Below are 57,671 nucleotides of genomic sequence, written 5' to 3'. Positions count from 1 at the left end.
AAATCCTATGCGATGACCGGCTGGCGCGTCGGCTATGCGGCCGGGCCGGCGCCGCTTCTCAAGGCGATGTCGACGATCCAGAGCCAGTCCTGCACATCGGTGTGCTCGATCGCGCAGGCCGCCACCGTCGCCGCGCTCAACGGCCCGCAGGACGAGGTCGCGCGTTTCCGCAAGGCCTTCGAGCGGCGTCGCGACCTGGTCGTCGACGGAATCAGGAAGATCAACGGGCTGACGCTGTCGCCGCCGGASGGCGCCTTCTACGCCTATATCGGCTGCGCCAGCCTGATCGGCCGCAAGACGCCCAAGGGCGTCGTGCTGGAGGACGATACGGCCGTAGCCAACTATCTTCYGAACGAAGGCCGGGTAGCGTCGGTGCCCGGCGTCGCCTATGGACTGTCACCCTATTTCCGCATCTCGACCGCGACCAGCGAAGAGGTGCTGACCGAAGCGATCGCGCGCATCAACRCCGCCGTCGCGCAAGTGGAGTAAATGATGCCGCATTACGAACGTATCCTGATCACGGGCGCCGCCGGCCGGCTCGGCTCGCAGCTGCGCAAAGGACTGGTGCCGCTGGCCAAGACGATCCGCCTCGCGGGCCGCGAACCCTTCGGCGATCTCGCGCCGCACGAGGAGGAAGCCGTCTTCGATCTCGCCGACATGGAGGCGACGATCGCCGCGACCAAGGACTGCGACGCGATCGTGCATTTCGGCGGCGCGCCGCTCGAATGCGAGTGGCAGACCATCCTCGATTCCAGCATCCGCGGCTCCTACCACATCTACGAAGGCGCCCGGAAACATGGGGTGAAGCGCGTCATCTACGCCTCCTCGGTGCATGCCATCGGCTATCACGAGATCGAGGCGCATATCGGCGTCGACGCGCCGGTGCGTCCCGACAGCCYCTATGGGGTGTCGAAGAATTTCGTCGAGAGCCTCAGCCGGCTCTATTGGGACAAGTTCGGCATCGAGACGGTGTGCCTGCGCATCTTCTCGTCCTTCCCCGAACCCGCCGACCGCCGCATGCTGTGGTCCTATCTCTCCTTCGCCGACTGTGTGCGCCTGGTCGAGGCCTCGCTCACCGCGCCGCGCGTCGGCCACACGATCTCCTTCGGCATTTCCGACAACAAGCTGAAGATGGTCGACAACAGCGGCGCGAACCACCTGGGGTTCATCCCGCAGGACAGTGCCGAACCGTTCCGCGCCGCCGTCGAGGCAAAGACGCCGGTACCCGACCCGAACAAGCCGTCGGTGAAATATCTCGGCGGCTGGTTCTGCGAGCTTGGGCATCCTGACGACAAGCCGGCATGATGAGCCGCCCGTGGCTTCACGATCATAGCCTCGGCGTCATGATCTGGATGCCTATTTTCGGGTGGATGCCGTGTTTGCCTGAATGGCCGTATGGGGCGCGAAGCAGCCGCAGGCGCCGCGCGGTGCACCGGCTATCACAGCATGCCATTCCTTGCGCGCGACGAGCTTGGCACCGATACGGCGATCTCGGCGGCTGCRCTCGTGGCTCGGCCGAAGGGAAGCGCGGATTGTCAAGGCTTGCCCCTCACGGTCACGCCCGTGAGGGGTCATGGTTCTGCTGTGCCCTTTTGCCGAGATAGAGTTCCTGCATGACCGGCGACTGCTTCAACTGCGGCGAGCGCCGGCTTGAGATCGTCGGGCGAGAACACCCGGCGGATGGCGGCGTAATCCTCCGTCATCCAGCCGCCGGATCCGTCCGCCGGGTCCCAGAAATGCTGATGCCCGTCGATAACAAGTTGCTTACCAGCAACAAGTTGCTCACCAGCAACAAGTTGCTTACCAGCAACAAGTTGCTCACCAGCAACCAGAGGCCTGTCGCTGCCCATGGCGCTCACCAGCGCTGGTGCACGGCGGGCTTGATGYGCCGCTCATAGATGTCGGCGATGCGCTCCATCAGTTGCGGCGACAGCGCCGGCAGGTCGGACGCGGCGGCGTTCTCCTGCGCCTGCCGGACGGACTTGGCGCCCGGAATGGTCACCGTCACCGCCKGGTTCATCAGGATCCAGCGCAGCGCCCATTGCGCCATGGTGGCGCCTGGCGGCAGCAACGGCCGCAATTCCTCGACCGCCTGCAATCCTTCCTCATAATTGACGCCGGAGAATGTCTCGCCGACGTCGAAGGCCTCGCCTTGCCGGTTGTAGTTGCGGTGGTCCTTGGCGCTGAAATTGGAATCGCTGCGGAACTTGCCGGACAAGAGGCCGCTGGCCAGCGGCACCCTGACGATGATGGCGACGTCCTTCTGGAGCGCCATGTCGAAGAACAGCTCCGCCGGACGCTGCCGGAACATGTTGTAGATGATCTGGACGCTGGCGACGCCGGGATATTGCAGCGCCTTGATGCCTTCCTCGACCTTTTCGACGCTGACGCCGTAGTGGCGGATCTTGCCTTCCTCGACCAGCCTCTCCAGCGCCTCGAATGTCTCGGGCTGGTAGAAGACTTCCGTCATCGGACAGTGGAGCTGCACCAGATCGAGGACGTCGACCTCGAGATAGCGCAGGCTGCGCTCGACGAAGCTGGTCAGGTTCTTGCGGTTGTAGCCGGAGGCGACATGCGGGTTCAGCCGCTTGCCGGCCTTGGTGGCGACGATCGGTCTTGCGCCGCCCCGTCCCTTGAGCGTCTTGGCGATCAGCTTCTCCGCCCGGCCGTCCCCATAGACATCGGCGGTGTCGATCATGCTCACGCCTGAATCGAGCGCGGCATTCAGCGCCGCAATGGCGTCCTTCTCCTCGACGTCGCCCCAGTCGGCGCCGATCGCMCAACTGCCGAAGCCGATTTCCGACACTTGCCAGCCGGTGCGGCCAAATCGCCTTTGATGYATGGAAACTCACTCCTCAAAGCCCGCGTCGTCTTGACGGGTCGTGCCGGCAGGAATATCAGATCGGATAGTTGTATGACAACCCTGTAAGCATGCAAAAGATGACTACAGATAGCRCCGGGTTTGGATCTATCGGAAGGCTGGAGGACGACGGGATGCTCCTGGCATTCGCGCAAGATGCCGATCGAGGCCGGGCGGACTTAGAACGTCGGGCCGCAGCCGCCTCCTGTCGCGRCAGGCCAGGCTCCGCTCGGGCGCCCTCGCCTGATCTATTTCAGATGTCCGGCGCCGTCGCGGAGCTGCTCGAAGCGCTTGTAGGAACGGGTCAGGTGCAGCCGCATCGCGCGCTGCGCCGCCTTGGCGTCGCGCGCCTCGATGGCGTCGTGGATCGCCCGGTGCTCGCGCCGTGTCCGCTCGAAATGCCGTTCGCGTTCGGCGGGCTCCAGGCGATCGAATTGCGTCCATTGCCGCGGGATCATGGCGGTGCCGAACGTGTCGAAGAGCCGGCTGAAATAGGCGTTGTGCGAGGCGAGCGAAATCGCCCGATGGAAAGCCGCATCCTCGGTCGCGGCAAGACCCGTCTCGGCAATCGCCCGGTCGATGGCATCGAGCTGCCTGGCCATGAGGGCGAGGTCCCTCGCGGTCCGGCGCGTAGCCGCCAGCGCCGCCGCTTCCGCCTCGACGCCCATGCGCAGCTCGAGCACGGCCAGGATATCGTCGATCGATGCGACATCCGTCGGCACGATCGAGAAGGTCTTGGGCGGCGGCTCCTGCGCCACGAAAGCGCCGAGGCCCTGGCGCGTCGTGATCAGCCCTCGCGCGCGCAGCGACGCCAGCGCCTCGCGCACCACGGTCCGGCTGACGCCGGTCGCGTTGACGATCTCCTGCTCGGTGGGCAGCCGCTGGCCAGGCGCGAGATCGCCGGCTTCGATCTGCGCGGCAAACTTGTCCACCAGTTCGCCCCTGAGATTGGGGGACTGGCGGATGGCACCGAACATTGCTCCCTCGCGATCCGCCATCGGAAAGCCGGCCCCTTAAATCGATTCTTACGCCAAGGATCGCACTGGTTGGTTGCAACGGCAATCATTCGTTTCTTTGGGCCCGACGCATACCGCCCCAGACCGATGCAGCGGTTCCAGGACAACGACATCCATCAAGACAGCGACTTAAACAGCACTGGAAGACCAACATGAAGCAGCAAATCGGCTTTGTCGGCCTGGGCGCCATGGGCTCGGGCATGGCAGCAAACATCGTGGCCAAGGGCTGGCCGCTGACGGTCTGGGCGCACCGCAACCAGGAGGCGGCGCTGAAGCTGGTCAGCGCCGGCGCCCGCCAGGCGGCGACGCCGCGCGCGCTCGCGGAAGGCTGCGACATCGTTCTCCTTTGCGTCACCGGCTCGCCGCAGGTGGAGGCGGTCGTGAAAGGACCGCAAGGGCTTGCAGCCTCCGGTAAGCCGCTGCTGATCGTCGACTGCTCGACCTCGAACCCCTCCTCGACGATCGCGCTTGCCGCCGAGCTCGCCGCCAAGGGCGTGACGCTGATCGACGCGCCGCTGGCGCGCACGCCGAAGGAGGCCGCCGAAGGCAAGCTCGACGTCATGGTCGGCGGCGCGGCGGAAGCGGTCGCCCGCGCGCGGCCGGTGCTCGAAGCCTTCGCCGCACGAATCGTCCACACCGGCCCGACCGGCAGCGGCCACACCATGAAGCTGCTCAACAATTTCATCTCGATGGGTTATTCCGCGATCTATTCGGAGGCGCTGACGCTGGGCGCCAAGGCCGGACTGACGCCGCAGGTGTTCAACAGCGTGATTTCCGGCAGCCGCATGGATTGYGGCTTCTACCAGGCCTTCTTCGACTTCGTGCTCAACCGCAACGAGAACGCCCAGCGCTTCGCCATCGCCAATGCGCTGAAGGACATGACCTACCTCGCCTCCTTCGCCCAGGCCGCCGGCATCGCCAACCCGGTCGGCGCCGTCGTGCGCAACGGTTTTGCGACGGCGGTGGCTACGGGACACGGCGAGAGGTTCGTGCCGGCGCTGTCGGATATTGTTGCCGGGCTCAACGGCGTTTCATTGAATGAGGTCGCAGCCGAGTGAGGAGGCGGATGGCGCGAACTCTATCCCGCAGCCCGCCCGCGCATAGCCTTCCGCAGCCTCGAATGCCGTGCCGGCGACGCGGCCTCGGCCTCACCTCCCGGGAGTCCCACGCGCGAGGCCGCGCCGGCAAGGTGCCGCGTCATCGCCGCGCTCGCGCCCTTCGCGTCGCCGGCCTTGATCGCCGCCAAGATGCGCTCGTGCTCGCCCAGTGTCGTGCGCGCCATGTCGTCGGACTTCTGCTGGTTGCCRGCGGYCAGGATGCTTTCGCGCACCCGCTCCGAGACGAAGATGAGAAACTGGCCCATATAGGGGTTCCGGGTCGCTTCGGCGACGGCGCGGTGGAAGCCGAGGTCGTTCTTCAGCCAGGCAACGCTGCCATAGGGGGCCGTGCGCATCCCATCGAGCGCCCGCTCCATCGCCTCGATATCGGCATCGGAACGGCGGGTCGCGGCCAGCGCTGCGATCTGCACCTCCAGCATGCCGCGCAGCTCGAACAGGTTGCGGAAGGAATCCGCCCGCTGCAAGGTCTCATAGTCGATCGTCAGCACCGTGGCATTGGTTGCGTCGGCGACGAAAGCGCCCCTGCCCTGCTGCGACCAGATGCGGCCTTCGGAGCGCAGCCTGGCGATCGCTTCGCGCACCACGTTGCGGCTGACCCCGAACGTGGTCGCCAGCGCCTGTTCGGTCGGCAGTTGATCGCCGGGTTTCAGACGCCCTTGCGCGATCTCGCGCGAGATCGAACTCGCCACCAGGGTGGAGAGGTGCGGACCGCGATTGACCTTGTCGAGCTTCAGCGTCATCGCTCACCTATAGTCGAGCGCGGATGCGGACGCCAGAATGCGGCCGTTGCTCAATATGTGGCGCGGATCGAAGGCGTCCTTGATGCCTGCCGCGAGATCGAGCGTCACCGGATCGATGCGCTCGAGGAAGGCCCGCTGCTTGACCCGGCCGATGCCGTGCTCGGCGCTGATCGAGCCGCCATAGCGGTCGACGACGGCGAAGATCTCGGCTTCCGCCTGCTCGAACAGATGCTCGATCGCCTCGGCGCCCATGCCTTCCGGCGGTACGACGTTCAGATGGATGTTGCCGTCCCCGACATGGCCATAGGTGACGGGCAGCGCGTCGGGTCTCGCCCGTCCCAGTTCGAAGAGCGCGTCGGTGACGAAATCGGCAAGCTTCGAAATCGGCACCGAAACATYGGTGCGCAGATAGCGCCCGCCGCGGCCCTGCCGCTCGACCATGATCTCGCGGTAGAGCCACAGGCGCTCGGCCTGCGCCCGCGTCGATGCCACGATGCCGTCCTGGACGAGATCCTCGGCGCAGGCGAGAAAACTCAAAAGCATATCCTTGAGATTGATCAGCCCGCCGCCGGAAACCTCGATCAACACATAGGCTGGATAGGCTTCGGCAAGCGGATCGGGAAAGTCCTTCCCCTCGCGCATGGTGATCTCGATGCCGCCGCGCAGGATCAGCTCGAAAGCGGTGAGCAGATCGCTGCAGCCGCGCCGCGCCCGCGCATAGAGGGCCATGGCATCCTCGACCGAACGCAGGCCGACGAGGGCCGTTTCGATCTGCGTCGGCCCGGGAAAGAGTTTCAGCGCCGCTGCGGTGACGATGCCGAGCGTGCCTTCCGAGCCGATGAAGACCTGCTTCAGATCATAGCCGCKATTGTCCTTGCGCAGCACCTTCAGCCCGTTCCAGACGCGGCCGTCGGCCAGCACCACTTCGAGGCCGAGCACCAGGTCGCGCGTCATGCCGTAGCGCAGCACGTTGAAGCCGCCGGCATTGGTGGCCACATTGCCGCCGATGCGGCAGCTGCCTTGCGCGCCGAAGGTGATCGGCAGGWTGCAGTCGTTCGCCTCGGCGGCGCGCTTGGCGTCCTCGAGGATGCAGCCGGCCTCGACCACCATGGCGAAGTCGATCGGGCTGATCGAACGGATCTTGTTCATGCGCTCCAGCGAGACGACGACCTCGTTRCCGTCGGCCGCCACCGCCGCGCCGACAAGGCCGGTCAGCCCGCCTTGCGGCACCACAGGGACGCGCTCGGCATGGCAGTGYCGCATCAGCGCCGACATCTCTTCGACCGAAGCCGGCCGCGCCACCGCCAGTGGCCGGCCGAAATGGTCGCCCGACCAGTCGCGGCTGTAGCGGACCAGGTCCTCCGCCTCGGTCAGCAGCCCGCCGTCGGACAGCATGCCCGCCAGCGCGGCGATCAGCGATGCGGAATTGGGCGGCACGGCATTCATGAACTGGACCTGGATCCTTCCGGAAAACGACTGGACAACCACCAATCTTGTCGTGTTATCATACAACCCTGATTGAGAACATCAAGCGGCGTCATCGTACCCGCCAACCGTTTGATGTGGATGGTCAGAACGGCAAATCACTGAATTCGGAGGACTTTCCCAATGAGCGACGCTCCAGGCTTTCGCTATATGCACACCATGATCAGGGTTCTCGACCTCGACAAGTCGATCGCCTTCTACACCGAAGTGCTCGGCATGACCTTGCTGCGCCGCGACGATTACCCCGGCGGCAAGTTCACCAACGCCYTTGTCGGCTACGGACCGGAGGACAAAGAAGCGGTCGTCGAGCTGACGCTGAATTGGGGCCGCGAGGAGCCCTATGAGATCGGCACCGGCTTCGGCCATCTGGCGCTCGGCRTCAACGACATTCACGCCGTCTGCGCCGAGCTCGAGAAGCGCGGTGCCAAGATCCCGCGCAAGCCGGGGCCGATGCAGCACGGCACCACCCACATCGCCTTCGTCGAAGACCCGGACGGCTACAAGATCGAGCTGATCGGCCTCGACACGATGCAATGACTGCAGCCTGGACCRCACCGGCTCCCCGCCGATGYGGTCCCTCTGCGTCCGCGCTTGCTTGGGAGGCGGTGCGGATAGGTTCCTCACTTGATGACCGCGATCTTGCTGCGGTCGATGGTGATGGCTACGGCGGCGATCAGCACCGCGCCGAACACCATGTTTTCCAGGAAGATGTTGACGCCGACGAAGGTCATGCCGATGCGCACGATCGAGATGATCAGCGCGCCGACCGCTGTGCGCGCGACGCCGCCCAGCCCACCGGTGATGGCCGTGCCGCCGACGATGACGGCGGCGATGGCGGGCAAAAGCAGTTGGTTGGCAAGCACCGGCGAGCCGCTCGACAACCTGGCCGCCAGCACCACGCCGGCAATGGCCGCCAGCATGCCCGACGCGGCGAAGGCGATGATCTTGGTGCGATCGACATTGATGCCTGCAGCCCATGCCGCCGGTTCGCCGGCGCCGACCGCGATCGCCTGGCGGCCGAAGCGGGTGTAACGCAGCGCGAGGAAACTGACGACGCCGATCAGGGCCGAGATCAGCACTACCACCGGCAGGCCGGAAATCGTGGCGTTGATCCATGCGGTCTTTTCGCGTCCGGCTTCCTCGATGGTGATGGCGCGGCCGTTGGAGACCCAGAGCGCCAGGCCGGTAACCACGCCGCCGGTGGCCAAGGTCGCCACGAAGGACGGCACGCGCAGCTTGACATGCACGATGCCGCTCAGCAGCCCGAAGGCGAGGCCGGACAGGATCGCCACCGGAAAGGCGGCGAAGCCAAGCGAAGGCAGCAATTGCGCCAGCATCACGCTCGCCAGCGAGGCGACCGCCTGGATCGACAGGTCGATGCCGCCGAGCAGGATCGCGAAGGTGACGCCGGTGGCGAGGATAAACAGCACAGCGGTGTTGGCGAAGAGCAGCGACAGCGTCTCGCCGGTCAGGAAACCTGGCGCGGCGATCTCGATGATCAGCAACAAGGCGACGAGCAGGACCAGCGGGATGGCGCCTTGTGTCCACTTGCCCTCGAACACCCGCTTTATGGAGAACGTCTCTTTCATCGGCCTATACCATCGCTCGCAGCAGATCGACCTGCTTCGGCTTGTTGCCAGGGCTCGCATCGAAGCGCGCGGTGATCTCACCGTCGCGCATCACCAGCACCTGATGCGACAGGCCGATCGTCTCTTCCAGCGTGTCGGAGATCAGAAGGATGGCCACGCCTTGCTCGGAGAGATCGCGCACCAGCTCGTAGACCTCTTCCTTGGCGCCGACATCGAGGCCGCGCGTCGGGTGGTCGAGCACCAGGATGCGCGAGCCCGCCGTCATCCAGCGCGCCAGCACCACCTTCTGCTGGTTGCCGCCGCTGAGCTTGCGGCAGGCAGCGTCCGGCCCGGGCGCCTTGATGCTGAGCCGCTTGATCCAGTCGGCGGCAAGCCGCCGCTCCTTGGCGTAGTCGATGGCGCCGTTGCGCATGACGCTCGAGAGGTCCGCCAGCGAAATGTTCTCGGCGATCGACAGGAACATCACCAGGCCCTCGAGCCTGCGTTCACGCGGCACATAGCCGATGCCCTTGCGCACTGCCGGTTCCGGCGACCCGAAGCGCACCGTCTCGCCGGCGATCTTCATCTCGCCGGCATCGTGCGGCAGGAAGCCGCCGACGGTGCGCGTGACCTCCTCGCGGCCGGAGCCGACGACGCCGGCGATGCCGACGATCTCGCCAGCCCGGATCGAAAGATCGACGCCGTGATAAAAGCCGTTCGCGCCAAGTCCCTTCGCCTCGACCATGACCTTTTCGCCCGGCGGCTGCTGGCGGACCTCGCGGTAATATTCGGCCTGCAGCCCGCGCCCGACCATGATCTCGTGCAGCTCCGGCGCGGTGACTTCAGCGGCACGGTGCTCGGCCACGACCGCGCCGTCCTTCATCGTGTAGACGCGGTCGGATATCGCCAGCACCTCGTCGAGGCGATGCGAAACGAAGACGAAGCTGGCGCGGGATTTGAGCGAGCGCACGCGCGCGAACAGCACGTCGATATCGGCGGCGTTGAGCACCGAGGTCGGTTCGTCGAGCAGGATGAGCAATGGGCGCTCGACCATCTCCTCCAGCGTCAGCGCCTTGGCGAGCTCGACCATCTGGCGCGCGGCGAAGGTCAGCTCGGAGGTGCGCGCGGTGACGTCGATGTCGACGCCGATCTTGGCGAGCTGCCGCCGCGCCGCCGCGTTCATGGCGCGCCAGTTGACGAGGCCGAAGCGGGTGAAGCGGTCTTCCTCGCCGAGATAGATGTTTTCGGCGACCGTGAGGTTCAGCACCAGCGACTGCTCCTGGAACACCATGCCGATGCCATGCCTGGCGGCGTCGCGGGCGTTGCGCAGCTTGAGCTGCTCGCCGTCCAGCGTGAGGCTGCCGCCATCCAGCCGGTAGCCGCCKGCCAGCACCCGCATCAGCGTCGACTTGCCGGCGCCGTTCTCGCCGATCAGCCCGACCACCTCGTTCGGCCGCACCTCTATGGACACCTCACGCAAGGMCTGGACGCCGGGGAAATTCTTGACGATGCCGTTTGCCTGCAGCATGGCGGTCACTTCACTATCTTGAGGCGGGCGCGGTCGAGCGACAGCGCCACCGCTGCGATGATCATCAGGCCCTGCACCGTCTGCTGGATATAGGGCGAGATGCCGAGCAGGATCATGCCGTTGGCCAAAACGGTGACGATCAGCACGCCTACAGCCGTGTTGACCACACCGCCTTCGCCGCCGGTCAGCGCCGTGCCGCCGACGACCACCGCGGTGACAGCGGCAAACAGCCTGCCGTCGCCGATGACGGCGTGCGACTGGCCGAGCTGGGCCGCTGCAAGCACGCCGGCAATGCCGAAGAAGAAGCCGGCCAGCGCGAATGCCGCGACGCGCACGCGCGTGACATTGACGCCGGAGAGCTTGGTCACATCCTCGTCGCCGCCGATCGCCAGTATGTGGCGGCCGAGCCGGGTGTGATACTGGATGACGGCGGCAAGCACGAAGGCGCCGATCGCGACCCAGACCGCCAGCGGCAGCCCGAGGAAGCGCTGCAGCGCCAGGTCGCGGATCGACGCGTCGTTGAGGCGGATGGCCGAGCCGCCGAGCATGTAGACCGACAGGCCAAGCCCGATGAACCACATGCCGAGCGTCGCCATGAAGGATGGGATGCGCAGCATCGTCTGGACGAGACCGCTGGCGAGCCCCATGATCGTGCCCGAGGCGACCGCCGCCAGCACGGCCCACCAGCCATAGTCGTTGCCGTTGCTGTCATTGGCGGCGAGAAGCACCACCACCATCGCCGCCACCGACAACGTGCCTTCGACCGAGAGATCGATACTGCCCATCAGGATGATGAAGGTCAGCCCCATCGCCAGCGTCAGCGRCACGGCGGCGGAGTTGGCGAGCCGCACCAGATTGCGCAGCTCGATGAAATTGGGATTGGCAATGGTGATGAGAACGCACAGAACGACCAGCACCGCCAGCGGCGCCAGGCTGCGCCAGCGCCTGCCGCCGAGCATGCCGGCGATGCGGCCGGGGAGGAATGTCATAAGCGTCGTCCGCTCGATGTCCGAAACGGACTTCAGGGGTTCTGTATCGATTGTCAATGAACCGCTTCCCGTCTGCTGGTGACGGCCGCCGCACCATCAAGGCGGCGGCTGCAAGAGGAGGCGGGCCGCCAGGGAGCAGCAGCCCGCCTGGCGGTCAGGCGCGGATCGCTCCGGTCACCCGGCCCCAGAGATCGTTCCAGTCCATCTCGGGCTTCGACTCGACATTGGTCTTGTAATATTCCTCGACATTGTCATGCGAGATCAGCACCGCCTTGCCGTAGAATTCGCGGTGCTCCGGCGGCTCCTTGGCCGGGTCGAACTTGCCGATCTTGGCGTTGTAGCCGATGGCAAGCCCCATGCCGCCCTGCCAGAACGGATCCGAGGTGACGGTGCAGGCGAACTCGCCGGTGCGCACAGCGTCGACCGCCGTCTTGATGCCGTCGACGCCGACGATCGGCACCTTGCYGGCGAGGTTCTCGGCGCGCAGCGCCTCGAGCGCGCCGGAGCCCATGTCGTCATTGGCGGCCCAGATGCCCTTGATGTCGTCGCCGAAGCGGGTCAGCAGATTGCCCATCAGGTCGAAGGCCTCGGTCGATTTCMAATTGGCGACCTGGAAGTCGARCAGCTTGATGTCGGGATTGGCGGCAAGGGCCGCATCGAGGCCCTTCTTGCGTTCGATCGCGGCCGTGGTCGAGATCAGGCCGCCAAGCGCGACGATGCCGCCCTTGCCGCCGATGGCCTTGAACAGGATCTCGGCGATGGTCTTGCCGCTGGCGATGCCGTCGAACTCGATATGCGAGACATAGTTCGGGTTGAAATCCTTCGGGTGCAGGTCGGCCGGCTTGTTCCACTGCGTCACCACATAGGCGCCGGCCTTGGCGCAGGCTTCGACGATCGGGCGCGCATCTGGCGTGTCGTTGGGATCGGAATTGAGCACCATGTTGCCGCCGGTCTTGGCCAGCATTGCCTTGATGTCGGCAATGCCCTTCTCCGAGTTGCCTTCCGAGACCAGCGTGACGTGCTCCAGCCCGGCCCATTTGGCATAGGCCTCGGCGCCGGTCTTCCACACCGCGTGGTAGRGATTGGACAGCGAGCGGATCGACGTCACCAGCGTCGGCTTGTCAGCCGCACGCAACACTTTCGGCATCGCCAGCGTCGCCGCGCCGGCGGCAGCGCCCATCATCAGCGTCCGACGGCTGAGCGAGCCGGAAAACGTAAGAGCTTTTCCATCCTTCATTTTTTGAACCTCCCGATTGAAACTGTTCCCGCCCGGCGCTTGYGCAGGGAGCGCGGCCGGGGCCTCCAATTGACGGCTCGTCAAGTTCCTCCACTTGTACGATAACCCTTCAACACGGCAACCATACCCTTTCTCTTGACGTGGCACAAGCGACTTGAGATCGTCGCGCGTAAGGAGCGAAGTCGGATCTCGCCTCGGCAAGGAGCAGGAATGGCTGATTATATCATTGTTGGYGGCGGCTCGGCGGGCTGCGTTCTTGCTGCGAGRCTCAGCGAGGATCCCGATCTATCGGTGGTCCTGCTCGAGGCTGGCCCGCCCGACACCGACCGCTACATCCACATGCCGGTCGGCTTCTTCAAGATGACGTCGGGACCGCTGATCTGGGGTTATGACGCGGCGCCCGGCAAGGAGATCGACGGCCGCGTCATGGTCTATCCGCAGGCGCGCGTGCTCGGCGGCGGCTCCTCGATCAACGCCCAGGTGTTCACGCGTGGCTGCCCGCAGGACTATGACGACTGGGCGGCCGCGTTCGGCTGCGCCGGATGGAGCTACACCGATGTGCTGCCCTATTTCACCCGGTCCGAGGGCAACGACACTTTTGCCGGGTCCCGGCACGGCATCGACGGTCCGCTCGGCGTTTCCAGCGGCGCGCCGCATCCTTTGACCAGGATCTTCGTCAAGGCGGCGCAGCAGGCCGGCCTGCCCTTCCGCGCCGACTTCAACGCCGGCGAGCAGGAAGGCGCCGGCTTCTACCAGACGACGACACGCAACGGGAAGCGCTCGAGCACGGCGGTCGCCTATCTGAAGCCGGCGCTCGGCCGCAACAACCTGACGCTGCGCACCGACGCCACGGTCAGCCGCGTCGTCGTCGAGAACGGCCGCGCCGTCGGCGTCGAGATCATTGTCAACGGCCGCGCCGAGCTCATGCGCGCCGAACGCGAGGTGATCGTCACGTCCGGCGCCATAGGTTCCCCGAAACTCCTGATGCTGTCCGGCATCGGCCCGGCCGCGCAGCTAGGGCAGCACGGCATCAAAATTGTGCACGATCTGAAAAATGTCGGCCAGAACCTGCATGACCACATGGATGTCGACGTCGTCGCCGAGCTTAACGGGCCGCACGGCATCGACCGCTACAAGAAGAAGCGCTGGCAGGCCGTCGCCGGCCTCGAATACGCGCTCTTCGGCAAGGGACCGGTTGCCTCCAACATCGTCGAAGCAGGCGGTTTCTGGTGGGGCGATCGCGCGGAGAAGACGCCCGACATCCAGTTCCATTTCCTGCCCGGCGCCGGCGTCGAGGAGGGTATAGGCTCGGTCCCCGGCGGCAACGGCTGCACGCTGAATTCCTACCATGTGCGGCCGCGTTCGCGCGGCAGCGTCACTCTGCGCTCGGCGGACCCGCGCGACGCGCCGGTCATCGACCCCAATCCCTTCGCCGAACGCTACGACCTCGAACGCGCCATCGACGGCATCGAGATGAGCCGGGAGATCCTGTCACAGCCGGCCTTCGCCAAATACATCAGCCGCGAGCATCTGCCGGGCGCGGCAACGAAGGGCCGTGCGGCGCTCGAAGCCTTCGCCCGCGAGCATGGCCGCAGCGCCTATCATCCGGTCGGCACCTGCCGCATGGGCGGCGATGCCGACAGCGTCGTCGATCCCGAGTTGCGCCTGCGCGGCCTGCATGGCCTACGCGTCTGCGACAGCTCGGTCATGCCGCGCATCGTGTCGTCAAATACCAACGCAGCGGTGATCATGATCGCCGAAAAGGCAGCGGATCTCATCACTGGCAGGACGCCGCCGGCATAGCACACTCGAACCGGGACAGCCCGGAGAGGACAGGCTTAGTCTATCCTCCTGCAGCTCTGCGCGTCGAACAGATGCACCTTATGCATCATGATCTCCAGATTCACCTCCTGATCCGGCTTGAAGGGTGGCCGGTCCCGAATCTCCGCCATCAGGTCGACGCCATCGGCGGTTAAGGTGATTTCCTGCGCTTCACCAGTCGGCTCGACCACCTGGACTCTCGCCCTTGCGTGGCTTCCACCGACAGCGATGTGCTGGGGCCGAATCCCGTAAACCACACCTTGCCTATCCCCTGTCTCGTGCGGCAAGGGCAGGCGCAGGCCCTGCTCCGCGATGAATGCGCCACCCTGGATGCGACCGTTGATGAGATTCATTTCCGGTGAGCCGATAAAGCCTGCGACAARCAGATTGGCCGGATTCTCGTAGAGTTCGGAGGGGGTGCCGATCTGTTCGATGCGGCCTTTGTTGAGCACCACGAYGCGGTCGGCGAGCGTCATCGCCTCGGTCTGGTCATGCGTGACGTAGATGCTGGTTCGTCCCAGCCGTTGGTGCAGCTTCTTGATCTCGGCACGCATCTTCACACGCAGCTTGGCATCGAGATTGCTGAGCGGCTCGTCGAACAGGAAGGCCGAGGGGGCTYGGACGATGGCGCGGCCCATGGCGACACGCTGGCGCTGGCCACCGGACAGTTGACGCGGCATGCGGCCGAGCAGGTCCTGCAGACCGAGGATTTCGGCCGCCATCTTCACCCTGGAGACGATCTCTTCCCGGGGAACCTTGGCCAGCCGAAGCGCGAAGCTCATATTGTCGGCCACGCTCATATGCGGATAGAGGGCATAGCTTTGGAACACCATGGCTATGTCGCGCGACTTGGCCGGCATCTCGTCGACGACGCGCCCGCYGATGCGGATTTCGCCAGTCGTATGCTCTTCGAGCCCCRCGATTATGCGCAGCAGCGTTGACTTGCCGCAGCCTGACGGACCAACCAGGACCACGAACTCGCCGCTGGCGATCTCGATGTTGACGTCGCGCAGAACTTCCACCGCGCCGAAGCTCTTGCCGAGCTGTTCTATCTCGATTGCTGACACCTATTCTTCTCCCGTACCGRCACGGCTCATTTTCGTTGAGCCTGCCGCCATGCGTGGTATTCAGCCTCGCCCTCGGGACTCAGCGGGTAGTATTTCCGCAGGTCTCCTCCTTGCGCGAGCCGCAAGCGCGAAAACTCTTCCCACTCGATATGCTCGCCCGCGAGCTCGACCAGCCTGGCAGCAAGGCCAACCGGCACGACGACCACGCCATCGTCGTCGGCGACGATGATGTCGCCGGGGATGACCAGCACGTTCGAGCAGGCGATCGGAACGTTGACGGCAAAGGGGACGATGTTGGTCTGGGCGTGGAAATTCGGCGTGACGCCCCTCACCCAGATGCCGATGTCGAGCGCCGCCGCCTGAGCGGAATCGCGAATGCAGCCGTCGACGACAACGCCGGCGCCGCCACGCCCGGCGAAATAGGTCAGCATCATCTCGCCGAAGATGCCGCTGYCCAGATCGCCGCGGGCGTCGACCACCACCATGTCCCCAGGCTGGGTGGGATAAAGCACGTGTCGGTGCAGTTGCCGCTCCGGCTCCTCATACTCCGTCTCGTTGTACAGATCCTCGCGCTTCGGCATGCACTGGAGCGTAAGGGCGGGGCCTGCCGCCGTGCTGCCAGAACGCAATGGACGCGGGCCGCGGATCTGCGGATCGCGAATGYCCATCTTGTGGTAGAGTTCGCTGGCCAGCGTCGCCGAACCGATCGCCGCCAGCGCGTCGACCAGCTCTCGCGGCGGCCGGGAAATGTCCTGTATCGCAGGTATCTGGTCAGCTTCCATTCCGTTTCCTCCAATGTGCGGTGAGGCGCCAACCTCATCGATCGTCACTCAGTCGCCCTCGGCGAAGCCGTCGAGCGCCCTGTGGTCTATGTCCGCTACTCAGCCGCGAACCGCGCCGGTGGTCAGGCCTTTGACCAGCAGCCCCTGGGCAAACCAGACGAACACCAAGGTCGGGATGACCATGAGCACGCCGGCGGCCGACATGGCGCCCCAGTCGATGCCGAACTGCGAGACGAAATTGGTGAGCCCGACCGGCAGCGTCTGCGCGGCCTTGCTCGAGGTCAGCGTTAGCGCGAGCAAGAGGTCGTTCCAGGTGAAGAGGAAGGTGATGACGGCGCTGGCGCCGATGCCGGGCGCAATCAGCGGCGCCACGATCTGGACCAGCGTGCGCACGGTGCCGGCGCCGTCCGACTGGGCGGCCTCTTCGATCTCTTTCGGCACGTCCTGAATGAAGCCCAGAAGCAGCCAGATGGCGACGGGCAGTTTGGCCGCCGTATGGCTGAGAATCAGCGCCCAGACCGTGTCGAGCAGACCCATGGCGGCAAACACGGCAAAGAGCGGGATGRCAAGCGCGATGACCGGGATCATGCGCATGATCAAAAGCAAGCCGAAGATCAGCATGGCGCCCGRCATCCTGAAGCGCRACAGCGCATAGGCGCAGGGAATGGCCAGCAGATGGACGAGGACGACCGTCGCGACCGAGACGATGACGGTGTTCCAGACATAGCCCATCGTGTCGTACTGGGCGAAAACGGAGACATACTGCGTCAGCGTCGCGGTCTCGGGAATGATGTGCACCGGAACCGAGAATATGTCGGYCGAGCTGCGGATCGAGGTCAGGAACAGCCACACCAACGGAAAGACGGTGAGGGCGACGGTCAGGACCAGCGCCAAATACTGACCGGCGATCCCCGCCGTGAACCGGCGGCGCCGCCGCTTTGGCTTGGCACGCGCGCCGACGATAACGGCTTCGGTCATATCGCCCTCCGTTTCGCAATAAGCCACGGCACTCCGTAGAGCAGGGCGAGCACGAACAGCGACATGCCCAGCGCGATGTAGGAGACTGCGGCCGCGTGTCCGAAATCCACCGCCTGAAACGCCAGCAGATAGGAATAGACCGTGAGCAGGTTGGTGGCGCCGCCCGGTCCGCCCTGGGTCATCAGCCAGACAACATCGAAGGTGCGGAACGTGTCGATGATGCGCAGCATCAGCGCGATCATGATGACCGGACGCATCAGCGGCAGCACGATGTGCCAGAAGCGCTGCCATGGCGTGGCRCCGTCCACGGTGGCCGCCTCGAGCGGCTCCTGCGGCAGGGATTGCAGGCCGGCAAGGAACAAAAGCACCATCAGCGGCGTGTTCTGCCAGACATCGGCGACGATCACCGAGACGAGTGCCCAGGCCGGATGGTTGAGCCACGGGATGTCGGGCAGGTTRAACATGCGCAGCAACGCGTCGACCAAGCCGTATTGGGTGTTGAACAGCCAGCGGAAGTTCAGGCCGACGACGGCGGGCGCGATCATCGGCGGGACCAAAAGCAACGTGCGCGCAAGGCGCATGCCGCGCAATTTGCCGTTGACGAGCACGGCGATCGCCATGCCGGCCACCACTTCGATCGTGATGGAAACGACGCTGAAAATGGTCTGGTTTCGCAGYGCCTGGTTGAACTGTCGGCCGAAAAGCTCGTCGGTGTAGTTTCCGGTCCCGATGAATGGCGCCGAGCCGCTCAAATCCCAGCGGAAGAAGCTCATGATGAAGGAGTATCCGAGCGGATAGATGAGGATGGCCAGCATGACGAGGAGCGCCGGGCTGGYCAGTAGGTAGCCTCTCTGCCAGGTGTAGGGCAGCGGCGAACGTCGCCGGCGCCCTGGCGCCTGGTGCTGTGCGACGGCCGACATTCTCAGTCGTAAGCTCCGGCCCGGCGCATGATCTCTTCCGCTTCCGTCGCCGCCTGATTGAGCGAGTCGGCGGGCGAAACCTGATCGGACAGCGCCTGCTCGATGGCCGAGAACATCAAGGTGCAGACCTTTGAGAACCCGGCAAGCTTGGGCCATTCCTTGCCGTTCGCGATCGTCGTCTCGAGCTGCTGCAGCCATGTGGCCTGCGGGCCTTTCGCCGCGGCGATCACCTCCTTGGCAATCGCCTGGCTRCTCGGGAAGTTGGTAAACTGTTCGAACTGCAGCCGCTGGGCATCCGCACCGACCGTGTATTTGATGAACTCGACGGCGGGGTCCTTGCGTCCGGATTGGCCATTCAGCGCCATGGCATGGGAGATGGCGCATGAAATCGCTGCCTTGTCCCGCACGTAGGGAGCTGTCGACCATTTGCCGACGATGCGCGAGGTCTCCGGATTGGACAGGGTGGCGAAGGCGCCCGGCCAATCGAAAGTGGCATAGACCGTGCCGGACGAGAATTCGGTCGAGTTCTCGTTCCATTGATAACCAACGGCATCGGACGGCACGATTTTGTGCTTCTGGATCAGATCGCGGTAGAAGGTGAGCGCCTTGATGCCGGCTTCGGAATTGAATGCCGGCTTGTTCGCCTGGTCGACCCAGTCGCCGCCAGCCTGCCAAAGCAGGTCGCTGAAAGTGCGCTGGGCGGGATCGCCCTGCCCCGGCACGACAAGGCCATAGTGACCGTTGCCGGYGAGTTTCAGGCCGACATCGACGAGTTCTTCCCAGGTCTCGGCCGGCTTCAAGCCTTTCTCCTGGTAGATGTCGCTGCGGTAATACTGAACGCGCGCATCCATGTTGCGCGGAATCGCCGCCAGATTTCCCGTCTTGGGATCGCGCAAATATTTGACCGCGACCGGATAGAAATCCGCCAGTTCGGCGTCGCTGAAATAGCTGTTCAGCGGCGCGAAATGGTTGAAATAGGAATCGATCTGCGCCGTGTGGGTGCTGTAGACGTCGTACTGGCTCGAGCGCGCCGCGCTCAACGTGACCACCTTCGCCGTCAGGGGCGTGAATTCCAGAAGGTCGTAGCGAACCTTGATGCCGGTCTTGGCGGTGAAGTCCTGAACGATCTTCTCCCAGTATTTGGGATAGAGCGGGCCGCCCGTGATCAGCAATGCGGTGATCTCTTTGGCGTCTGCCCTGGCAACCCACGGCGCGGCAAGCGAGCCGGCCGTCACTGCCGCGCTCGCGGCCAGGAATTTGCGTCTCGATAAGTTTCCGGACATCACAATCTCCTCCTTGGTTTGACTGGTCGGTCCATCCAGGGACGGCCGACGACTTTCAGCCTCGGCAGCCAGCGGCGTGCTCCTCCCGCCGCTAGGCTGCGTGGATTGGTCCCGAACGACGCTTGCAACGTCCGGGCGATCGGCACTTGCGCTCCAACACGCCTCGCTCGGTTGCGCAGGCGTATCGATCGTGATCTCGGACGGCGGCGACAGAGAATGGCGGCTCGACACCGCCTCGATCCCTTTCCGCAGGCCGTGTTATAGGCTAGTGAGCGTTTTTATGAGATAAGTTGACTGCATATCTAGCTATCAGCCTATAAGCTTATCAGACAAGTGGATGTTAGTGATGGATACCGTCGAGGTCAAGCTTCAAACTTTGCCCAAGCAAGTGGCGGGCGTGCTTGCGCGTCGCATCGCCAGCGGCGGTGTCGCGGGCGGACAGGGACCGTCGGAACARCAGATCCTCCAGGAATTCGGGGTCTCGCGTGCGGTCGCGCGAGAGGCGCTGAAGATCCTGGCGTCGCTCGATATGATCGAGATCGCTCAAGGGCGGCGCGTGGTGCTGCGCCCAGCCGAGGAATGGGACTATCTCAGCCCATTGCTCATCGACTGGCTGCCGCCCGAGCAGATGYGCGAGATCCTGGCCGAAGCGCATGCGACGCGGATAATCATCGAACCAGCCATCGCCGCCATCGCGGCCAAGCATATGACCAAGGAAAAGCTCGAGCGTCTTGGCACCTTGCTGGCGGCGATGTCGGCAAGCGAGGACAATCCGGACGCCTATCTGAAGCTCGACCTCGATTTCCACATGGAGATTTGCCGGGCGGCGCAGAACAGGATTCTCGACCGTTTCATGTATTCGTCCCGGTGGTGGCAGATGGCGAGCAGGCGCATCAGCAATCAGATGCCCCATGCGCTTCCCTCCGCAACTGAAATGCACAGGGCAATCTACGAGGCGCTCGTGGCGCGCGATGAAAAGCGGGCCGAGGAAGCGATGCGCCGGCACCTCAAGAAGACCACCGCGGTCGGCCTGCCTCGCTGAAGAAGCGGCGCAGCCAGCATTTGCGCTGGCCGCGCCGCAGCGTGCCGGGAGGACACGTGAGCAATCCCGCTGAAGTGAGCTAGGCCCTCTTCGCTTGTTGTTCCTGGCGCTGGCGTGCGCGGAAACCGAACATGTCGCCCTTGTCCTTGATTTCCGCCCAGACCGGCGCGGTGATCCTGTCGATGGCGCCGATGTCCGCGTCGGAAATCGTCCAGCCGGCGCTCTCGACGTTCTCCTCCAGCTCCTTGACGGTGCGGGCGCCCACCAGCGGCGAACTGACGCCTGGCCTGCTGGTGAGCCACTGTATCGCAAGCTGCGGAACCGTCTTGCCGTAGCGTGCCGCGATCGGCTTGAGGAGGTCGACGGCATTCACCGCCCGCTCATAGGTGCCCGGCTGGAACAGAACGGTCGTGCGCCGCTCATCACCCTCGACGAACTTCGTGTCGGGCGACAGCGTGCCGGTAAGCAGTCCTTGGGCCAGGCCACTATAGGGCATCACGCCGATATTGTGCTTGCGGCAATAGGGCAACGTCTCGGCCTCGACCTCGCGCCATAGCATGTTGTAGGGCGGCTGGAGCACGTCGATGACGCCATGCTGACGGGCGCTGTCCATGTCGGCGACGCTGAAATTCGAGACGCCGACTGCCTYGATGCGCCCTGACGCGCGCAGCCGCTCCATCATCTCCATGGTCGGGCCGATCGGAAAATCCGAGTTCGGCCAGTGGACGAAATAGACGTCGACATAGTCCGTCCGCATGCGCTTCAGCGAACCGTCGAGCGCCGCCTCGATCGCGGCGGGTTCGAGATGATTGGGCGCGACCTTGGTCGCGATGACAGCCTTGTCGCGGCGGCCGGCCAGCGCCTCGCCGACGACCTCCTCGGCATGGCCGTGTCCGTAGGCCTCGGCCGTATCGATCAGCGTGATGCCAAGCTCCAGGGCGCGTCTGATCACCCGGATCGATTCCTTGTCGTCGGCCGCGCCCCAAAASGCGCCGGACATACCCCAGGTCCCCAGGCCGATCTCCGATACCTTCACCGGCGACGATCCCAGCTGTCGCTGTTGCATTCTTTTCCTCCCGGTTGGCGGCGTGAATGGGTCAAGCCCTGCTTTCATCGAATTTATACGCTTATATACTCGTCTAACAAGTGCCTTTCTGGAGAATCGCGATTCCTGATCGAGGGTCATGAATTCATCAAATAATTCAATGCTAGTGAGCGCCATCAAAGGTCCGCCGCGCAAAACCTTTCAAAGGGGGTTTACGTCTCAATATTCAATCTTGTATGCTTATTAGACAAGTTAGCTTCTAGGCGAAATTTTGCGCCCTGCAAGCGCGGCGCCATGACGGGGAGAGGATCCGATGAAGATCGTGGACATCAAGACGGCGGTCGTCGCCTATCACGGCAGGGCAACCCTGATCCGGATCGATACGGACGCCGGCATCTCCGGCTATGGCGAAGCCAATCCCGATGCGGGCGCGGCCGCAATCGTCGGGCTGATCTCGGAGCTGAAGTCGGAGCTGATCGGCGAGGACCCGCGCAATGTCGAATATTGCTGGGACAAGATCCGCCGCGATCACGTGTTTTCCGGCGCGCAGGCCGGCGTCTTTCTCATCGCCCTCACCGGGCTCGAAATGGCGCTATGGGACGTGGCGGCGAAAGCCGCCGGCCAGCCGCTCTACCGCATGTTCGGCGGCAAGTTCCGCGACCGGATAAGGCTCTACGCCGATTGCGGCGACGGCGATGACGAATCGGGATCGCCGCAAGGATGTACGGCCCGCGCCCGCCGCATGGTTGAGGAGGGCTTCACCGCTCTGAAGTTCGACATCGACAATCTGCACCATCCAACAAAATTCGACCGGATGAACCACACCATCAACGGCGCGGAACTCCGCTTCATGGTGGAGCGTGTGGCGGCGGTGCGCGAAGCGGTCGGCCCCGACATCGATCTCTGCATCGACCTGCATGYGCGCTATGACGTGCTCAGCGCCAGCCGCATCGCCGCCGAGATGGAGCGCTTCAATCTTCTGTGGCTTGAAGAGCCGATCCCGGCGGAAAATGTCGAGGCCCTGAAGCAGATCAGAATGCGTACGAAAACGCCGATCTGCGTCGGCGAAAACCTCTACCTGCGCTGGGGCTTCCGCGAGCTGTTCCAGAATTACGGCGCCGACGTCGTCATGCCCGACGTGCCGAAATGCGGCGGCCTGGCGGAAAGCCRCAAGATCGCGAACCTCGCCGAGATGTACTACGTGCCCTTCGCGCCGCATCTGGTCTCGACGCCGCTGGGCACGATGGCGACATGCCATGTCTGCGCCAGCGTGCCGAACTTCCTGGTTCTGGAATGGCACGCGCTCGAGGAGCGGGAAGCATGGGACAGCTATGTCCGCTTGCCGAACGGCGCGAGGTCCATCGTCGAGGACGGGCATATCGCCGTGTCCGACGTACCCGGCATCGGCGTCGAGCTCAACATGGATGGCGTCCATAAACACGCCGTGCCCGGCTTCGGCATTTTTGAATAGCGATCACGGGAATTGCAGGCCGGATGCCATTGTTCGATCGGATGAACCCGTTGTGAGGATGCTATGGGCAAGCGGATCGTTTTCACCGGCGGCAGCGGCAAGATCGGCCGCCACGTCATACCCTATCTGCTGAAGCGCGGGCACCAGGTTCTCAACCTCGACCTGACGCCGCTCGATGTGCCGGGTGTCGACACCGTCATCACCGACCTTGCGGACGCCGGCGAAGCCTACAATGCGCTGACGCTGCATTTCGGGTTCAGCKAGTATTTCGGCGGCAAGGGCCGCCGCCCGGTCGACGCCGTCGTCCATTTCGCGGCGCTGCCGCGCATATTCCTGCGGCCGGACAACGCCATGTTCGCGGCTAATGTGCAGTCGACCTACAACGTGATCGAGGCCGCCACCAAGCTCGGCATCCGCAAGATCGTCACGGCTTCCAGCGAAACGGTCTACGGCGTCTGTTTTGCCGAAGGTGAACGCGATTTCACGTCGTTCCCGGTGGATGAGGATTACGACGCCGATCCGACCGACAGTTACGGCCTTTCCAAACTGCTGGGCGAGAGGATCGCGCGGTCTTTCGCCTCCCGCACGGGAGCCGACATCTACGCGCTGCGGATCGGCGGCGTCGTCGAACCGCATGACTATGCCCGCTTTCCGGAATTCCTGACCGATCCCTCGAAGCGGCGGCGCGACGCCTGGACCTATATGGACGCGCGCGATCTCGGCCAGGTCGTCCACCTGTGCATCGAGAAGGACAGCCTGGGGTTCCAGATATTCAACGCCGTCAACGACAACATCGTGTCTGAATTGCCGACGGCGGAGTTTCTCAAGAAGCATGCGCCCAACATACCGGTCACCCGCGCCATGGAYGTATTCGAAGGACCGATCTCGAACCGGAAGTTGCGCGACGTCCTCGGGTTCCGGCAAGAGCATGACTGGCGGACACAGTGAACTGATCGGCGACCTCACAGTCGCCGCAGTCCCCGGCACCCAAAGGCCGGGTTGYCAGGAAGCTCAGTCGAAGAAGCCCGCATCCTCTTCCTTGAGATATTTCCGTGCTGCTTCGGCGTCGATATCGAGGCCCAGCCCCGGCGCTTCCAGCAGATCCACCATGCTGTCCTTCACGATCTGCTGCGGCAGACCGATTACGAGATCCTCCCACCAAGGGTCGGAGGCACTGGGATATTCGAAGGCGATATAGTTCGCGGGCAAGGTGGCGCAGACATTGATCAGCGCGCCGAGGCCGAGCAGGCCGTTGGCGGTACCGTGYGGCGCCATCAGGATCGAGTGCATATAGGCGTGCTCGGCGACCCATTTGAGCTCGGCAATGCCGCCTATGTCGGCCGGATCGGGGCCGATGACGCGCACGGCCTGGGTCTCGATCAGTTCCTTGAAATTGTGCCGCAGGTAGATCTGCTCGCCGGTATGGATCGGCGTCGAGGTTGAGGTGGTCAGCTCCCGATAGGCCTGCGGATTGACCCACGGCACATAGTCGCCGGTCAGCATGTCCTCGAGCCACATCAGATTGTACTTCTCGACCGCCCGGGCGAACCTGATCGCATCGGGCAGCATCCAGCCCGGCCCGCAGTCGAGCGCCAGGCTCACCTTGTCGCCCAGCACTTCCTTCATCGCGATCACGCAGTCGAGCATGTGATTGAAACCGCGCTCGCTGATCACGCCCTGATCCATCGCGCCGTGATAGCCAGCCTTCTTCTGCGTCACGCCGTAGTGGAAACCCTCGACGCTGTCCTTCATGTTGGAGTGGAACGAGATGCCCTGCTTGACMATGAAGAAGTTCTGCGGCTGCTCCATCATCCAYTTGACGTCGGCCGCGTAGTCCTCCGGCCGGTCACCCGTACGCTTGCGGCGGATCGAGCCGTTATAGACGCGCACCTTGTCGCRCACCTTGCCGCCGAGCAGCTTGTAGACCGGCACGCCCGCGGCCTTGCCGGCAATGTCCCACAACGCATGCTCGATGGCGCTCACCGCCGCGCCATAGGGCTTGAACGAGCCGCGCTGGCGGATCTTCAGCATCACCCGCTCGACGTCGGTCGGGTCCTCGCCGATCAGCGCCTCGCGGAAGTGCAGCACGAAGGGTTTCAGATAGGTCTTCGTGTATTCGACTTCGCCCAGCCCATAGAGTCCCTCGTCGGTGGCGATGCGGACGATCGGGTGCTTGCCGATGATGGCGCAGCGCAGGTCGGTGATCTTCATGGCTCAGTCCTATTTCACAGACGAGAAGGCTGTCGGCGTGAGCAACTGGCTGCTGATATTGGCGACGATCTGCCCGTCGCGCTCAGATTCGTCCCTGGCCCTATGCCATACCGGATCGGTGACGAAAGCCGTCCATTTCGCGTCACGCTCGGCCAGCGATTCCCAGGCGAGGAAATAGGTGAGGCGGTTGTTGTTTTCGCCGATCACCGTGGTGAAAAACCCGGCTTGGCGGATGCCGTGCTTCTCCCAGATGGCCAGCGTTTGCTCGGAAAAGCGCTTGAGCAAAGCCGGCAGCCTGCCCGGCAGGCAGTCATAGATACGCAGTTCGTAGATCATGGTTTCGTCCGTTTCTTTCTTCGCCTCTCCCTTGGGAGAGGTCGACACGAATGGTCGGTCGGTGGCCCTGTGAGCCTGGGGGAATGAGGGCAAGGGGGCTGGGCTAACTCCAGGTTCGGTCCCAGCTATATTCATTGTCCCAATGCCCGGTGGATTGCCATATCCCCGTGACACCGGGCTGCAGATGCTGGCTGATCACCTCGTCGACCACATCGTCGATGCCCAGGCCCGGCTTGWCCGGAACGGTGATGAAGCCGTCCTCCACAAGCGGCTTGGGGAGGCCGGTGACGATGTCGTCCCACCAGTCGACATCGGCGGAATGGTATTCGAGCGCCATGAAGTTCTCGGTCGCGGTCGCGACATGGGCCGCGGCCATTGYGGCGATCGGGCTTTCGGCCATGTGGATGGCCATGGCGACACCGTGGTCCTGCGCCATGTCGCCGATCTTCTTGGTTTCGAGGATGCCGCCGCTGGTGAGCAGGTCCGGATGGATAATGGAGACGCCGCCGCTCGCAAGCAAAGGCTCGAAGCCTTCCTTCAGGTAGATGTCCTCGCCGGTGCAGATCGGCACCGAGGTCGCCTGCTGCAGCTGCCGGTATTGCTCGGTGTATTGCCAGGGAATGACGTCCTCGAGCCATGCGGGGACATATTTCTCGATGCGGCGCGACAGGCGTATGCCGTCCTGCAGCGAGATGTGGCCGACATGGTCGATGGCCAAGGGGATCTCGTAGCCGATGACCTCGCGAACCTCGTGAATATATTGCTCGAGCAGGTCGATGCCCTTTTCCGTAAAATGCAGGCCCGTGAATGGGTGTTGCACGTTCTGCGCGTCATAGGCGAGATTGCGGGCCTTGCGTTCCTCGAGCGTGCCGCCGCGGCCGCGCGGATTGGCGTGAAACCCTTCGAGCGCGCCGGCGGGCGCTGTCACAGCGCCCGGAATGTGGGCGATCTGCATCAAGCCCAGGTCCATCTTGAGGAAGGTGAAGCCGCGCTCCATGCGCGCCTTCAGGCGCTTGCCGGTCTCAGTACCGCTCGGCTTCTCGGCGTCCGTATCGCAATAGACGCGCACCTGGTCGCGAAACTTGCCGCCGAGCATCTGGTAGATCGGCACGCCATAGGCCTTGCCGGCGAGGTCCCAGAGCGCGATCTCGACCGCCGATACGCCGCCGCCCTGCCGCCCATGGCCGCCGAACTGCTTGATGCGTCGGAACAGGCGGTCGACATCGCAGGGGTTTTCGCCGAGCAGCCGGCTCTTCAGCATCAGCGCATAGGTGGYGCTGGCGCCGTCGCGCACCTCGCCAAGCCCGACGATCCCCTGGTTGGTGTAGATCTTGAGCAGCGCTGAGGTGAATGGCGCGCCGACGATTTCGGCCACCCGCATGTCGGTGATGCGCAGGTCGGACGGCTTGGAATTCGTGTTGACCTTGTTGAGGGCCGCGTCGGCTCCATCCGTTTTTGGCATGGCTTATCCTCGTTCTGCTTGGCGGGGTTTGTCACCCGCATGCTGGGCCGGGGTTGCTAGGCCAGCTCGATCTCGTGGGCCTGCAGGTAGTCGCGGTTCATCTCGACACCGAGACCCGGCTTCGTCGTCAGCCTGAGGTGGCCGTTCGAAACGTCGAGCGGCTTGTCGATGAGGTGGTCGTACTTGGAGAGGTTCCACTCCGAGGTCTCGAGCTTGTAGAAGTTGGGAACCGTCATCATCACCTGCGCTCCCGCGACCACGTTGATCGGTCCGGCGGCGTCATGCGGCGAGACGGGGACGTAGTAGGCTTCGCACAGGGCGGAAATCTTCTTGAGCTCGGTGATGCCGCCGGTCCAGGTGACGTCGGGCATGATGTAGTCGGCGAGCTTACCCTCGAGCACCGGCACGAAATCCCATTTCGTATGGCCGCGCTCGCCCCAGGAGATGGCGGCGCTGACCTTCTCGCGCACCTGCTTGAGGGCGTTGAGGCTCTCGGGCGGGCACGGCTCCTCGAACCAGTCGATCTGGCCGGCCTCCTCGAGGCTGYGGCAGAGACGAATGGCGGTCGGAACATCGAAGCGCCCATGCGCGTCGATGAGGATGTCGACATCGGGCCCCGCCGTCTCCCGGATGAGAGYGGTGAGCTCGGCGGCTTCGCGCTCGTCCTTGCGGGTCATGCTACCATCGAGGTAACCGTCCCGCCTTTCGCGGGCCACGCCATCGACGCTGGGACCCTGGTGGGGGAACGGATCGAACTTGAGCCCGGTGTGGCCGGACTCCACGATGTCGCGAATCTCGCGGACCACCGCTTCCTTGCTGGTGAATTTGGTCTGGTTGGGATGGGTGTAGAGCGCGATTTCGTCGCGCACCGGCCCGCCCAGCAGCTCGTAGATCGGCTTGCCCAGCACTTTGCCGCGGATATCCCAAAGCGCTATGTCGATGGCGCTCACGCATTCGACCGCGGCGCCGCGGCTGCCCATATAGGTGAAGCTGCGGAAGATCTTGTGCCAGAGATGCTCGATGCGCGCCGGATCCTCGCCTGTCACGGCGGCGCCGATCTGCCGCAGGATCGTGCAGAGCGCGCGGTTGGCGAGCTTYGTCGTGGTGGTGATYTCGCCCCAGCCACTCACCCCCTCGTCGGTCGTCACTTCGACGAACAGGTACTCTCCCCAGTAGGAAGCGTCGGACTTGATCAGCCATGGCCGAATGCTCGTGATTTTCATCTGAACTATCCTCTCTGAAATGGCCAGGCTGGCGATGTTGCGGATCGGCTACCCTGCCCGGGCAGCGCTGCGCGCGCGCATGTGTTCGAGAACATGCCGGCCGGAGCCCTCGACATGGCGGGCAATGAGTTCGGCCGCCTTGTCGGCTTCTCCCGATTTTACCAACGCGATGAGCTCGCGATGCTCGCGGATGATCGCGGCGCGACGGGCAAGCGTGAAATTGAAACGGCGGCTCACGGCCCGCAGCACTTCGCGGTGCTTCCACCAGAGCTCGGCTGCGTGGCGGTTGTAGTGCCGCTGGTACATCACGGTGTGGAAGGCGGTATCCAGTTCGCTGTGCCTGAACGTGTCGGCGAAGTTGTTCTCTTCGATCAGGCCCTGGAGCCGTTCGAGTTCGGCGATGTCCTCCTCGGTCGCCATTCCGACAAACCAGCGCGTCAGGGCGGGCTCGATGAGAACGCCGATCTCGTAGATATCGCGGACAAAATCCTGATCTATAGGCCGGACGCGCGCGCCCCGGTTGGGAATGAAGGTGACGAAGCCCTCGCCGCGCAACAGCTGCAGCGCCTCGCGCACGGGATTGGTCGAGGTGCCGTGGCGGCGAGCGAGATCGGTGACCACGAGCCGCTCGTTGGCAGCCAGYCGTCCCTCGATGATGTCTTCCCGTATCTGCTCGTAAAGCGAGGCGCCCTCGCTTGATGCCCCGAGAGCGTCAATCCCGTCGGGTGGTTCTGCTTTGAAATCGCTCGTTTCCGCCAAGGCCAGTCCCCCTTAGTCCAATACACGATCCGATCGATATCATGCACATCTTCGACAAACAATGTACGATTTGTTGCGTTGACAGCTATTCTGCGATCTGAAAACGTATGAAGTGATCGAAGGGATACATTAGGGCGGAGAAATATCCCCGAGATCGAACGACCAAGGACCGCTTGCCTTGACGCAGAGCGGCATGGGAGAACCTGGAGGAGACCTATGAGGAGGATCACACGCGGCGGTGCCGTTCTGCGCGGCGCTGTTTCCACTGCTTTTTCCACTGCTTTGACGATATCGCTGATGTCCGCTTCGGCACTGGCGGCGCCGCCGGTCGACCTGAGCAAGTGGTCGCCCGAATATGTGCGCTCGATTGCCGGCACGCAGGATTTCGACACGGCCGGCGATTGCGCCAAGGTCACGCCGCTCGACTACAAGGGGCGACTGACATTCTGGTATCAGGGCGTGTTCGAGGGCGACCCCGACCTGCTGCGCCAATACTACAAGGATTTCTTCGCAACCTTCCGCAAGACCTACCCGAACATCCAGCTCGAGGAACAGGCTCTCACCTACAACGACCTGCTCGACAAGTTCCGCACCGCGCTCCTTGGCAATGCCGCGCCGATGGCGGTCCGCCTGCAGATCCTGGGTGGTACCGAATTCGCGTCGAAGGGCTATCTGCAGCCGCTCAAGCCCGAGGACGTTGGCTATTCGACCGAGGATTTCTGGCCCGGCGCCATGAAGGCGGTGACCTGGGACGGCGTGACCTACGGCATTCCAACCAACAACGAGACGATGGCTTTCATCTGGAATGCCGACATCTTCAAGCGCGCGGGTCTCGATCCGAACAAGCCTCCGGCAACCTGGGACGACGTCGTCAAATATTCGAAGCAGATCCACGACAAGCTCGGCATTGCCGGCTACGGCCTCGTTGCGCGCAAGAATGCCGGCAACACGCCTTACCGCTTCATGCCGCAGCTATGGGCCTATGGCGGCGGCGTCTTCGACGAAGCGGCAGCGAACCCGACCTACAAGGACATCGAGCTCAACAGCCCGCAGAGCAAGGCGGCGCTGCAGGCTTCCTACGACATGTATGTCCGCGACAAATCGGTGCCGGTTTCGGCGCTCACCAACCAGCAGGCCGACAACCAGCCGCTGTTCCTCGCCGGCCAGCTCGGCATGATGATCTCGCATCCGTCCGACTACAACGTCATGCTCGACCTGCAGAAGAAGGCGACGGGCACCGACAAGGAGAAGGCCCAGACCGTCATCGATAATATGCGTTACGGCCTCATTCCGACCGGTCCCGACGGCAAGCGCGCCGTGGTGTTCGGCGGTTCGAACATCCACATCCTGAAGCCGGAATATGTCGAGGGCGGCAAGGTGGATGAGCCGGCGGCAAGGCCATCATCTGCATGTGGACCAGCCCTGAATGGTCGTTGAAGATGGCCTATGCCGGCTCGAACCCGGGCAACCTCAACGGCTTCAAGACCAAATGGATGAAGGAGCGTCTGGACAACATCAAGTTCCTCGATGTCACGACGTCGATGCTGCCCTACGGCATCCCCTTCCCGGCGCTGCCGCAGTCGCCTGAGATCATGAACATCATCGTCCCGGATATGCTGCAGAATGCCCTGACCGGAGCGATGACCGTCGACCAGGCGGCGGACGACGCGGCCAAGAAGGTGAAGGACCTGATGGGBGGCGGACTCTAGAGCATGATGCCGAAAAGCGTGAAGCGGTTTTCCGACGGCATCATGCTCTGCTTCTTTGACTTAGAAGCCTGACCTGCGATCTCACCGGCTGCGCCGACAACGCAGCCGGTTCGTTCCGATGAACAAGGGCACGCCAAAGTGACGATCGTGAGCGGCAAGGCCGAGGCTCGCAGACCATTGCAATCCGGCAGGTCCGATGTGCTCCGCAAGATGTGGGAGCATCGCGCCGACTATGCCTATGTGCTTCCGGCGATTGCCGTGATGCTCGTCGTCATAGCCTATCCGATCTACTACACGATCGAATTGTCGTTCTTCAACACGCCGCCCGGCCTGCAACTGCGTGACAAGATCTTCGTCGGTTTCAACAATTACACGGCCATCCTGACCAGCGGGGTGTTCTGGCAAGTCACCTTCAACACCCTGATCTGGACAGYCGCATCCACTTTCTTTTCCTTCGTCCTGGGGTTTGCCGCCGCGCTGGCGTTGCACCGCGACTTCATCGGTCGCGGCGTCCTGCGCGCCATCCTCATCATTCCCTGGGTCATCAGCGCCGTCGCCGCCTCCTATATCTGGAAGTGGATCTACCATTCGGATTTCGGCATCATCGGCGCGGTGCTGGTCGAGCTCGGATGGGCCGAGCGGCCACCCAATTTCATCGACAGCGTCTCAACGGTGCTGCCCTCGCTTATCGTCGTCAACATCTGGCGCGAGTTCCCTTTCGCCATGATCATGATGACGGCCGGTCTGCAGACGGTTCCCGAACAGTTGCTACGCGCGGCGAAAGTCGATGGGGCGAATGCCTGGCAGCGCTTCTGGCACGTCACCTTCCCGCATTTGCGCAATGTCTCGACGGTGACGATCCTGCTGCTCGCAGTCGCCAACTTCAACTCCTTCATCATCCCCTGGATCATGACCGGCGGCGGTCCGTCCAACGCTTCGCATATCTGGATCACCCACATCTATGAGCTCGCCTTCGGCCGGCAGCGCTGGGGGGTGGCGGCGGCCTACTCCGTGCTCCTGTTCCTGATCCTGATGACGCTTGGCTATTTCTATGTCCGCGCGTTGAGCAGCAATGAGCGGAAGGAGGGGAACGCATGAGCACCATTGCCGAGACGGCCTCTCGAGACCAGATCCGTCGCCGCCAGCGTGTCGATGGGTGGCGATGGGCGGGGCGCCTCTTCCTCGTGTTCATGCTGCTCTACACGGCCCTGCCCATGGTCTGGATGCTGAGCACCTCGATCAAGTCCGGATTCGCGGCGATGCAATTCCCGCCGCAATTATGGCCCGACCAGCCTACCCTTGYCAGCTACCAGAAGCTGCTCGATCCGCAGAACAGCGTCGGCCAGGATTTCCTCCGCTTCTTCTGGAACAGTCTCATCGTCTCGACCGCCACGACCATCCTTTCGGTGATCGTGGCGGTTCCCGCGGCCTACGCGTTCTCACGCTTCACCTTCCCGGGTCGAAACTTCCTGTTCTTCGCCGTGCTGCTGCGCAACATGTTCCCGGCGGTGATCTTCCTGGTGCCGCTCTTCATCCTGATGCGGGCGATCGGACTGGTGAACACGCATGGCTCGCTTGTGCTGACCTACCTCACCTTCGGCCTGCCGCTGGCCATCTGGCTCTTGAAAGGCTTCTACGACAACATCCCGGTGCAGCTCGAACAGGCGGCGCGCATCGACGGCGCAACGCGGTTCCAGGCGTTCATGCTGATCGTGATGCCGCTCTCGACGCCGGGCATCATCRCCACCGCGATCTATTCCTTCATCGGCGCCTGGAACGAGTACATCTACGCCTACACCTTCCTCTCCAAGAACGAGCAGCTGACGCTGCCTGTGGGCATCCAGCGCTTCTTCTCGGAGAACACGACGGACTTTCCTGGCCTGATGGCGGCCAGCTTCATGATGAGCGTGCCGGTCGTGGTGCTGTTCCTCCTCCTGCAACGATACTTCGTGCGCGCCCTGACCGAGGGCGCGGTCAAGCACTAAGGAGCTGCCCGCATGGCCCACGTGGTCCTCAAAGATCTCGTCAAGACCTATGGCGGCTTCAAAGCCGTCAACGAGGTTTCGCTGACGGTCAATGACGGCGAGTTCGTCGCACTCGTCGGTCCTTCGGGCTGCGGCAAGACGACCACGCTCAATCTCGTCGCGGGCCTGACATCGGTCACCTCCGGCGACATCGTCATCGGCGACCGGGTGGTCAACGACCTCGACCCCAAGGACCGGGACATCGCCATGGTGTTCCAGAACTACGCGCTCTATCCGCAGAAGTCGGTCTATATGAACCTCGCCTTCCCGCTGCAGATGCGCAAGCTGCCCCGGGACGAGATCGACAAGAAGGTCAGGGAAGCGGCGCGCGTGCTCGACATGACGCAACTGCTCGAGCGCAAGCCGCGCGAGCTTTCGGGCGGACAACAGCAGCGCGTGGCGCTCGGTCGCGCTCTCGTTCGCGATCCGGCGGTGTTCCTGATGGACGAACCGCTCTCCAATCTGGACGCCAAGCTGCGCGYGCAGATGCGGTCCGAGATCAAGCGGTTCCATCAGGACCTGAAGGYGACCATCATCTATGTGACGCACGACCAGCTGGAGGCCGTCACCATGGCGGACAGGATGGCGGTGATGAATGGCGGCTACCTGCGGCAATACGATTCGCCCGCGCAGGTCTTCGCCCATCCCGTGAACATGTTCGTCRCAAGCTTCGTGGGCAGCCCGGCGATGAGCCTCATTCCGCTGGAGGCATCCACCGCAAACGGCGATGCCGTTCTGATCAGCGCGGAGGGCTGGTCCCTCGCGCTGTCGCAAGCCAACGCGCGCAAGATCCAGGGAGCGACCACCAGGAAGATCGTGCTCGGCGCACGCCATTCGACGATCAAGCTGCACAAGAGCGCGGTCGCCGGCGCCGTTCCGGCCAAGGCCTATACGGTGGAGCCGACCGGAGACGTCACCTTCGTGCAGGCCTTCCTCTCCGGCGCCATCGTCAACATCAGCGTGTCGCCCAACATCGCCGTGGCGCCTGACGAACAGATCTGGCTCGAGTTCGACCAGGAGCGCATGCACCTGTTCGACGGCGAAACGGAAATGGCCCTCAGGGCCAACTGACGCGGGCAACAGGCGTGGAAYGTGGGCTTGGATGAGATGAGGATCACCGCGGTCAAGCCCTATCCGGCGTGGGTGGGAACGCGCAACCAGATGCTGGTCAAGGTCGAGACCGACCAGGGCATCTCCGGCTGGGGCGAGAGCGGCTTGAGCGGTCGCGAGAAGGCCGTGGCCGGCGCGATCGAGCATTATCGCGAGTTTCTCGTCGGCCGCGAAGCCATGCAGATCGGACGGATCTGGCAGGAACTTTATCGCAGCCAGTATTTCGAAGGCGGGCGCGTTCTGCAGGCGGCGATCTCCGCCATCGACATTGCCCTTCACGACATCAAGGGCAAGGCGCTGGGCGTGCCGGTCTATGAGCTTCTGGGCGGCAAGCAGCGCGACCGCATCCCGACCTTCGCCTCGACCGGAGACGAGGCCGAAGGCGACGTCGCCATCGAACGCGCCCGCGAACTGCGCGCGCAAGGTTGGCAGGCGATCCGCTTCTTCCCCGCCGGGCAAAGCAGCAAGGACATTTTCGAGCCGCGCGAGTCGATCGGCGCCACCGCTGCCATGCTGAACAAGGCGCGCGAAGCGCTGGGCGACGACGTGGTGCTCGGCATCGACTACCATCATCGGCTGTCGGTGGCCGAGGCGGCGAGCTTCTGCAACAAGCTTGGCCGCGGCGTGCTCGATTTCCTCGAGGAACCGATCCGCGACGAGACGCCGGAGGCCTACGAATCCCTGCGCAGGATGACCGACATCCCCTTCGCCATCGGCGAGGAATTCGCCAGCAAGTGGCAGTTCCTGCCCTATATCGAGCGCGGCATCCACCAGTTCAACCGGCTCGATGTCTGCAATGTCGGCGGGCTCACCGAGGCGATGAAGGTCGCCGGCTGGAGCGAGGCGCATTATGTCGACCTGATGCCGCACAATCCGCTTGGCCCGGTGTGCACCGCCGCGACCGTGCATCTCGGCGCCGCGGTGCCCAACTTCGCCTGGCTCGAAACCAGGGTGCCGGAAAGGAAGCTGGGCTTCGACAATTCCGAGTTCTTTCCCGTGCAACCGCGGCTGGACGGCACCCATTATCCGGTCAGCGATCTGCCGGGACTGGGCGTCGAGGTCAACGAGGCGGCGATCAAGGCGCAGAGTTTCCGTTTCTGGGAGGCGCCTCACCTCACGCGCCGCGACGGTTCCGTCACCAACTGGTAGTTCAATTCCAACCGGAGTCCGACAATGACGCATACTCCTGACATCACGCGGCCGCCCAAGGATCTGATCGACGCCCTGAAGGAGATCGGCGCCGCGACGGTCGCCGGCACGCTCGGCCACATGGGCTTCCGCAAGCCGCACATGGTCGGCCCGGTGGCGCAGAACCACGGCAAGTCGATCGTCGGGCCGGCGCTGACGCTGCAATTCCTGCCGCAGCGGCCGGACCTGTTCGACGAGGGAGAATATACCGATCCGGAAACGCAACTGCACCGGCACGTGCTCTATCACGCGCAGGAGGGCGACGTGGTGGTGGTCGACGCGCGCGGCGACATGAGTTCCGGCGTCTTCGGCGATATGATGTCCACCTATTTCAAGGGCAGAGGCGGCGCGGGCATCGTCATCGACGGATGCATGCGCGACCGGCCCAATGTCGAAAAGCTCGACCTGCCGCTATGGCTGCGCGGCTGGACGCCCAACTATCATGTGCAGACCAGCATCTATCCCAATGCGGTCAACGTCCCGATCGCCTGCGGCGGCGTCACCGTGATCCCCGGCGACATCATCGTCGCCGACGACGACGGCGCGGTGGTGGTTCCCGTCTCGATGGCGGCCATGGTGATCGAGGAGGCCCGGAAGCATCATGACTGGGAAGAGTTTTCCCGGGAGAAGCTCATGCAGGGCGCACCCCTGCAGCGCTATTATCCGCTGCACGACGATGCTCGTGGCGAGTATGAGGCGTGGCGCAACGCAAGGCGTTAACCGCCTGACGAAAGTCGCGATTTGTGTACTTGGAGCGGCACGAACTCACCCGCTCCAAGTACCTCCTGCGCACCAAACCTAGCCGTGCCGGATTTCCGTGCCGAGCACTTTCAGGCATTCCCGGATGAAGGCCGCAAGCGCGGTCCAGCCCTTGGCCGAAACCATCGTGCCGTCGACATAGGCCTCGGTCGGCGACAGGTCGATATAGGTGCCGCCGGCGAGYGTCACCTCCGGCTCGCAGGCCCCCAACGCCCCGACCTTCTTGCCGCGCACGACGCCGTCGACCGCGACCAGGATCTGCACGCCGTGGCAGATGGTGAAGATCGGCTTCTTCGTTTCATGGAAGTGCCGCACCATCGCCTGAACGCGCTTGTCGGTGCGGATATATTCCGGCCCGCGGCCGCCGGCGCAATAGACCGCGTCGTACTGGTCGAGCTGCTTCTCCGCATCGGAAAAGGTCTTGTTGATCAACGCATAATGGCCGAGCTTCTCGGTATAGGTCTGGTCGCCCTCGAAGTCGTGCAATGACGTCTTGATCACATCGCCGGCCTTCTTGTCGGGGCARACCACATGAACCGTGTGGCCGACGGCCTCCATGGCCTGTTGATAGACGAAGATTTCATATTCCTCGGTGAACTCACCGGTCAGCATCAGGATTTTCTTGGCTGGCATGATTTGTCCTCTTTGATTGGGGGCGGCGAGGCGCGAACACGCCTCGCCCATGATTGTGGATGGCGGCTCTCAGAACGGAGAATCCGGGAAGTAATATTCCTTGGCGTTGGCCTGGGTGATCAGCGGCGCGTCGAGYTTGACGTGGCCGCGAACCGGAGCCTGGCCGATCAAATTGGCCACAGTCATGTAGATGGCCGTCTTGATCATCGAAGGCGGATAAGGCGTTTCGACCGGGGTGACGGAATCGCCGTCGATCACCTTCTTGACGATGTCCTTCATGCCGTTGCCGCCGAGCGCCAGCTTGATATCGGTGCGGCCCGACTGCTTGACCGCCTCCAGCACGCCGAGAAGCATGTCGWCGTCATTGGCCCAGACCGCATCGATATGCGGATATTTGGCGAGATAGTCCTGCATCAGCTTGAACGCCTCGTCGCTGTTCCAATGGGCGTATTGGATGTCGAGCACCTTGATGCCGGTGCCCTTGATCGTGTCCTGGAAGCCCTTGATGCGCTCGTCATCGATGACCGTCGGGATTCCGCGCAGCACGACGATGTCCCMTTTGCCGCCGAGCTTGTCGATCATGAACTTGGCCGTGTTGGCGCCGACCGCGATGTTGTCGCCGGCAAGGTAGAGGTCCTGGATAGAGGCGTCGGTCAGGCCGCGATCGACAACCGTGATGAAGGTGCCCATGTCCTTGATGGCCTTGACCGGCTGGGTCAGCTCTTCGGAGGTGTAGGGCAGGATGACCAGGGCATCGAGCTTGCGGCTTGCGGAAAGGTCCTCCAGCGCGCTGACCTGATCGGCAGCGGAGGGCGAGGTTTTCACCACCACCTCGACGTCCGGGAAGGCGGCGTTGATCTCTTTCGCGGCCGCCTGCGCATGATAGACGACACCCGCCGTCCAGCCATGGTCCGCCGCCGGGATTGACACGGCGACCACCTTCTTGTCGGCCGCCAGCGCCTGGCCGGCGACCATCAGGGCGCCGACAGCGGCTGCCGCAACCCATTTTCTACTAAACATAACAACCTCCCAGAGATGTGGACCAATCGAACACAGGCACCCGCCCGGTCCCGAGACGGGTTATTTGGAGAAGCGCTGCACGAGCATGGCGATGATGATGATGACGCCCTGAACCGCGGCGACGAGGTATTCGGAGACGAAGTCTGACAGCACCATCAGGTTGGCGATCAGCTCGAGGATCACCGCACCGGCAATCGTCCCCCAGATCCGCCCCTTGCCGCCGCGAAGCGCGGTTCCGCCGATGACGACCGCAGTGATGACCTGCAGCTCCCAAAGCTGCCCCGTCGTGGGCGTGGCGGCGCCAAGCCGCGGCACGTAGCAGATGGCCGCAACGGCGACGCATACCCCTTGGATGACATAGGCGACGGTGCGCGTCTTGATCACCGAAATGCCGGAGTAGCGAGCCACGTCCTCGTTTGCGCCCACGGCGGCGCACTTGCGGCCGTATTTGGTCTTGTAGAGAACGAAGGCGCCGAGCACCGCGACGATTGCGGAAATCAGGATGGGGATTGGAATCCCGCCCAGAGTTCCGAAATAAACTGGCCGGTATGCCTCGCGCAGCGACCTGTCGATCGGGATGGTGCCGCCATTGGTCATGTAGGTGATCAGCGCCCGGAAGATGYCCATCGTGCCGAGCGTGGCGATGAACGGCTCTATCTTGCCCACGGTGACGATGACGCCATTTGCCAGGCCGCAAAGCAGCCCCGTCACGACCGCGATCGCCATACCCGCCGGAATGGCCCAGAGGCCGAGGCTTGGCGCCATCATGTTCATGAACATGATGGTGATGCCGGCAATGAAGGCAACCATCGAGCCCACGGACAAGTCCAGGCCGCCCGACGAGATCACGAACGTGGCCCCGACCGCGATAATGGCGACATAGGCGCTGCGCGTGATCACGTTGCTGAGGTTTGTCGCGGAGAGGAAGTCGGGATTGACCAGGAAGCCCAGCGCAAGCAGCGCCGCAAGAGCAAGGAACGGCCCTGCATCAGCCCAAGAGAACTGGTACCGCCGCTCGTGTCGCGCYGGCACGGACTGGGTAAGCGCTGTCACTTTATTCCTCCCTGGGGGACGTGCGCTCGCTCGCTGGTCGCGAGCAGCGCTATCTGGCTCTCGGTCATCGTTTCGCCCGAGACTTCGCCGCTGATCCTGCCCTCTCGCATGACGATGATGCGGTCGCAGATACCCACCAGTTCCTGCATTTCCGAGGATATTACGATGCAGGCTTTGCCCTGTCTGACGAGGTCCTGGATGAAGCCGTAGATCTGCGCCTTGTTGGCGATGTCGATGCCACGGGTCGGCTCGTCGATGATGACGACGGACGGGTCGGTCAGAAGAACCTTGGCGAGCAGAAGCTTCTGCTGGTTGCCACCGGAGAGTTGTCCGGCGCGCGCGCCGAGGCTCTTCAGCCGGATGTCGTAGGTGGAGACCGCCTGCCCCAGGGCCTCGGCCTCGCGGGCCCGTTTCACGACGAGGCCGGGATGGAAGCTGGCGAGTGCCGACAGGGTGAGGTTCGGGCCAAGCCGCTCCTGCAGCAGCAGTCCCTTGCCCTTGCGATCCTCGGTCAGATAGGCGATGCCGGCGTCCAACGCTTCGCGCTGGGAGCGTATTCGTATCGGAGCGCCGTTGAGCTCCACCGTGGCGGTTCCSGGTCGAAGTCCCAGGATCCCTTCGAACAGCTCCGTCCGTCCGGCGCCGATCATCCCGGCGAAGCCCAGAATCTCCCCTTTGTGCGCGCTGAAGGACACATCCCGGACAAATCCCGGAACCATCGCATTCAGYACGCTCAGCATTGGCTGATTTGTCCGCGTCGCCTGCTTTTGAGGGTAAAGGGCGGCAAGCTCGCGCCCCACCATGAGCCGCGCCATGTCGATCTGGCTCAGCGTGTGGCCCGGATAGGTGCCGACCATCTTGCCATCGCGCAGCACGGTCACCTTGTCGGCGAGCCGCTGCACCTCGTCGAGCCGGTGGCTGATGTAAAGGACGGCGATGCCCCGCGCCTTGAGCTCGAAGATGATGGCGAGCAGGCGCTCGACCTCGCCGCCCGTCAGCACGGCTGTCGGCTCGTCGAAGATGACCACACGATGCTCGTCGAGCAGCGCGCGGGCTATCTGCACCATCTGGCGATCGGCCAGCGAAATGTCGCGCACGAGAGCCGTCGCCGGGACCTCGCAGCCCAGCTCGGCGAGCTTTGCCGCAGCGAGCCGGCGCATTCGGGCATCGTCGACCATGCCGCCCTTGGTGAGCTCACGGCCGAGAAAAAGGTTGTCGGTGACGGTCAGCGCTTCCGCCAGCAGGATCTCCTGATGAACCAGCGCAATGCCGGCAGCTTGAGCCTGGTCCGGCCTGGTGAAGCGCACCCGCTGTCCGGCCATGGACAACGCGCCTTGCGTCGGCTCGATGTAGCCKGAAAGCAGCCGCATGAACGTCGACTTRCCGGCCCCGTTCTCGCCGATGACCGCATGGATCTCGCCGGGCAGGATATCGAGCGTGACGTCCGACAACACGGTGACGGTGCCGTACTGCTTGGACACGCCTTCGGCGCGCAGAACAGGTGCGACCGGCARCGCGTCGCTTGGCGCGGCAAAGCGATCTGTGTCGATGCGGGCGGCGATGGACATGGGACGCGTCACTCGAAGGCAGGCAGGAGCCGGTCCCGCGAATTCTCGATGTGAACGCGCATCGCGTCCGCTGCGCCGCTCGCGTCGCCGGYGGCGAATGCGGCGAGGATCGCCTCGTGCTCATCCAAGGCTTCTTCAGTGACCCGCGAGTGGTACATCAGGCGGAAGATATGGAAGTGGGTATGCTGATGGTTCAGCGTCTCGCGAATGAGCTCGTTCTGCGCGAGCTCCATGATCTTGTCGTGAAAGATCGCGTCCTGCCGCGCGAAGTTGGAATAGCGCAGGCGCTCGTCCTTCCCCACCCGCCGGGCCATGACGCCCGCCGCTTCCTGCAAGACCGCGAGGCGCTCTTCATCCAGTGCCGCCGTAGCCTTGGCGGCGGCAGCGGGCTCCAACAGAAGGCGAAGCTCATAAAGCTCATCGAACCGGCGTCGCGTGATTTGCGGGGCCGCGCGATAGCCGATYAAATGGGTCTTCACGACCAAGCCCTCGCCTTCCAGCCGCCCGAGCGCTTCGCGGATAGGCGTGTGCGAGACGTCGAATTCCCTGACAAGATTATCGACGGTAATGCGTGATCCCGGCGGAATCTTCAGCGACATCAATTGCGCGAAGATTGCTTCGTAGACATCGCCCGCCAAGCTGTTGGCGCGCTGGATGCGGCCGCTCGAGCGGGCTTCGGTTTCAACCGTCAGGTCGGGATTTTCCATCGGTTACCTCTTGACAGGAGCAAGCCCTAACATGATGCTCCGGCCAATTCAATAGGATATCCTATACGATTTTATAGAGGATACGAACGGATGGGCTAGAAACCCTGTCGCCCGCATTCAACGACGCGGGCACCAAAGCCGACAAAGCACCGGCCTCCGAACTGAAGACGGCCCACCGATGAACACGACACTTTTCCATCAGTCTCTTTCGAAAGATCTCAGTCCATGACCCTTTTTGCAGCCGCGCGCCTGCCGCGCGAAATTCTCTTCGGCAAAGGTCAGCGCCATGCGCTGCCCGCCATTGCCGGCCGATATGGCCGGYGCGCGTCCATCTGCACCGACGAACGGCTCGCCGGCACGCCTGAGTTCATCGAGATGCTCGATGGGCTGAAGGCTGCCGGGATCGACACGCTCGTCTATGATCGCACCTTGCCGGACRTGCCGCGCGACAGCGTCGGCGCGTGCATCGCCGAGACGAAGGGATTCAGGCCGGACATGGTGATCGGCGTTGGCGGCGGCAGTTGCCTCGATATGGCCAAATGCGCCGGGCTGCTCATCAGCCATGGCGGCAAGCTCCAGGATTACTATGGCGAGTTCAGGGTGCCGGGCCCTACCCTTCCCCTTATCGCGGTGCCGACCACGGCCGGCACCGGCTCCGAAGTCACTCCCGTAGCGGTGATCTCGGATCCGGAGCGGACGCTCAAGGTCGGCATCTCCAGCCCGCATCTCATCGCCGCGGTTGCGCTCTGCGACCCGGACCTGACAGCGAGTTGTCCCCCATCACTGACCGCCATCGCCGGCGCCGACGCGCTGACCCATGCGATCGAAGCTTTCACCGCCGCAAAACGCGGTGCGGATGCCGATCTGCCGCAACGCCATGTTTTCGTCGGCAAGAGCGCGCTGACCGATCATTTCGCCCTTCTGGCGATCAGGCTCCTGGGCCGCAGCCTCGAAGCAGCATATCGCGACGGGTCGAACGAGGACGCACGCGCGGATGTCATGATGGGAGCGTTGGCCGCCGGCTGCGCCTTCGGCACAGCGGGAACGGCGGCCGCGCATGCCGTGCAGTATCCGGTCGGCGCGCTCACCCACACGCCGCATGGTCTGGGCGTCGCGACGATGCTTCCCTATGTGATGCGCTACAATCTGCCCGCGGCAACCTCCGAGATCGCGGAAATCGGCATTGCGCTTGGCCTGCCGCGCCATGACCGCGATGCCGATCAGCTGGCCGATGCCACGATCGCGGAAGTCGCGCGACTGTTCAACGCCATCGGCATCACGCGAACGCTGGCTGACCTCGGTCTTCCCGAAGACAAGATCGACTGGACCGCTGAACAGGCGCTCGGCATCGACCGGCTGATCAAGAACAATCCCCGCTCCTTCGACCTGCCCGCGATGCAGCGCCTGGTCAGGGCTGCTCATAGCGGCGACATGTCGGTCGCGACGATGTGAGGAAGGAGCCCGATTCCAGTGAACGTTTCCCACCTAACAGTCGATCAGGATTCCGACATGTCCGAATACATCCCGTTCTCGCAAGGCCTTTACATCGGCGGGAAGTGGCGACCCTCCTCCGACGGCCGCGTCATCGAAGTGGTCGACCCATCGACGGAGGCTGTGATCGCCGCGGTTCCGGACGCGACGCTCGCAGACGCCGCGGCGGCGGTGGAGGCGGCCGCAGCGGCAGCATCGGGCTGGCGTGAAACACCGCCACGCAAGCGATCGGAGATCCTGAGGCGCTGCTTCGAGCTGATGAGCGAACGTGCCGAGACCTTGGCCGCGTTGATTTCGCTGGAGAACGGCAAGGCCCTGCGCGACGCGCGCGGCGAAGTCRCCTACGCGGCCGAGTTCTTCCGTTGGAACGCGGAGGAAGCGGTTCGCATCAGCGGCGAGTTCGGCCTTGCCCCGTCGGGCACGAACCGGATCGTGGTCGACTACCAGCCCATCGGCATTTGCGTTCTGATAACGCCGTGGAATTTCCCGGCGGCGATGGCCACGCGCAAGATCGCGCCGGCGCTTGCCGCGGGGTGCACCGTCATTCTGAAGCCGGCCAGCGAAACGCCGCTGACAGCCTATGCGCTTGCCGCCCTCTATGAGGAAGCCGGCGTGCCGCCCGGCGTCGTCAACGTCATCACCACCTCGAACCCGGGGCCGGTAACAGCAGCCATGCTGGCCGATCCGCGAGTGCGGAAGTTGTCCTTCACCGGCTCGACCGGCGTTGGTCGCACGCTTCTCGCCGAGGCGGCGAAACACGTCATTTCCTGCTCGATGGAACTTGGCGGCAACGCGCCGTTCATCGTGCTCGACGATGCCCATCTTGAGGCGGCGCTCGACGGCGCGATGATCGCCAAGATGCGCAACRCCGGCGAAGCCTGCACGGCGGCGAACAGGCTCTACGCGCAGGCAGGCATTCATGATGCGTTCGTCGAAGGCCTGCGCAAGCGCATGGCGGCGCTGACCGTCGGCCCGGGCACTGACACGGAGACCGAATGCGGGCCGATGATTACCAGAAAGGCTGTGGACAAGATCGACCGGCTGGTTCAGGACGCGGTTGCCCGTGGCGCGAAGATCCTGTGCGGCGGCACGATCGCTGAAGGCAGGGGATTTTTCTACCCGCCAACGGTGTTGAGCGACGTGCCGGCCGACGCTGCCATGGCTCACGAGGAGATATTCGGCCCCGTGGCACCGGTGAGCCGCTTCGAAGAAGAGGCCGAGGTCATCGCAAAGGCGAACGATACCGAGTATGGCCTTGCCGCCTATATCTACACCCGCGACCTCGCGAAGGGCATGCGCATGGCATCGAAGATCGAGTCCGGCATGATTGCGCTCAACCGCGGTCTGATGTCCGACCCTGCCGCGCCGTTCGGCGGGGTCAAGCAGAGCGGGCTCGGGCGCGAGGGCGGCCAGAAGCACGGCATAGCCGAGTTCATGGAAGCGAAATACATCGCCGTGACGATCTGATGAGTGAGTTGGCAAAAGATCCATTCCGCACCCGCGACCACGTCCCCGAGTTCGACGACATAGTGGACGAGATCCGCCGCAGAAGCGCGGAGACGAGGGCGAAAATCCCGATGGTCGCCGATGTGGCTTATGGAGCCGACCGCAGCGAAACCCTTGACTTGTTTTTCCCGGAAGGCGGACGCGATCGGCTGCCGGTGCATATCTTCATTCACGGCGGTTACTGGCGCATGTTCTCGAAAAGCGACTATTCCTATGTCGCCGAGACTGTAACCAACGCAGGGGCGATTGCGGTCCTGCTGGGCTACGCGCTGATGCCGGCGGTGAGGATGGCAACTATCGTCGACCAAGTTCGCCGCRCCAGGCGATGGGTTGATGAACACATCGCGAGCCACGGCGGCGACCCCGGCAAGTTGACCGTTAGCGGCCATTCGGCCGGCGCGCATCTCGCGACGATGCTCTTCGACGACGACAGCCGGCCATCGGGCATCAAAGGCGCGCTCCTGTTGGGCGGTATTTACGATTTGAAGCCGTTACAGACTTCGTTTCTCGCCAATGAGATCGCGATTACCGACGAAGAGGTTAGGCGATACTCACCAATCAATCATCGCTTCGATCCCTCTGTGCTGGTCGAGGTCGCGGTCGGGGCCGACGAAACTCTGCCATTCCATCACGGGGCCGCGACCTTCACAGATAGTCTAAAACAGCAAGGACTAAGCGCTTCCCAAACCAACCTTGTTGCGGCCAATCACATGAGCAGCATCCGAGACATTGGCTTGGCCGGAACCCAGGCGGCGGCGCTGCTGACCAAGACTGTGGGGCGCGGGCGAGGTCTGGACCAACCACTGTAGCGCGGCCATACATCGAGCCTTCGCCTTCGATCTCGACGAAGATCCGCCATTTGTCGGCGGATCGGTTCAGCTGGCACGTCGGAAACATCGTGTGGCGATGCCAGCGCTTTCCGGAAGAGACGGCCGCGGCGATCTCGTCGAGCAGCACGCGGGCGGCGGCCGCGAGATCGCCGGCCGACGTTCCTTTGTCCGAAAACGCATCAGCTCCGGGAGCTCCGCGCAGCAGGGCCAACAGTTCCTTGTTCAAGGTCGATGGTACCGTTGGCTGGGATCGCAAGGCGGCCATCTAAACTGCAACCTTGTGCTGGGGTTGGGTGGCGCTGGACGGCTGTGTGGGGGTGCGGTTCACCACAGCGTGGCGCTTGTCCTACCGGGCAGCAGTCGTCCGGCTCCGTCCCCCTGCCTTGGCCCTCGATCCGAGCAAATTGACTCGAAGCTGACTTTTTTTGGGTGTATCGTCTTAAGGTCGTCCCGTTCCGARCAGAGGCTGGAATGTTAGGGCACGGTGTAGCGGAACCCGCAGAGGTCGCAATCCTTTCCAAGGCTGTGAGCGATTACTGCACAAAGCATAAGATCGCGCGCTCGGACGAGCGCGAACAGATAGCTGTCAAGGTGATGAACCTTTTCAGGCGCGGCATGATCGACCCTGATCAGATATCGATAGAGCTTGAAAGGGTGGGTCGGGATAAACCTGGCCTTGCTGGGTAGTCCGGCCCTCAAATCCTGTGTCACCATGATAAGCGGGCCGGCTACTCATCATCCTGCACTGCCAAGATGGCGCGCGCTTAGGCAGCTTTCGTTTGCGATGCCTTTTCCAGCAGTCGCTCCAAAATGCTTGTGGTGCAACTCCTGGGTGCGTTCGAGCAGGTCCAGAAAATCGCACACTAGCTCGGTCGAAATGTGAAGAAGCTGCAACTCAATGATGCGCCGTCGTCGCTCGGCAATGTGCCGCTCGCCCAGTCGGACGCGTTGCCACACCGTTTGAATGTCGTCCACAAGCGCCATCATCCTAACGGTGTGGCGGGCTAAAGCGTTCCCCTAGTCCTTGGCCTCTTGGTCGTCTCTTGGCGGAGGGAGGGCCGAAGATGGCCTCTTTGTAGTGGAGGCTTGGCCAGCGGTCGTCCGGATTTGTCCGCTAGCCGGACCGGAATTTCCGGCTTGCGGATCGTAATGACCGCCGGCGCGTTCATCCGCAGGGCTGGTACAACCACCCGTTTCATCGACCAGCGCGAGAAAGCCGGATGCTCATCCAACCGATCGACTATTTCCTCGTTGCCTGGTTTGTGCTGGCGGCGGGTTCGACGCTCTATGTCGGCTTCGACCAGTACCGCAACAATCCCGAGCCGGTGGTGATGAAATGGGGCTTCATCCTGGTGACGCTCTATATGGGGCCGCTCGGCCTGCTGCTTTATGTACTCGGCGACAAGGAACCGCGCCCTGGCCARCACGAGGCCTTCACCAGCCCGCTCTGGAAGCAGGGCGTCGGCTCGACCATCCACTGCGTCGCGGGCGATGCGACCGGGATCATCCTTGCCGCGGTCGTCACCGCCACGCTCGGCCTGYCGATGTGGCTCGACCTCATCGTTGAATACCTCGCCGGCTTTGCCTTCGGCCTGTTCATCTTCCAATCGCTGTTCATGAAATCGATGATGGGCGGCAGCTATTGGGAGAATGTGAAGAAGAGCTTCCTGCCCGAGTTCATCTCCATGAACTTCATGATGGCCGGCATGGCGCCGGTCATGAGCTTCCTGATGATGGGCCGCGACATGCGCGCCATGGAGCCCAGCGAGCTTCTGTTCTGGGGCGTGATGTCGCTCGGCGTCATCGCCGGCTTCGTGCTAGCCTATCCCGCCAATGTCTGGCTGGTCGCGCGCGGCCTCAAGCATGGGCTGATGACCGAGCGCCTGCAGCCGGCAGGAGCGAGCGAGCACGGCCATCGCCGGCAGGGCCATGGACCGCCGGGCGAACAGCGCGCTGCCGGCCATCACATGCGCTCGGACGCGACCTCAGCGCAAATCGTGGCGCTCGGCGCGGTGTCGGCGCTGGCCTTGGCGCTCGGCATGGTGGCGCCTGCGAACTGGCTGAACCTCAGCCTCTCGGCCCGCGATGTCGGCGGCGTGATCATGCCGCAAGGCATGATCATGGACCGTGACACGCCGGCCGACGCCATGCGCGACATGGCGGCGGCCGATCCGCGCCTCGTAACCGCATCCTATGGCCTTTCGGCCAGGGGGGACCAAGACCTGCCGTTCCGGATGGAGAACGGCGTGAAGGTGTTCGAGCTGAGGCCGTCGGTGGTTCGCTGGCAGATCCTGCCGGACGTAGCGGTCGATGYCTATGCCTATAACGGCCAGATTCCGGGCCCGCGCATCCATATCCGTCAGGGCGACCGGGTGCGCATCAACGTCACCAATGGACTGCCGGAGGCAACGACGGTGCATTGGCATGGCCTGATCCTACCCAACCAGATGGACGGTCCGGCCGAGATAACCCAGGCGCCGATCGAGCCGGGACAGACCTATTCCTACGAGTTCACCGCCACCCAGCACGGTACTTACTTCTATCATCCGCACGCCAAGCCCGACCGCACCCAGGCACTCGGCCTCTATGGCGCGCTGATCATCGATCCGGCCAACCCGGCCGACGAGGTCGCCGCCGACCACGACTATGTCATCGAGTTGCAGGAATGGCTGGCGCGCGAAGGCCTGACCTATCCATCGATGCCGATGGACGGCGGCATGCCGAACTTCTTCACCATCAACGGCAGGGCCTATCCGTCGACCGACACGATCCGTATGAAGGTCGGCGAAACGCTAAAAGTCCGCTTCATCGGCACCAACAACGGCTTCATACACCCGATGCACATCCATGGCGGCCCGTTCGAAGTGGTCGCGCGCGACGGCGAGACGATTCCCGCCGCCGCACGCTTCCAGGCCGATACGATCAATGTCGGGCCGGGCCAGCGATATGATGTCGTCTGGACGGCGAGGCGTCCCGGCAAATGGCTGATCCACTGTCACATCCCGCATCACACCACGAACAACAATGCCGAGGAGAAGGGCGGCGGCGGGCTGATGATGGTTATCGATGTGAGCTGATGCGGGACCGGGAGTTGTGCTGCTGCAAGCTAACCGTTCCTCAGATCTTCGAGATAGCGGGTGCAGAGTTCCTTTGACGGTGATCGCTTCGCGATCGAACTTGCGTTCCTGGGCAGGGTTGCCGCCTCGTGCGACCTGGCCAAGCAGAACCTTAGCCTCGCGCCTCAGGAGTCCAGACGCCGTGCAGCCCGATCGTGTAGCGATGCGACCGGCCTGCGGCACGGTATTGCACGACGTAGCTTTTCTTCCCCGAAGCGAAGACGCGCAACCCGAAACCGGGCAACTCCTCGTCCCAAATGACGTAGTCCGYGGAACGAATTTCAGTGGTATCAACGGTTCGTTTGGTCAGCTTCGCCATGCTCGAACGCCCCCTTGAAAGATTCCGCGCGTAAGCACGGCAGGGCAAGGTTTCGGCCGCCCTGTCGTAGCGTCGACGCTTATCGAATTCAAATTTGTTTTGTGATTTCAGCGATATAGCGCGAAGTCGGATAGAAATGGATAGTTTCGGCGGAAGCCATTATCCATTCTCCGAAGGCAGAGGTCGTGAGCTCGAATCTCGCCGGGTGCGCTAAATCTTCGATTGTTGCCAGGCACGCGCCGAAGATTGCCGCCGACTCGCGATGGGGGCCGGATCTTGTCCTGAGGCTACCCGGGAACCGGCACCTTCCCTGGCCGTTATTTGAGGAACTCCGAAGTCAATCGCGTGGCCAAGATGACGTACGGCCGCCTGGCAAAGTAGCCGCAGTGCTCYGCCACTCCACCGAGTAAGCTCTGAAACTCGTGCTGGACGAATTGTTTTCACGCTCATGACGAAACACATCAAAACGCCGCATCTCAATCTCACTTATGAAGAGGCGGGTAATCCTCAGGGGGACCCGATCGTTTTGGTCCATGGCTGGCCGGACGATGTGCGCTGCTGGGATAAGGTCGTGCCCGAGCTTGYCAAGCTCAATTGTCGAATTCTCGCCCCTTACTCGCGCGGCTCCACCCCAACGACCTTCCGATCGGAGCAGACTCTGAGAAGCGGCGCTATAGCAGCGCTGGGCCAGGACTTGGCGGATTTCATCGATGCTCTCGATCTGCGCGACGTTTTCGTGGTGGGCTATGATTGGGGTGCGCGAGCCGGCTACGTCGTCGGCGCGCTGTTTTCCGAGCGCGTGCGGGCGCTCCTCGCGATGTCCGCTGGCTACGCCACTTCAAAGCCCGTCCGCGACATGTCCTACGATCTGGCGAAGGCCTATTGGTACGAATGGCTGGTGGCGACTAAGCAGGGTCGCGAGGCGATAGACAAGGATAGGCGGCGCCTCTGCCGCTATCTCTGGCAGACATGGTCGCCCGGCTGGACATTTGACGACGCGGAGTTTGAGGCCACGGCCTCATCCTGGGAGAATGGCGACTGGGCGCCGATCAGCATTCACGCCTATCTGCAGCGCTGGGGTGAGGCCGCAGGCGCGCCAGAGCATGAGGAACTCGAAAAGCGACTGCTCGAAAATCCACCCATCCGAGTTCCCACCGTTATGTTGCAAGGCGCCGACGACGCCGACAATTTTCCGGAGACCTCCGAGGGAAAAGAGCGATTCTTTCTTAGCTCGTATGAGAGGYGCGTCCTGCCGGGCGTCGGGCATTTCATTCCGCGGGAGGCAMCCGATGAGGTCTTGGCTGCCATTCGACAATTGTTGACGGGCACGGCGGCAAGCGATGTCGGGTGAGGCTGAGGTAACCGCATTCGGCTTGCAGCAGACGGGGCGGCTGACGGGCCTGGAGAAGGGGTTGCCTGGCCCTGGTTACGACGGGCCTGACCTTTCATCCGTTGCACGAGCCAATTGGAATCTGCTGCGCGGCGACCTTCCGCTTCCCGTATGCACTCTCGGCCAGAAAGCACTTGAGCATAACAGCAAGCGGATGCTTCGCTTTCTCCAAGCCTTTGCCCCCAACATCGTTCTTTGCCCTCACGGCAAGACAACGATGAGCCCCCAATTGTTCCAGCGGCAGCTTGCCGACGGCTGCTGGGGTATCAGTCTTGCGACCTTTCATCAGGTCCGCGCCGCACGGCGCCGTGGCTTCGAGCGCATCTTTTACGCGAACGAACTCGTCGGGCCTCAGGAGATCGCCTTTGTTCTCCAAGAGCTCGGCCGGGATCCTGCTTTCGATTTCTATTGTCTCGTCGACTCGATCGACGGCGTCGAGCGGCTGCGCAGGAGCGCGGAGGAAATCTCACCCCRCCGACCGCTGCAGGTCCTTGTGGAAGGGGGATTTCCCGGCGGCCGCTGCGGCGTTCGAACAGTGGAGGCAGCCTTGGATGTCGCGCGTGCGGCGCRTGCGAGTTCTCCTCACCTATGGCTCGTCGGGCTGGAGGGATACGAGGGTGTGCTGCAAACGAAACCCAAGGACGAACGGCAAACGGCCGTACCCTCCTTCCTTGATGCCCTCGTCGAAATGATCCAGGCCTGTGACTCGGAAGGCCTCTTCAACGCCTGCGATCAGATCATGCTCAGCGCGGGCGGCAGTTCTTTTTACGATCTGGTTGCCGACGTGCCGCGCCATCTGGAACTCAGCAAGCGACTACAGGTCGTGGTCCGGAGCGGGTGCTATCTAACACATGATTCAGGACTGTATGCACGGCTGTTCGAGGATCTGAAGCAACGCAGCGACATGGCACGAATGAGCGACCTCTCCTTCGAACCGGCATTGGAGATTTGGTGTCACGTCCTTTCAACTCCCGAACTGGATCGAATTGTCTTGGGTGCGGGTCAGCGGGACTTCGGCCATGACGCCGGACCGCCGGTGATCCTGAAGACCGCACAAGAAGGAGTTTGCTCCCGGCTTCTCGATGYAGGCGCCTACTAGATTGCGATGATCAACGATCAGCATACGACCGTTAAGGTGCCGGTCGGCCACGGGTTGAAAGTCGGCGACATGGTTGCGCTGAGCCCATCACATCCGTGCACGACCTTCGACAAATGGCGCCTGATCTACGAGGTTGACGAAAACTACAACGTCGTCGGAGCGGTCGAGACATTCTTTTGAAACTGCGCTGCCTGCACTCGTTACCTTTCGTGRTCGCAGGCCGGGTCGACCCGGAAAGGGCGACCATTTCGATCCCGGTGAAAAAACCGACTAGGAGAAAAGCCATGGATTGGCAGATGCCTGAGCAGTTCGACTTCGAAGGCAACGCGATCGCGTGGGGCGTCATTGGCGAAGGTCCGCCTGCGGTGGTCATRCATGGCTCGCCCTTCTCTTCGATCGAGTGGCGGCGGATCGCACCATGGCTCGCGCGTCATCGGCGGGTCTTCTACTACGACATGCTCGGCTATGGGCGCTCGGCTAAGCCCGAGGCCGATGTTCTACATGGCGCCCAGAACCGATTGTTCGCGACCCTTGTGAAGCATTGGGGCGCCGAGCGGTCGGACATCGTGGCGCATGACTTCGGTGGCTCGGTGGCGCTGCGCGCTCACCTGCTTGACGGCATCAATTACCGCAGCCTCGTATTGATCGACCCAGTCGCGATCAGCCCGCAAGGTTCAGCCCTGGTGCAGGCGGCGAGGGCGCATCGAGATGTGTTCACCCGACTGCCTGCCTATGTGCACGAAGCCATACTGCGCGCGTATGTCGGTGCGGCTGTCAAGCGCAGGTTGGATGAGGGGGAAATGCGGCTCTATCTCGATCCCTGGCTCGGCGATGGGGGGCAAAAGGCATTCTGGCGCCAGATCACTCAAATGGATGACAAATATAGCGAAGAGGTCGAATGGCGCTATAGCGAGATCCGCTGCCCTGTGACGATCCTGTGGGGTGCTGAAGACGAGTTCATCCCGTTGAAGGACGGGCAGGAACTCGCAAGGCGCATTCCAAGCGCGTCATTCACGGTCATCCCCAATGCGAAGCACCTCGTTCAGGAAGATGCACCCGAAGCAATCGTTGCCGCGGTGCTCGATATCTGGCGCCGGCAGGAGTCAGCAACATGATTTCCAGGTGTCATCGRCGTGAAGGTGCCGCTCCGGAAAAATCCGTTCAAGCGTTCAAGCGCGAGCCCAAGGCGACGAGGATCGAGGCCGCGACGGCGGAGCTATCAGGCATGGCGTCGCTTTAGCGCAAGGCTTGGGGACGTTTGACGGCAAGGCGGAACAACTGCGTCTCRCTGCAGTTTTCCCTCTGCTTCCTCTTTTGGACGACCGCCATGCAACCTGCCGTTACCGATCACGTCGAGATCAAGAAATACAATCATCCGACCGGCGGATGGGGCTCGCTTAAATCGCTGATCCGCAAAGCTCGGGATCAAGGTCTGCTGCTATCCGACATATGGAGCACGTTGCTCAAGCAGAACAAGGCGGACGGCTATATGTGCGTCTCCTGCTCATGGGCGAAGCCGGCCGAGCCGCGGCCTTTCGAGTTCTGCGAGAACGGCGCAAAGGCAACCATGTGGGAGCAGACCAGCAGACGCTGCGAGCCGTCCTTCTTTGCCGCCCATACGCTAACCGAACTCCTGGACTGGCCGGATCACGATCTTGAGAAACAAGGACGCCTGACGGAGCCGATGCGCTATAACCGCGCCACCGACAAATACGAGCCTGTAGCCTGGCCGGACGCGTTCGGCGACATAGGCGCTCAGCTCAGGCACCTCGACCCGAAGTCCGTGGTTTTCTACACGTCCGGACGCGCCTCGCTCGAGGCCTCGTTCATGTATCAGCTCTTCGCTCGCATCTACGGCTCTTCGAACCTGCYCGATTCCTCGAACATGTGTCACGAGTCGACGTCTGTTGGCCTGCCGGAATCGATCGGCTCTCCCGTCGGCACGGTGCAATTGGAGGACTTCGCCAAATCCGACATGATGTTCTTCTTTGGCCACAATACCGGTGTCACCGCGCCACGCCTGTTGCATCCCATTGAGGACGCTCGCCAGCGCGGTGTTCCGGTGATCACCTTCAATCCACTGCGGGAGCGCGGCCTGGTGAGGTTCAAGAACCCGCAGAACCCAGTCGAGATGCTGTCGCCCGGTCCGGGGACGAAGATGTCGAGCGACTTCTTCCAGATCCGGGCTGGCGGGGATATTGCGGCCATGACCGGAATAGCCAAGGCGGTGRTGGCGCTCRACGACGCGGCCCGGGAACGTGGCGCAAAACGTATCCTCGATACCGCTTTCATCGAGGAGCACACATCCGGCTTTGCCGAGTTCGAAGCCTATCTGCGCGCGACCGATTGGGAAGACATCGTTCGACGTTCCGGCATCTCGCGAGCCGATCTCGAACATGTCGCTGAAATATACAGTTCGGCCAATGYGGTTGTCGGCAATTACGGCATGGGTCTCACCCAGCATCGCCACGGCACAGAGAACGTGCAGATGCTATGCAATCTGCTGCTCATGCGCGGCAATATCGGCAAGCCCGGAGCCGGCATATCGCCRTTGCGCGGACACTCCAACGTCCAGGGACAGCGCACGGTCGGCATTTCCGAAAAGCCGGAGCTCGTTCCGCTCGATAAATTCCGCGACTTCTACGGCTTCGAGCCGCCGCGGGACAAAGGGCTCGATACCGTCGAGACGTGCGAAGGCGTGATCGACGGGCGGGTTCACGGTTTCGTCGGACTCGGCGGTAATTTCGTGCGGGCCGTGCCAGAAACCGGACTGGTCGAGAAGGCCTGGCGGAACCTGGACCTGCACGTCGAGATCGCGACCAAGCTCAACCACAGCCATCTGATCGCCGGGAAAGTCACATATCTGCTGCCATGCCTGTCGCGGCTGGAGAAGGACGTTCAGGCCAGCGGACCRCAATGGGTCTCGATGGAAGATTCGACCGCCTGCATCCATGGCTCCTTCGGGTCCCGGCCAAAACCGAGCGAGCACCTCATGTCGGAGCCGAGCATTGTCGCCGAACTCGCCAAGGCGACTGTCGCCGGCAAGAGCTCGATCCCTTGGGACGACTGGGTCGCGGACTATTCCCGCATCCGCGATGAGATCGAGCGCTGCTTCCCGGCGCATTTCAAGGACTTCAACAAGCGCTTTCTCACGCCCGGCGGGTTCCATCGCGACATCAAGGCATCGAAGCGCGTCTGGCAGACGCCGAACAAGAAGGYGAATTTCAAGTTGCCCACCACGCTGGAAACCGATCCGGACATCGATGTTTCCGGCAGGGATGTGCTGACCCTGATCACCGTGYGGTCCAACGACCAGTTCAACACGACGGTCTATGGTTATCGCGACAGGCTGCGCGGCATCCTGGGAACGCGAATGGTGCTGCTGATGAACGACGAGGACATCCGCCGCATGGGTCTTAGCGCGGGGCAGGAAGTCGCTCTCGAGGCGCATGCCGATGACGGCGTCGAACGGCGGGTTGAAGGTCTGCGGGTTACACCCTACTCCATCCCAAGCGGCAATTGCGCCGGCTATTATCCCGAACTCAACCCTTTAATACCTCTCTGGCATCGGGCTCACAAAGCACACGTGCCGGCGGCGAAGTCGGTGCCGGTGAGGATCGTCGCGTAACGTTCAGGTCCAGGCAGAGAGAACCGTCTCCATCTCGACGGTCTCGACCTGTTGCGCGAAGGGCTGGTGATAGACAGGCATCAGTGCGTCGTGCGTGGGTCGGAAGAGCTGCAAAGCGCGGTCGGCTCGACACTTCGGTTCCCGGATCGTGCTGATGTAACGTCCAGCCATGCACCCCGTTCCGTCGGCCGGAATCGTCGTTCGAACCGGTTCGCTACCGCCCTGCCACTCACAGGTGCTCTGCAAGTTCCCTGGCCAGCTGTCTTCGCTCTCGGGATGAGACTATTTGATGTGTCTCCACGGTCGCGGATCGCAAGCATGCCCGGCCGCGGTGCTGGACGATCTCAAACCGGCGTGACGCTCCAATCAAAGTATCCTCCGAACCGTACATTCCAATGATCGTAATTTCGAACTGGTGGATGTTCCGGCTCAAGTCCGCGTCGCCGATGGTCTGGTTGACGTCGCCGGTCCTTTCATGGAGCGCGTAGCCCAGAATGCCGGAGAAGCTTCCCATATCGATGATTTTTCCGGCGCCAAGCGGGCCCTGTCGCGTCATGTATTTCCAGCCAGACGGTCGCTTGGAATTCTTGAGATCTTCGGCGTCTGAGATGAATATACGATGGCGGCCGAGCGGCGTTCCCAGATCGACGATGACGCTTTGAATAAAGACTGCGCCTTCGCTCATGTTGGTTACGAAGCATCGCGCCGATAGCTCCCGCCCCTCGCCCCAGTTAATCAAGAGCTTGGGCGTTCTTCGTCGCCGGTGACTTCGCCAGAAAACGTGCAGATAGACGGACCAGATCACGAGCATGCCTATGCTGGCAAACGCGGAGATCAGGCTCGCCTTGCTCGCTAGCCATCCAAATGTCTCGAACATTTGAGGTCGAATAGTGCGCCGCCATCTTTGTTCCATGCGGCGGCTCGGCCGACGCCGGCGCCGTCGCTTCCTCCCTACAGCCGATGCCCGAAATCGAGCGGCTGCCATTGGAACAAAGCCGTGAAACGGTTGTTCGGCTCCAGTCCATCGAGAGAGGAGCTTGAATCATGAAAGCGCGGACACTTCTTGCACCGCTGGCTTGGGCGATCGTGTCGCTGGCTCTTCCGGCAGCTGCCGCCGAGAACGCGCAAACCTTTGTCAACAAGGCCGCTGCCGGCGGGATGTTCGAGGTGGATTCGAGCAAGCTTGCGCAGGAAAGAGCGAAGGAGCAGCAGGTCAAGGATTTTGCGGGAAAGATGATTGCCGATCACAGCGCGGCGAATGAAAAGCTGAAAAAGCTCGCCGCCGAGCAGAAGTTGCAAGTGCCGGCTCAACTCGATGCCACGCAAAAAAGCGACATTGAAAAGCTGCAGAACACCACGACAGGATTTGACCAGCCTTACGTCGAGATGCAGCGCAGCGCGCATGCCGATGCAGTCAATCTGTTCCAGTCCTATGCCAAGGAGGGCGACAATCCCAGCCTAAAGGCGTTCGCCGCTGAGACCCTGCCGACACTGAAGATGCATCAGGACATGATCGACAAGATCGCGGCGGCGAACGCAGGCATGCCGGCGGTCAAGTCGGCATCGACACCCAAACCGCCCGCACCGGTTCCGGGCGCCAACAGCTTCACCGAGTCTCAGGCAAAAAACCGCATCCAAGACGCCGGTTATAGCGACATCTCGTCGCTCGCCAAGGACGGCCAGGGGATCTGGCGCGGTCAGGCGAAGAAGGATGGCGAGAGCATCTCCGTCGCGCTCGACTATCAGGGCAACGTCTTTGCCGGTCAGCAGTAATCATCACAGGAGCAAAAAATGCAAACGATCACCGCGCTGTTCGACGACTATGACGATGCCGCCGATGCCGTTGGCGAACTCGAGTCCATGGGTGTGCCGACATCCGATCTCAGCATCGTCGCAAGCAACGCCGATGGCCGGCATTCCCCCGCGGCCGAAGATGCAGCCAGTGGAGCTGGCATCGGCGCTGTCGTGGGCGGCGCCGGTGGCTTGGCAACTGGTCTCGGCGCCATGGCAATACCCGGCGTCGGTCCGGTCGTGGCGGCTGGCTGGCTCGCGGCGACTGCCGCGGGCGCGGTCGCCGGCGCGGTCGTCGGTGGAGCGGCCGGCGGCATCATCGGCAGCCTGACGGATGGCGCCGATGTCTCGGAGCGTGATGCCCAGGTCTATGCTGAAGGCCTCCGCCGCGGCGGCACGCTGGTCACCGCTCGCGTCGACGATGAGCTCGCCCCGCAGGCGCAAGCGATCCTTCACGACTCCAGGTCCGTGGATGTCGCCGAACGGCGGAGCGAATACGAAGCTGACGGCTGGACGGGATTTGACCAGGCGGCCAGAGATTACCGTCAGCAGAGCAAATAGGGGTTGGCGTGAAACGAGTGCTGTGGCCCCTGATCCTGACAGTTGTGGTCCTGCTGGCGTGCTACGGGGCGTTCATCTACGTCGAGCGAGGTTGGYCCACGGCCCCGCTCAAGCGAACGCCCGAGCAGAACCAGGGTGGCAACGCACCGCAGGATACGTCCCCGGCGGCCGGCATAAAGAAGAGCCCGCAAGACAGCAACAAAATGCCAGGCAACCAATGAGTGTCAGGCGATCGAGTGCGTTCGCTTGATCGTCTGGTGGCGCGCTCAACCGCGTTCGACGAATTTGTTGAAACGGCTGGGTACGCCTTCCGCGGTTATGTCCTGATGCACGAAGGCAAGTCCGTTGTCGTCCAATATGGTGAAGAACTCTTGCCATTCGATGGGTTCCAGATCGTCTTCCTGGTCACCGAAGTCCACACGCAGCATCGCGCCCTTCGCCGCGGTCCGCGCGACCGCAGGTCTGCCTTGGCGGGCTTCTATCCACGCCCGGATCACCTCGTGGTTTATGGTTTTCAGCGGCTCGCTCATGATGAACCCCTTTCGGCTCTGAATCTCTGTTCCTGCCGCTCTCGTCAGCGGATAAAACTCAATCCATATCCGGCTCACTCGTTCCCGCGTCCCGCCAAAGGCGTTTGCTGCAGGCACCAACGGGCCACGACAAGGCTCAAGCGAGCCTGTCGCGGCTCGAGAGCGCCGATCGCAGCATTGCACCATTAACGGAACCAACTGCTGATCTGCTGGTTCGGGGGCATTCAGCGGAGCCTTCCCATGCCAAATGCAGCGGAAATTCTCGTCGATACTCTGATTGACTGGAACGTCGAGGTCATATTCGGCCTGCCCGGCGACGGCATCAACGGCATCATGGAGGCGCTGCGGAAAAAGCAGGACAGAATTTCATTCGTCCAAGTGCGCCATGAGGAATCCGCTGCATTCATGGCCTGCGCCTACGCCAAATGGACCGGAAAGCTTGGCGTATGCCTTGCCACGTCCGGCCCCGGCGGTGCCCACCTTCTGACCGGGCTCTACGACGCCAAGCTCGATCAGGCTCCCGTGCTCGCAATTACCGGGATGCAGTTCCACGATCTCATCGAGACATTCACGCAGCAGGATGTCGACCTGACCCGTGTCTTCAACGACGTCGCCGTCTACAACGTGCAGGTGTCGGACGCGGCGCATATGGAGAACGTCGCAAGCCTTGCCTGCCGTACCGCGCTCGCTCGCAAGGG

Annotated in this window: 53 protein-coding genes and 3 pseudogenes (2 of these 56 cut by a window edge); 26 read left to right on the top strand and 30 right to left on the bottom strand. The window is 63.0% G+C overall.

What is annotated here, in order from left to right:
- Both LCM4576_RS13905 and LCM4576_RS13900 read left to right on the top strand, forming a co-directional pair.
- On the top strand, positions 1-489 hold the final stretch of the coding sequence (locus tag LCM4576_RS13905; protein WP_071032593.1) for a pyridoxal phosphate-dependent aminotransferase. The gene continues 714 nt to the left of window position 1, outside the view; the window shows 489 of its 1,203 coding nt (coding positions 715-1,203); the start codon falls outside the window, past its left edge; it ends in the stop codon at positions 487-489.
- Between the two features lie 3 nt (positions 490-492).
- Entirely contained in the window at positions 493-1,305 is an 813-nt protein-coding gene (locus LCM4576_RS13900) for an NAD(P)-dependent oxidoreductase (protein ID WP_071033136.1), read from the top strand.
- Between the two features lie 266 nt (positions 1,306-1,571).
- On the opposite strand, the gene LCM4576_RS13895 is transcribed toward LCM4576_RS13900, so the two are convergent.
- The 3 genes from LCM4576_RS13895 to LCM4576_RS13885 form a co-directional block, all read right to left on the bottom strand.
- On the bottom strand, positions 1,572-1,850 hold the full coding sequence (locus LCM4576_RS13895) for a hypothetical protein (protein ID WP_071032592.1): 279 nt from the start codon (positions 1,848-1,850) through the stop codon (positions 1,572-1,574).
- Positions 1,851-1,855: 5 nt separating this feature from the next.
- Positions 1,856-2,842: an aldo/keto reductase gene (locus tag LCM4576_RS13890; RefSeq protein ID WP_071032591.1), complete on the bottom strand. Its 987-nt coding sequence runs from the start codon at positions 2,840-2,842 to the stop codon at positions 1,856-1,858.
- Between the two features lie 266 nt (positions 2,843-3,108).
- Positions 3,109-3,858 (bottom strand): FadR/GntR family transcriptional regulator, encoded by a 750-nt coding sequence (locus LCM4576_RS13885; protein ID WP_041004228.1) that lies wholly within the window; start codon positions 3,856-3,858, stop codon positions 3,109-3,111.
- On the opposite strand from LCM4576_RS13885, the gene LCM4576_RS13880 reads away from it, so the two are divergent.
- Positions 3,837-4,934 carry an NAD(P)-dependent oxidoreductase gene (locus LCM4576_RS13880; protein ID WP_338012027.1) on the top strand — a complete coding sequence of 366 codons (1,098 nt, stop codon included), beginning with the start codon at positions 3,837-3,839 and terminating at the stop codon, positions 4,932-4,934. The two genes, LCM4576_RS13885 and LCM4576_RS13880, sit on opposite strands and share 22 nt — an antisense overlap.
- Positions 4,935-4,954: 20 nt before the next feature.
- Here LCM4576_RS13880 and LCM4576_RS13875 read toward each other — a convergent pair whose 3' ends face one another.
- Both LCM4576_RS13875 and LCM4576_RS13870 read right to left on the bottom strand, forming a co-directional pair.
- Complete coding sequence (locus LCM4576_RS13875; protein ID WP_071032589.1) at positions 4,955-5,734, bottom strand: FadR/GntR family transcriptional regulator; 780 nt, start codon at positions 5,732-5,734, stop codon at positions 4,955-4,957.
- Between the two features lie 3 nt (positions 5,735-5,737).
- A complete protein-coding gene (locus tag LCM4576_RS13870) occupies positions 5,738-7,180 on the bottom strand; it encodes an FAD-binding oxidoreductase (RefSeq protein WP_071033135.1) in 1,443 nt (480 codons plus the stop codon).
- Positions 7,181-7,342: 162 nt separating this feature from the next.
- On the opposite strand from LCM4576_RS13870, the gene gloA reads away from it, so the two are divergent.
- Positions 7,343-7,756, top strand: a complete 414-nt coding sequence (gene gloA / locus LCM4576_RS13865; RefSeq protein WP_071032588.1) for a lactoylglutathione lyase — start codon at positions 7,343-7,345, stop codon at positions 7,754-7,756.
- Between the two features lie 83 nt (positions 7,757-7,839).
- Here gloA and LCM4576_RS13860 read toward each other — a convergent pair whose 3' ends face one another.
- The 4 genes from LCM4576_RS13860 to LCM4576_RS13845 all read right to left on the bottom strand — a co-directional run bounded on the left by LCM4576_RS13860 (position 7,840) and on the right by LCM4576_RS13845 (position 12,541).
- Entirely contained in the window at positions 7,840-8,808 is a 969-nt protein-coding gene (locus tag LCM4576_RS13860; protein WP_041004218.1) for an ABC transporter permease, read from the bottom strand.
- Positions 8,809-8,812: 4 nt separating this feature from the next.
- Complete coding sequence (locus LCM4576_RS13855) at positions 8,813-10,315, bottom strand: sugar ABC transporter ATP-binding protein (protein WP_071033134.1); 1,503 nt, start codon at positions 10,313-10,315, stop codon at positions 8,813-8,815.
- Positions 10,316-10,320: 5 nt separating this feature from the next.
- On the bottom strand, positions 10,321-11,304 hold the full coding sequence (locus tag LCM4576_RS13850) for an ABC transporter permease (protein ID WP_071032587.1): 984 nt from the start codon (positions 11,302-11,304) through the stop codon (positions 10,321-10,323).
- A 154-nt stretch (positions 11,305-11,458) separates the two neighbouring features.
- Positions 11,459-12,541: a sugar ABC transporter substrate-binding protein gene (locus tag LCM4576_RS13845; protein WP_071032586.1), complete on the bottom strand. Its 1,083-nt coding sequence runs from the start codon at positions 12,539-12,541 to the stop codon at positions 11,459-11,461.
- A 210-nt stretch (positions 12,542-12,751) separates the two neighbouring features.
- Here LCM4576_RS13845 and LCM4576_RS13840 point away from each other — a divergent pair, with 210 nt between their 5' ends.
- The gene (locus tag LCM4576_RS13840; RefSeq protein ID WP_041010138.1) at positions 12,752-14,344 is read left to right on the top strand and encodes a GMC family oxidoreductase; all 1,593 of its coding nucleotides are present in this window, start codon (positions 12,752-12,754) and stop codon (positions 14,342-14,344) included.
- A 35-nt stretch (positions 14,345-14,379) separates the two neighbouring features.
- Here the strand turns inward: LCM4576_RS13840 and LCM4576_RS13835 are convergent, their stop codons facing one another.
- The 5 genes from LCM4576_RS13835 to LCM4576_RS13815 all read right to left on the bottom strand — a co-directional run bounded on the left by LCM4576_RS13835 (position 14,380) and on the right by LCM4576_RS13815 (position 19,392).
- Complete coding sequence (locus LCM4576_RS13835) at positions 14,380-15,429, bottom strand: ABC transporter ATP-binding protein (RefSeq protein WP_071032585.1); 1,050 nt, start codon at positions 15,427-15,429, stop codon at positions 14,380-14,382.
- A gap of 26 nt (positions 15,430-15,455) precedes the next feature.
- The gene (locus LCM4576_RS13830) at positions 15,456-16,211 is read right to left on the bottom strand and encodes a ribonuclease activity regulator RraA (RefSeq protein WP_071032584.1); all 756 of its coding nucleotides are present in this window, start codon (positions 16,209-16,211) and stop codon (positions 15,456-15,458) included.
- A 99-nt stretch (positions 16,212-16,310) separates the two neighbouring features.
- On the bottom strand, positions 16,311-17,189 hold the full coding sequence (locus LCM4576_RS13825; RefSeq protein ID WP_083361400.1) for a carbohydrate ABC transporter permease: 879 nt from the start codon (positions 17,187-17,189) through the stop codon (positions 16,311-16,313).
- Entirely contained in the window at positions 17,186-18,109 is a 924-nt protein-coding gene (locus LCM4576_RS13820; protein WP_157901214.1) for a carbohydrate ABC transporter permease, read from the bottom strand. Before LCM4576_RS13820 ends, LCM4576_RS13825 begins: the two co-directional genes overlap by 4 nt.
- Positions 18,110-18,111: 2 nt before the next feature.
- A complete protein-coding gene (locus tag LCM4576_RS13815) occupies positions 18,112-19,392 on the bottom strand; it encodes an ABC transporter substrate-binding protein (protein ID WP_083361398.1) in 1,281 nt (426 codons plus the stop codon).
- Between the two features lie 346 nt (positions 19,393-19,738).
- Between LCM4576_RS13815 and LCM4576_RS13810 the strand changes: the two genes are divergently transcribed.
- Positions 19,739-20,434 (top strand): FadR/GntR family transcriptional regulator, encoded by a 696-nt coding sequence (locus LCM4576_RS13810; protein ID WP_244510798.1) that lies wholly within the window; start codon positions 19,739-19,741, stop codon positions 20,432-20,434.
- A gap of 79 nt (positions 20,435-20,513) precedes the next feature.
- Here the strand turns inward: LCM4576_RS13810 and LCM4576_RS13805 are convergent, their stop codons facing one another.
- Entirely contained in the window at positions 20,514-21,500 is a 987-nt protein-coding gene (locus LCM4576_RS13805) for an aldo/keto reductase (RefSeq protein ID WP_071032581.1), read from the bottom strand.
- Between the two features lie 292 nt (positions 21,501-21,792).
- Here LCM4576_RS13805 and LCM4576_RS13800 point away from each other — a divergent pair, with 292 nt between their 5' ends.
- Together LCM4576_RS13800 and LCM4576_RS13795 are read left to right on the top strand one after the other, a co-directional pair.
- Complete coding sequence (locus LCM4576_RS13800) at positions 21,793-22,950, top strand: mandelate racemase/muconate lactonizing enzyme family protein (protein ID WP_071032580.1); 1,158 nt, start codon at positions 21,793-21,795, stop codon at positions 22,948-22,950.
- 63 nt (positions 22,951-23,013) lie between these two features.
- Positions 23,014-23,898 carry an NAD(P)-dependent oxidoreductase gene (locus LCM4576_RS13795; protein ID WP_071032579.1) on the top strand — a complete coding sequence of 295 codons (885 nt, stop codon included), beginning with the start codon at positions 23,014-23,016 and terminating at the stop codon, positions 23,896-23,898.
- Positions 23,899-23,961: 63 nt separating this feature from the next.
- Here the strand turns inward: LCM4576_RS13795 and LCM4576_RS13790 are convergent, their stop codons facing one another.
- From LCM4576_RS13790 to LCM4576_RS13770, 5 genes are all read right to left on the bottom strand, one after another.
- The gene (locus LCM4576_RS13790; protein ID WP_071032578.1) at positions 23,962-25,161 is read right to left on the bottom strand and encodes a mandelate racemase/muconate lactonizing enzyme family protein; all 1,200 of its coding nucleotides are present in this window, start codon (positions 25,159-25,161) and stop codon (positions 23,962-23,964) included.
- A 9-nt stretch (positions 25,162-25,170) separates the two neighbouring features.
- Positions 25,171-25,497: an NIPSNAP family protein gene (locus LCM4576_RS13785; RefSeq protein WP_071033131.1), complete on the bottom strand. Its 327-nt coding sequence runs from the start codon at positions 25,495-25,497 to the stop codon at positions 25,171-25,173.
- Between the two features lie 103 nt (positions 25,498-25,600).
- Complete coding sequence (locus LCM4576_RS13780) at positions 25,601-26,959, bottom strand: mandelate racemase/muconate lactonizing enzyme family protein (RefSeq protein WP_071032577.1); 1,359 nt, start codon at positions 26,957-26,959, stop codon at positions 25,601-25,603.
- Between the two features lie 56 nt (positions 26,960-27,015).
- The gene (locus LCM4576_RS13775; protein WP_071032576.1) at positions 27,016-28,182 is read right to left on the bottom strand and encodes a mandelate racemase/muconate lactonizing enzyme family protein; all 1,167 of its coding nucleotides are present in this window, start codon (positions 28,180-28,182) and stop codon (positions 27,016-27,018) included.
- A 48-nt stretch (positions 28,183-28,230) separates the two neighbouring features.
- Positions 28,231-28,941 carry a GntR family transcriptional regulator gene (locus LCM4576_RS13770; protein WP_071032575.1) on the bottom strand — a complete coding sequence of 237 codons (711 nt, stop codon included), beginning with the start codon at positions 28,939-28,941 and terminating at the stop codon, positions 28,231-28,233.
- A 216-nt stretch (positions 28,942-29,157) separates the two neighbouring features.
- Between LCM4576_RS13770 and LCM4576_RS13765 the strand changes: the two are divergent.
- The 6 genes and pseudogenes from LCM4576_RS13765 (at position 29,158) to LCM4576_RS13740 (ending at position 35,692) form a co-directional block, all read left to right on the top strand.
- A pseudogene (locus LCM4576_RS13765) lies at positions 29,158-30,650 on the top strand (ABC transporter substrate-binding protein).
- A gap of 138 nt (positions 30,651-30,788) precedes the next feature.
- The gene (locus LCM4576_RS13760) at positions 30,789-31,748 is read left to right on the top strand and encodes a carbohydrate ABC transporter permease (protein ID WP_071032574.1); all 960 of its coding nucleotides are present in this window, start codon (positions 30,789-30,791) and stop codon (positions 31,746-31,748) included.
- Positions 31,745-32,635, top strand: a complete 891-nt coding sequence (locus tag LCM4576_RS13755; RefSeq protein ID WP_071032573.1) for a carbohydrate ABC transporter permease — start codon at positions 31,745-31,747, stop codon at positions 32,633-32,635. Before LCM4576_RS13760 ends, LCM4576_RS13755 begins: the two co-directional genes overlap by 4 nt.
- Before the next feature lie 12 nt (positions 32,636-32,647).
- On the top strand, positions 32,648-33,745 hold the full coding sequence (locus tag LCM4576_RS13750; protein WP_071032572.1) for an ABC transporter ATP-binding protein: 1,098 nt from the start codon (positions 32,648-32,650) through the stop codon (positions 33,743-33,745).
- A gap of 36 nt (positions 33,746-33,781) precedes the next feature.
- Entirely contained in the window at positions 33,782-34,933 is a 1,152-nt protein-coding gene (locus LCM4576_RS13745; protein WP_071032571.1) for a mandelate racemase/muconate lactonizing enzyme family protein, read from the top strand.
- 24 nt (positions 34,934-34,957) lie between these two features.
- Positions 34,958-35,692 (top strand): ribonuclease activity regulator RraA, encoded by a 735-nt coding sequence (locus tag LCM4576_RS13740; RefSeq protein ID WP_040990496.1) that lies wholly within the window; start codon positions 34,958-34,960, stop codon positions 35,690-35,692.
- 78 nt (positions 35,693-35,770) lie between these two features.
- Here LCM4576_RS13740 and LCM4576_RS13735 read toward each other — a convergent pair whose 3' ends face one another.
- From LCM4576_RS13735 to LCM4576_RS13715, 5 genes are all read right to left on the bottom strand, one after another.
- Positions 35,771-36,364 (bottom strand): DJ-1/PfpI family protein, encoded by a 594-nt coding sequence (locus LCM4576_RS13735; RefSeq protein ID WP_071032570.1) that lies wholly within the window; start codon positions 36,362-36,364, stop codon positions 35,771-35,773.
- Positions 36,365-36,433: 69 nt separating this feature from the next.
- Positions 36,434-37,384 (bottom strand): substrate-binding domain-containing protein, encoded by a 951-nt coding sequence (locus LCM4576_RS13730; protein ID WP_071032569.1) that lies wholly within the window; start codon positions 37,382-37,384, stop codon positions 36,434-36,436.
- A gap of 60 nt (positions 37,385-37,444) precedes the next feature.
- Positions 37,445-38,437, bottom strand: a complete 993-nt coding sequence (locus LCM4576_RS13725) for an ABC transporter permease (protein ID WP_071032568.1) — start codon at positions 38,435-38,437, stop codon at positions 37,445-37,447.
- Positions 38,434-40,005, bottom strand: coding sequence for a sugar ABC transporter ATP-binding protein (locus tag LCM4576_RS13720; protein WP_071032567.1), 1,572 nt, complete (start codon positions 40,003-40,005; stop codon positions 38,434-38,436). The genes LCM4576_RS13725 and LCM4576_RS13720 overlap by 4 nt, the downstream gene beginning before the upstream one ends.
- An 8-nt stretch (positions 40,006-40,013) precedes the next feature.
- Entirely contained in the window at positions 40,014-40,712 is a 699-nt protein-coding gene (locus tag LCM4576_RS13715; protein ID WP_071032566.1) for a GntR family transcriptional regulator, read from the bottom strand.
- Positions 40,713-40,937: 225 nt separating this feature from the next.
- Here LCM4576_RS13715 and LCM4576_RS13710 point away from each other — a divergent pair, with 225 nt between their 5' ends.
- The 3 genes from LCM4576_RS13710 to LCM4576_RS13700 are packed head-to-tail and all read left to right on the top strand — an operon-like array spanning position 40,938 to position 44,518.
- The gene (locus LCM4576_RS13710; RefSeq protein ID WP_071032565.1) at positions 40,938-42,164 is read left to right on the top strand and encodes an iron-containing alcohol dehydrogenase; all 1,227 of its coding nucleotides are present in this window, start codon (positions 40,938-40,940) and stop codon (positions 42,162-42,164) included.
- Between the two features lie 57 nt (positions 42,165-42,221).
- On the top strand, positions 42,222-43,670 hold the full coding sequence (locus tag LCM4576_RS13705; protein WP_071032564.1) for an NAD-dependent succinate-semialdehyde dehydrogenase: 1,449 nt from the start codon (positions 42,222-42,224) through the stop codon (positions 43,668-43,670).
- Positions 43,670-44,518, top strand: coding sequence for an alpha/beta hydrolase (locus LCM4576_RS13700; RefSeq protein ID WP_071032563.1), 849 nt, complete (start codon positions 43,670-43,672; stop codon positions 44,516-44,518). Before LCM4576_RS13705 ends, LCM4576_RS13700 begins: the two co-directional genes overlap by 1 nt.
- A 756-nt stretch (positions 44,519-45,274) precedes the next feature.
- On the opposite strand, the gene LCM4576_RS13685 is transcribed toward LCM4576_RS13700, so the two are convergent.
- A complete protein-coding gene (locus tag LCM4576_RS13685; protein ID WP_131803250.1) occupies positions 45,275-45,514 on the bottom strand; it encodes a hypothetical protein in 240 nt (79 codons plus the stop codon).
- Positions 45,515-45,759: 245 nt separating this feature from the next.
- Between LCM4576_RS13685 and LCM4576_RS13680 the strand changes: the two genes are divergently transcribed.
- Positions 45,760-47,616, top strand: a complete 1,857-nt coding sequence (locus LCM4576_RS13680) for a DUF4396 domain-containing protein (RefSeq protein ID WP_071032559.1) — start codon at positions 45,760-45,762, stop codon at positions 47,614-47,616.
- A gap of 32 nt (positions 47,617-47,648) precedes the next feature.
- Here the strand turns inward: LCM4576_RS13680 and LCM4576_RS34800 are convergent.
- Positions 47,649-47,974: pseudogene (locus tag LCM4576_RS34800) on the bottom strand (Arm DNA-binding domain-containing protein); the annotation flags it as partial.
- A gap of 448 nt (positions 47,975-48,422) precedes the next feature.
- Between LCM4576_RS34800 and LCM4576_RS13670 the strand changes: the two are divergent.
- From LCM4576_RS13670 to LCM4576_RS13655, 5 genes are all read left to right on the top strand, one after another.
- Positions 48,423-49,325 (top strand): alpha/beta fold hydrolase, encoded by a 903-nt coding sequence (locus LCM4576_RS13670; RefSeq protein WP_071032557.1) that lies wholly within the window; start codon positions 48,423-48,425, stop codon positions 49,323-49,325.
- Positions 49,315-50,463, top strand: a complete 1,149-nt coding sequence (locus LCM4576_RS13665; protein WP_083361396.1) for a hypothetical protein — start codon at positions 49,315-49,317, stop codon at positions 50,461-50,463. Before LCM4576_RS13670 ends, LCM4576_RS13665 begins: the two co-directional genes overlap by 11 nt.
- A gap of 6 nt (positions 50,464-50,469) precedes the next feature.
- On the top strand, positions 50,470-50,643 hold the full coding sequence (locus LCM4576_RS34795; protein ID WP_083354652.1) for a hypothetical protein: 174 nt from the start codon (positions 50,470-50,472) through the stop codon (positions 50,641-50,643).
- A 104-nt stretch (positions 50,644-50,747) separates the two neighbouring features.
- Positions 50,748-51,578 (top strand): alpha/beta fold hydrolase, encoded by an 831-nt coding sequence (locus tag LCM4576_RS13660; protein ID WP_071032556.1) that lies wholly within the window; start codon positions 50,748-50,750, stop codon positions 51,576-51,578.
- Positions 51,579-51,790: 212 nt separating this feature from the next.
- On the top strand, positions 51,791-54,091 hold the full coding sequence (locus LCM4576_RS13655) for an FdhF/YdeP family oxidoreductase (protein ID WP_071032555.1): 2,301 nt from the start codon (positions 51,791-51,793) through the stop codon (positions 54,089-54,091).
- A gap of 3 nt (positions 54,092-54,094) precedes the next feature.
- On the opposite strand, the pseudogene LCM4576_RS35805 reads toward LCM4576_RS13655, so the two are convergent.
- Both LCM4576_RS35805 and LCM4576_RS13650 read right to left on the bottom strand, forming a co-directional pair.
- A pseudogene (locus LCM4576_RS35805) lies at positions 54,095-54,210 on the bottom strand (cysteine hydrolase); the annotation flags it as partial.
- Positions 54,211-54,320: 110 nt separating this feature from the next.
- Positions 54,321-54,968 (bottom strand): hypothetical protein, encoded by a 648-nt coding sequence (locus LCM4576_RS13650; protein WP_071032554.1) that lies wholly within the window; start codon positions 54,966-54,968, stop codon positions 54,321-54,323.
- A 167-nt stretch (positions 54,969-55,135) separates the two neighbouring features.
- Here LCM4576_RS13650 and LCM4576_RS13645 point away from each other — a divergent pair, with 167 nt between their 5' ends.
- Together LCM4576_RS13645 and LCM4576_RS13640 are read left to right on the top strand one after the other, a co-directional pair.
- A complete protein-coding gene (locus tag LCM4576_RS13645) occupies positions 55,136-55,864 on the top strand; it encodes a DUF4142 domain-containing protein (RefSeq protein ID WP_071032553.1) in 729 nt (242 codons plus the stop codon).
- An 18-nt stretch (positions 55,865-55,882) separates the two neighbouring features.
- Entirely contained in the window at positions 55,883-56,443 is a 561-nt protein-coding gene (locus tag LCM4576_RS13640) for a hypothetical protein (RefSeq protein ID WP_040990482.1), read from the top strand.
- Positions 56,444-56,709: 266 nt separating this feature from the next.
- Here the strand turns inward: LCM4576_RS13640 and LCM4576_RS13630 are convergent, their stop codons facing one another.
- The gene (locus LCM4576_RS13630; RefSeq protein ID WP_040990480.1) at positions 56,710-56,973 is read right to left on the bottom strand and encodes a hypothetical protein; all 264 of its coding nucleotides are present in this window, start codon (positions 56,971-56,973) and stop codon (positions 56,710-56,712) included.
- Positions 56,974-57,213: 240 nt separating this feature from the next.
- Here LCM4576_RS13630 and LCM4576_RS13625 point away from each other — a divergent pair, with 240 nt between their 5' ends.
- Positions 57,214-57,671: the beginning of a thiamine pyrophosphate-dependent enzyme gene (locus tag LCM4576_RS13625; protein WP_071032551.1), read on the top strand. 1,303 nt of this gene lie beyond the right edge of the window; 458 of the gene's 1,761 nt are visible here — the first part of the coding sequence; its start codon is at positions 57,214-57,216; its stop codon lies beyond the right edge, outside the window.

The sequence above is a fragment of the Mesorhizobium sp. LCM 4576 genome (assembly GCF_001854815.1).
Lineage (GTDB): Bacteria > Pseudomonadota > Alphaproteobacteria > Rhizobiales > Rhizobiaceae > Mesorhizobium > Mesorhizobium plurifarium.
This window is presented reverse-complemented; position numbering and strand designations above follow the sequence as displayed.

What these genes read in the sequence shown, in the direction of transcription:
- LCM4576_RS34795 (WP_083354652.1), top strand. Translation starts at nt 50,470, where the DNA reads ATGATCAACGATCAGCATACGACCGTTAAGGTGCCGGTCGGCCACGGG.
- LCM4576_RS13860 (WP_041004218.1), bottom strand. Translation starts at nt 8,808, where the DNA reads ATGAAAGAGACGTTCTCCATAAAGCGGGTGTTCGAGGGCAAGTGGACA.
- LCM4576_RS13885 (WP_041004228.1), bottom strand. Translation starts at nt 3,858, where the DNA reads ATGGCGGATCGCGAGGGAGCAATGTTCGGTGCCATCCGCCAGTCCCCC.
- LCM4576_RS13785 (WP_071033131.1), bottom strand. Translation starts at nt 25,497, where the DNA reads ATGATCTACGAACTGCGTATCTATGACTGCCTGCCGGGCAGGCTGCCG.
- LCM4576_RS13740 (WP_040990496.1), top strand. Translation starts at nt 34,958, where the DNA reads ATGACGCATACTCCTGACATCACGCGGCCGCCCAAGGATCTGATCGAC.
- LCM4576_RS13630 (WP_040990480.1), bottom strand. Translation starts at nt 56,973, where the DNA reads ATGAGCGAGCCGCTGAAAACCATAAACCACGAGGTGATCCGGGCGTGG.
- LCM4576_RS13640 (WP_040990482.1), top strand. Translation starts at nt 55,883, where the DNA reads ATGCAAACGATCACCGCGCTGTTCGACGACTATGACGATGCCGCCGAT.
- LCM4576_RS13745 (WP_071032571.1), top strand. Translation starts at nt 33,782, where the DNA reads ATGAGGATCACCGCGGTCAAGCCCTATCCGGCGTGGGTGGGAACGCGC.
- LCM4576_RS13650 (WP_071032554.1), bottom strand. Translation starts at nt 54,968, where the DNA reads ATGTTCGAGACATTTGGATGGCTAGCGAGCAAGGCGAGCCTGATCTCC.
- LCM4576_RS13645 (WP_071032553.1), top strand. Translation starts at nt 55,136, where the DNA reads ATGAAAGCGCGGACACTTCTTGCACCGCTGGCTTGGGCGATCGTGTCG.
- LCM4576_RS13895 (WP_071032592.1), bottom strand. Translation starts at nt 1,850, where the DNA reads ATGGGCAGCGACAGGCCTCTGGTTGCTGGTGAGCAACTTGTTGCTGGT.